The following is a 56451-nucleotide window of genomic DNA, read 5'->3' as shown; positions in this document are numbered from 1 at the left end:
GTGATGCGGGCGGTCTCGGGCTTGTGCAGCATGTCGAACACGAACGGAATCTCTAGTGCATGGCAGGCTCCGAGTGCGCCGTCGAACAGCGATGAGCGCCAGGTGAACTCGTAGACGAATGCATTTCCGGAACGGGCCTCGACCAGGCGTGTGGCCGGGATGCGGAAGAACCAGTCGGTCATGACGGCGATCATCAGCTCGCCGGCCGAGGCCTCGGGCAGCTGCTCGCGGTACAGGTCCAGCGCCGAGGGGTCGGCTCGGTACCCGGCGAGAACCAGCTTCACGTAGTCCTCGGTGATGTGAGGGACCAGGCCGGCAGGCACGATGAAGAACGCGTGCTCCTCACTGGTGGTTCCGATCAACACGTCCACCTGTGTGCCCGCACCGTCGCTGATGCGCGAAATAGGCAGCGCCGGAACGACATCCCCGTCTATGTACGGCTCGAAGGCCATGACGTTCAAGGCCAGCTCACCCCACGCCCCGGTCGGGGCCTCGGCGGTGATCCGATCGGACAGTTCACGTTGAGCGTCGACCAACGCGTCCACCGACACCGAAGCAAATCCGTCGACCGTTGCCTCCACACCGAGCGCGGACGCCAATGCTGCGGAGACCTTGCCTGCGGTCTCGGCGGCAATGACATGGTGCCCGGCTCCGCTCTGCAGAATTGCCCGCTGGAAGAGTCCCTCGGCACGGGGCATCGACATCAAGGTGCCGACGCTCATCGCGCCCGCGGATTCACCGGCGATGGTCACCTGCGCCGGGTCACCGCCGTAGGCAGCGATGTGGTCGCGGACCCATTCGAAAGCCGCGACCTGGTCCAGCATTCCGCGGTTGGCCGGGGCACCGTCGATCAGTGCGAAGCCGTCGACTCCGAGTCGGTAGTTGATCACCACGGCCACGACGCCGTCCCGGGCGAACGCGGAACCGTCGTACGTGGGAATCGCGTTGCTGCCGTTGACGAATGCGCCGCCGTGGATCCAGACGAACACCGGTGCCGAGCCGCCGACATCGGGGGTGAAGACGTTGACGTTCAGGCAGTCCTCGCCCGGCACCACCGGCTCGCTGAGGATCTCGCTGGTCGGCGGCCGGTAGCCCACCTTGGGAACGGTGGCCCCGAGCTCGAGCGCGTCGCGCACTCCGTCCCAGGTGGGCGGCCGCGACGGTGCCTGGAATCGACGGGGGCCGAACGGGGCCTCGGCATACGGCACCCCGAGGAACGAGGTGACGCCGGCGTCGGTCCGACCGCGAACCTGGCCCTGAGGTGTATCGACGGTGATCATGTCCATACGTCCTTATTACCCTGTTCGCCTCGGACCGACGCCGGCAGGCGGTCAGACCAGACGTGCTTCCGGCGAGCCCGTCTTCCCCGCGTCACGCTCGACCGAATCGCCGAGCGCATCGTCGATCTTCGCGAGCACGTCGGCGTCGAGGGTGACCTCGGAGGCCTTGATGTTCTCGGCGATCTGCTCGGGGCGGGAGGCACCGACGAGTGCGGCGGCGATGTTGTCGTTGGCCAGCACCCACGCAACAGCCAACTGCGCCATGGTGATTCCCAGATCGTCGGCGATCGGCTTGAGCTGCTGCACGCGGGTCAGCGTCTGGTCGTCGAGGTAGCGCGCGATCATCTTGTCGCCGCCCTTGTCGTCCTTGGCGCGCGAGCCGTCGGGCAAAGGCTGACCGGGGAGGTACTTTCCGGTGAGCACGCCCTGGGCGATGGGCGACCAGACGATCTGCGAGATACCCAGTTCCTTCGACGTCGGGATCACCTGATCCTCGATGACGCGCCACAGGGCCGAATACTGCGGCTGGTTCGAGATGATCGAGAAGCCGTTCTGACGGGCGAGTTCCTGCCCGGCACGCAGTTGATCGGCGGTCCACTCGGAGACGCCGATGTAGAGCGCCTTGCCCTGGCGGACGACGTCACCGAATGCCGCGATGGTCTCTTCCAGCGGAGTCTCGACGTCGTAGCGATGGGCCTGGTACAGGTCGACGTAGTCGGTGCCGAGCCGACGCAGCGACGCGTCGATGCCTTCGAGGATGTGCTTGCGCGAGAGTCCGGTGTCGTTGGGGCCCTTGGGTCCGACCGGGAAGTAGACCTTGGTGAAGATCTCCAGCGATTCCCGACGCTCGCCTTTCAGCGCGTCGCCCAGCACGGTCTCGGCTGCTCCGTTGGCGTAGACGTCGGCCGTGTCGAACGTGGTGATGCCGGCATCGAGGGCCGCGCGTACACACTGGGTGGCGATGTCGTTCTCCACCTGCGATCCGTGGGTCAACCAGTTGCCGTAGGTGATCTCCGAAATCTTCAGTCCGCTGTTTCCGAGGTATCTGTAAGCCATGAAGAAAACGGTACTCCGGTGACTTCGCGGTTCGCTGCTGGTCTACTCGGGTATGACACTTCGCATACACAATCTGTCGGTCTCGCTCGACGGTTTCGCCGCCGGTCCCGATCAGAGCCAGGACAACCCCATGGGCATCGGCGGCATGGCGCTGCACCAGTGGGTGTTCGCCGATCACTCCGACACCGAACACCCCGATGCCGATCAGCGGATGCTCGACCTCGGTACCGAAAACATCGGCGCAACCATCATGGGCCGCAACATGTTCGGTCCGGTCCGCGACGAGTGACCCAACTACGACTGGCGCGGCCGGTGGGGAGAGGAGCCGCCGTACCATCACCCGGTGTTCGTACTGACCCATCACCCGCGGCCACCTCTGGAGATGGTCGGCACCACGTTCCACTTCACCGACGACCCCATCGAGGCCGTGCTCGATCGCGCCCACGAGGCGGCGTCGGGCAAAGACGTGCGCCTCGGCGGCGGGGCATCGACGGTTCGGCAGTATCTGAAGGCAGGGCTCGTCGATCACCTCCATCTTGCGGTCTCGCCGGTGATTCTCGGAGCGGAAGAACCGATCTACGACGGTTGGGATCCGGCAGCGTTCGAGCGGACGGAGACGGTGGGATCGGATCAGGTGCTACACGTCGTCTACAACCACGTCGTCTACAACAGAGTCCGGTAGCGGTTCAGAGCCCACATCCCGAGACCTGCGAGCACGACGGCGACACATGCACCGCCCGTCGAGAGCCAGAGTTCGACGCGGGGCCAGGACGTGTCCGTCAGTGCAGAGGTCAACGGCGTGTACGACGTCCATCCGTAGGTGACGACCATCGGCACCGTGATCGCCGCCGGGATTGCGAGGCCGAGGGTCGACGGCGTCGGTGCGGCCGGTGTGCACGCCACGTACAGGTACGCTGCGGCGGCCGGAAAGACGATCAGGGTCGCGACGTAGTGAACGTTGTCCAGCGGCGGCTGCTCGAACAGTGCCGTCACGCAGACCACCGCCAGAACTGCGACGCCGATCAACGGACGCCCCCAACGCAATCCGAGCGCGGCACCGGCGGCCACCGCGATTGCGGTGACAGCTACCAGTCCCAGTGTCCAGGCCCGGGCCGAGACACTGATACCCACCCCGGCCGTGGTGGTCGAGGTGAGCAACACCGCCGTTCCGGCGAGAACCATGACGCCGCCGCGGCCCGGTAGCAGGCCGGCCGCCGCGAACAACACGGGTACGACGAAGAGTCCGTAGTACCAGCGGCCGCCGAACCCGTACAGGCTCTGGAACATGCTGAACACGAACACCATATTGAGCAGCAGCCCACCGATCGCCACCAGCAGTATTGCCGCGACTGTGCGAATGTCGCGATCGGTGGCCGGGCTTTCGCCCTGTTCGGCGCGCGCTGCCCACGCCGCAGCCACCATCACGAGCACACAGAGCACCGGCACGACCACCGGTGTGCCCATGTCGGATTCGGTGAGGTAGTCGGCGTAGCGCCGGGGAATTGCGCTGTGCTGTAACGCCTCTACTGCACCCACACTGAGCAGCCCGAGCAGAAACGATGCCGTCAGCAGCGCCTGCCGAACCCGCGTGCTGTTCGCCTGCACTGCAATGCATCCCAACAGGACTCCGCCTGCCATCACCTCGGCGAAATCGGACGAGAACAGCAGTGCCGATCCCCCGATGACAACTGCAGCGGCGATGGACAGTCCGGCCAGAACGCTGCGCCGACGAACGACCATCGCCGTACCCGACGCAAGGATCAGCGCGACCGCGACTCCCCCACCGCCGCTGGAGAGCAGCAGCCCGCCGACGCTGGTGTCGCCGAGGATGTCGATGCCGTCCGATTGCATCGACAACCCGGCCAGCAATCCGGTCAGCAGTACCCCGAGCGTAACCATGCCCGAATTATGCACTGCCGCCGCGATAGTCCCTGGATGCCCTAAGGATCTTCTCCAGGGTTGCCGCAAAGGCCTGCAGCTCGCCCTCTCCCACAGCGGCTCCCACGGCATCGGACCATGCATGTTGCGCATCCCGCAGCTCGGCAACGGTGTCGCGGCCCTTGGCGGTGGGTTCCAACAGCTTCGCGCGCTTGTGGTTCGGGTTGTCGACGTACACGGCCCACCCTTTGTCCACCAACAGATTTGCGGTGCGTTGCACACTCTGACGCGCCAACCCCAGCCCGACGCGTCGCGCGATGTCGGCTACCGAGAGCGGCTCGTCCAAGGTGGCTCCGAGAACCTGCCACCACGCCGGAGTCAGACCCGTCGGCTCGGTGATGTCCTGTGCGGCGGCGAGGAATTCACCGTTGAGCTCGAAGACGGGCAGAACCAGCGCAGTCAGCGCATCTCCCTCGGGAGTGCGCTGCTTCATGCGCCGGCCAGCTGGTCGTAGTACTTGCGTTCCCCCGTCGTGTAGAGGCCGTACCAGGCGTCGACCACGGGTTGGGGAAACACGTTCAACCGCTCGAACACGAGCTTCGCGAATTCCAACGGGCTCACGCCGCCTGCGGTGATCACGGTGCCGTCGGACACTGCCTTCTCGTCGCGGTAGTACTCCGAACCATGGTATTCGGTTGCCTGCGTGAGGAACTCGGCGGCATTGGAGGTATGTGGCCGGTCGTCGAGCAGTCCGGTTCGGGCCAAACCCAACGTTGCGCCGCAGATCGCCGCGACCGGCGTTCCCGCCGCAACGAGTTCGACTGCGAGCCTCAGCACCGCGTCGTGACCGGAGTCCCAACTGGGCGCGCCGGGCAGAATCAACGCATCGAGAGTGGGAAGGTCTGCCACCGCGACATCGGGAGTGATTCGCAGACCTCCCATCGTCGTGACGACGTCTTCTGTCTCGGATGCAACGATCAGCCGATTGGCGTCGGGGTCTTGTTCACGAGCCATGGCCAACCCGGCGGTGAGGTATCCGTACTCCCAGTCGGCCATGGTGTCGGTGGCGTACAGAGCGATCGTTGTCATCTCGAACCTCCAGAATTTCGACAGTGTGCTGTCATTTTGCGCACATGACAGCACGCTGTCAATACACCACTGCCCGATCGGGCAGGTTCCGTCGAAACGTGCGTCGAGCGGAGCAGTCGGCGATACCGTCGTATGACGACCATGCGCCGGCCGACGGAGGTGCGCGAGATGCCCAGCGGTGCCGAGAAGCTCCGAGATTCCATTGCCAAGTCCTGGCAACGGTCGGCGCAGAGCGGTCTCGCACCGGCGGACACCCTGGAGCAGGCGAGCCTGCGTGACGTCGACCGTCGTAGCCGCCTCCTCGCCGCGGCAAATCCCATCCTCGATCGGATGGAGAGCGTGCTCCACGGCTCCGGGTACTGCGTCCTGCTCGCGGACCGTGACGCCCGGCTGGTCGATCTCCGTTTCGGAACCCATTCGCTACGAGATGCGGTGTCCTCCATGGGCGCGGTCGTCGGCCGCTCGTTCACCGAACAGGCGTCGGGCACCAATTCGATCTCGACAAGCTTCGAGATGCGCGCCCCGTGCGCTGTGCACGCCGAGGAGCACTACATCGAGTCGATGAAAACCTTCGGCTGCTACGGCCACCCCCTCATCCACCCCGTCACCCGCCGCATCGAGGGCGTCCTCGACATCACCTTCCTGGCCTCCGACGACAACCCGCTGCTCCAACCGATGCTCGTCCATGCCGCACAGGACATTCAGGGCAGGCTCCTCGAAGAGACGCGTTCGGGCGAACAACGACTCTTCCAGGCTTTTCAGTACGCATCCTCACAGCGCCGCGGTGCACCCGTCATCGCGATAGCCGACGAAATCCTGCTCGAAAACACCAGCGCTGCAACAATAGTGGACACAGTCGATCACTCCGCACTACGCTCGCTCACCGACGATGCGGTCCGGCGCAGCGGCGTCGTACAGGATGTGATTCTCAATTCCGGACTGCATGCAACCGTGCGCTGGGAACGTCCGGTGTCGGCCGCGGGCATCGTCATCGAGATCGATCCGCACGACACCGTGCGTACACCACCACCGGCACCGAAGACGCGAAAGCCGTTGTGCGTCAACGGTGAACCCGGCACCGGAAAATCCACCACTCTGGCCCGATGGACAGCAACGACGTCACCACGCTGGTTCGACGCGTCGGATCTGGTGACGACGACTGCGGCCGAGTGGTTGGCAGGCGTCGAGCATCAGATCCGGGCGGCACACGATGTCGTGGTCGAGAACGTGCATTTCCTCACCGGCCCGGTGGCGAGCCGGCTGCATTCGATTCTGTCGTCCGCTCCCGGGTGGTACGCGCTGTCGAGTTCGGCCACCGACTCGGCCGAACTCGAACATCGCCAACTTCTGTCCCTGTGCGCCGAGACCATCGAGTTGGCCCCGTTGCGCTCTCGCCGACACGAGATTCCGGACCTGGTCCGCGCCATCATGGCCGAGCTCGAGTCCCGCGCGCACTTCACCCCGGCAGCGTTGTCGGCGTTGATCGACTACGACTGGCCGGGCAACATCGGCGAACTCCGAGCCGAGGTCACCGAGGCCGCGTCGCGCAGATCCGTCGGAGATATCACCGAACGGGAACTGGTCCGGCCGCGCAAGAAAGCGTCGACCACACGGATGAGCACCCTCGACACCGCGATGCGCGACGCCATCGTGCACGAGTTGGCGCGGCAGGGCGGGAACAAACGCACGACGGCGGAGAGCCTGGGAATCAGTCGAACCACGCTGTACAAGCGGATGCGCGAATTCGGCATCCTCGGCTGAGGTTGTCCACTTTCTGAACACTCTCCACCCGTGATCGGGGTCACAATTCCATGCATGGATGCGTGCCCGGCAATACGAGAGCAGCGGCACCGTCGGACACGCCACATCCATCGACCGCTGAATCGACGTCAGGAGAATCTCCGTGAAGACCAAAGCAGCAGTACTGTTCGAGCCACACAAGCCGTTCGAGATCATCGAACTGGACATGGACGGCCCCGGCCCCGGTGAAGTCCTGATCAAGTACGTGGCCGCAGGACTGTGCCATTCGGATCTACATCTGCTCGACGGTGACCTGCCACCGCGCTTCCCCATCGTCGGCGGCCACGAGGGGTCCGGCATCATCGAAGAAGTCGGTCCCGGCGTCACCAAGGTCAAGCCCGGCGACCATGTCGTCTGCTCCTTCATCCCGAACTGCGGCACCTGCCGCTACTGCTCCACCGGCCGACAGAACCTGTGCGACATGGGCGCAACGATCCTCGAGGGCTGCATGCCCGACGGCACGTTCCGTCGCCGCGACAGCAAGGGCACCGAATTCGGAGCGATGTGCATGCTCGGCACCTTCTCCGAACGCGCCACCATCTCGCAGCACTCCGTCGTCAAGATCGACGACTGGTTGCCCTTGGAGACAGCAGTTCTCGTGGGCTGCGGCGTTCCGTCCGGCTGGGGTACCGCCGTTTACGCGGGCGGTGTACGCGCAGGTGACTCCGTGATCATCTACGGCATCGGCGGCCTCGGCATCAATGCCGTTCAGGGAGCGGTGCATTCGGGCGCGAAGCATGTCCTCGTCGTCGATCCGCTCGAGTTCAAGCGTAACCAGGCGCTGAAGTTCGGGGCGACTCACGCGTTCGCGGACTACGCGTCGGCGCAGGAGAAGTTGACCGAACTCACGTGGGGTCAGGGAGCGGACCAGGCTCTGATTCTGGTCGGAACCGTCGACGAGGAGGTCGTGCAAGCCGCAACCGCGGCCATCGGCAAGGGCGGCACCGTCGTCATCACCGGGCTCGCCGATCCCGAGAAGCTGACTGTGCACGTGTCCGGCACGGATCTGACGTTGAATCAGAAGACGATCAAGGGCACGCTCTTCGGGTCCGCAAATCCGCAGTACGACATCGTGCGCCTGCTACGCCTCTACGACGCCGGGCAACTCAAGCTCGACGAACTCATCACCTCGACCTACTCCTTGGAGCAGGTCAACGAGGGCTACCAGGACCTACGCGACGGCAAGAACATGCGCGGGGTGATTCACTTCTGAAACACGCTGCGGCAGTGGTGCGGTCGAGTGCGCTGGGTGGCACTCGACCGCACCGCTGTGAGCATCCGAATGCACGAACGATGGTGGTCATCTCCAGTCGATCGGCAACACTCGCGTTGCCCGAGCACGCGGGTCCACCTCGTCCAGATAGATCCGGCATGCTGCGTGATAGCGCTGGTCGAAGGCGCGACCTGCCGCCTCCGTGCCACCGAGCGCCTCCGCATCCCTGGCGATACCGCGAGCCCGTGCGACGTCCATGGGGGTATCGACGAAGACTGTGTAGTCCCAGTACTCGGGCAGCGGCGGCCGATGCAAGAACGTTCCGTCCACCACGACGATCGCGTCGGCCGACACCGGTTCGAGCGGATCGTCCACCGGCTCATCCGTCGCCAGATCGATGACCCGACGCCGAATGGCCCCGCTTCCGTTCGGCCCCAACGGGATCAGCACGTGTGCCGCAAACGCGTCGAAGTCGTACGCGTCCCGGTAGTAGCCGAGAGCCGACGCCCGACCCTGCCGATACCGGTGGGCGCGCCGATGATGAAAGCCGTCCATCGTCACGTGCACGGACGGACGCCCCTGTGCCGCAACAGCATCGACCAGCCATCGCGCGCAGGTGGATTTGCCCGAAGCCGTCACCCCGTCGATCGCCACCCGTAGCGGGTGTCCCGGGGCCCGGGAGAGCACATCCTGCACCAGGTCATCACCGACGCTCATGGCTCGAGGGTAGGCGATCAAATTAGTCAACCAAGTGGTTGACTACGTCGAGCGGGCGGCTTACCCTCAGGAACAACGCACAGCGAGGAACCCCATGGACGATCGAACAGAGCAGCTCAACAGGACGTTCGCGGCATTGGCCGATCCCACTCGACGTGACATGGTTGCCCGGCTGGCCAGCGGTGACGCGAATGTCAGCGAACTGGCCGAGCCGTACGAGATGAGCCTGCAAGCGGTCTCGAAACACGTGAAGGTGCTCGAGGAGGCCGGATTGGTCACGCGCAGCAGGGATGCCCAGCGTCGTCCGGTGCATCTCGATGCCGAGGTGTTCGGCCTGTTGACGAAATGGATCGAGCGTTATCGCCAGGAAGCAGAACAGCGGTACCGACGCCTCGACGCCCTGCTGGACAGCATCGCAGACGACGAGACCACCGAGTCGAAAGAAGTGTCATGACTGCACACGAAACCGAAATCGTTGCGGACGAGAAAGTCCCCACGATCGAGATCGTCCGAGAGTTCGACGCGACGCCGGAGCAGGTGTTTCGCGCTCACATCGACCCCGAGCTGTATCGGCGGTGGGTGGGGCCGCGATCGTTGACGACCCGAATCCTCAAGTGGGAGGGGCACACCGGAGGCGCTTGGGCCTTCGCCAACGACCGGGACGGTGAAGAGATCGCTGCCTTCTTCGGCAGCTTTCACGAGGTGCGTGCGAGCGAGCGAATCGTGTGGACCTTCACCTGGAAGGGTGCACCCGATTCGGTCGCGCTCGAAACGCTCACTTTCGAGAGCCGAGGCGATGGCGGTACACGTCTGAAGGTATTGAGTGTGATGTCGGACTTCGCGACGCGCGACGGCATGCTGTCCAGTGGCATGGACGTCGGCGTGAAGGAGGGCTACGACAAGCTGGACGAACTGCTCGGGCACAGGACCGGCCCGGCCCAGCAACACCTGCAGGACGCGGCCATGTTCACTGCGCTGGTGGAGTCCGCATCACCGGCGGACTGGTCTCGGCCGAGCCCGGTATCGGGTTGGGCTGCAATCGATGTGGTGCGGCACCTGGTCGAGTGGTCCCGCGGCTTTCTCGCCGGCGGGGCCGGTATCGAACTACCGGCGCTGGACGTCGGAGCCGACCCGGCCGCAGCCTGGACCCAGCACGTCGCCGATATCCAAGCAATTCTCGACGACCCCGCCGGCCGGGTGCTGAGCAACCCGCACACCGGAGACATGCCGGTGGACGAGGCAATCGACATGTTCTACACCGCCGACGTCTGGATGCACTCCTGGGACCTGGCGAAAGCCATTGGCCGAGAGCCTGATCTGGGCCGAGAACGCTGCGCTGCAGCGCTCGAGGCCATGCGACCGATGGAGCAGGTGCTACGGGACAGCGGGCAGTACGGCCCCGCCGCCCCCGTTGCCGACGACGCTTCCTCGCAGGACAAGCTGATGGCCTTCATCGGCCGCGACCCGGCCTGGCAGCCGGGTCGATAACCTCCGTTCAGAGGTACTTCTTCAGCTCCATTTTCGCGATCGACATCTTGTGCACCTCGTCGGGACCGTCCGCGAGCCGCAGCGTGCGAATGTGCGCGTACATCATGGCCAGCGGGAAGTCGTTGGACACTCCTCCTCCGCCGTGGACCTGGATCGCCCGGTCGATGATTTTCAGCGCCATCTCCGGTGCCGCAACCTTGATCGCTGCGATCTCCGTACGCGCTTCCTTGTTCCCGACGGTGTCCATCAGGTACGCCGCCTTGAACGTGAGCAACCTGGTCTTCTCGATCTCGATGCGCGCCTCGGCGATCCAGTCCTGAATGTTCGAGCGCATCGCCACCGGCTTGCCGAACGTCACTCGGGATACCGCACGGCGACAGAGCAATTCGAGTGCGCGTTCTGCCACGCCGATGGTGCGCATCGCGTGGTGGATACGACCAGGTCCCAAGCGAGCCTGGCTGATGGCAAATCCCTCGCCGGGCCCCTTCAGCACGTCCTTCGCCGGTACCCGTACATTCTCGAAGAGCACCTCGGCGTGACCTTCGCGGTCGATGTAGCCGAACACCGGCAGATTGCGCAGGACGGTGACTCCGGGTGCGTCGATGGGCACCACGAGCATCGACTGCTGACGGTGCGTGGCCGCCTCGGGATCGGTCTTGCCCATGACGATGAGAACCTTGCAGTTCTTGTGCATCGCATTGGACGTCCACCACTTGCGCCCGTTGAGGATGAAGTCGTCGCCGTCGCGATCCATCTTCATGGCGATGTTGGTGGCGTCGGAGCTGGCGACATCGGGTTCGGTCATCGCAAAGGCAGAGCGAATGGTGCCGTCCAGCAACGGCTTCAGGTACTTCTCCTTGTGCTCGTCGGTGCCGAAGAGCGTGAACACCTCCATGTTGCCGGTGTCCGGTGCGTTGCAGTTGCATGCCTCGGGCGCGAGCAGGCTGCGTCCCATGATCTCGGCCAACGGTGCGTATTCGAGGTTGGTAAGGCCGGGGCCCCACTCCGGATGCGGGTGGAACAGATTCCACAGTTCGCGCGAGCGCGCTTCCTTCTTCAGATCCTCGATGATCGGCGGTTGGAAGTGCGGGTCACCGGATTCGAGCATCTGCTGCTCGTACACTGCCTCGGCCGGGTAGATGTGAGAGTCCATGAACTCCAACAGATCCGACTCGTACTTCTTCGCACGGTCGGAGGTCTCGAAAAATGCCACGGTGGGCCCCTATCGGTTGTTGTCGAGCAAGCTGTCCTGGTAGCGACGCATGCCGCGCAACCACCGGTCGTAGTCGGCACCCTTGTTGCGGTACATGTCCAGCACGTTCTCGTGCGGCAGGATCAGGAACTGCTCGCGGTCCATTGCGTCGAGCACCACGTCGGCGACATCGAGCGGTTCGAGTACGGCACCGGCACTGAGAACCGCGGCAGTTGCGGCCGCTCCCAACGTATCTCCGGATTCCCGTCCCTCGTAGAGCAGTTTGGTGTTGACACCCATCGGGCACAGGCAGCTGACGCGGATACCGCGGTTGCCGTAGGTGACGTTCATCCACTCGGCGAATCCGACCGCGGCGTGCTTGGTCGTCGCATACGTCGCCGAGCCGATCTGGGTGAGCAAACCGGCCGCCGAGGCGGTGCTGACGAAATAGCCTTCACCGCGCTCGAGCCAACCCGGCACCAACAGCTGCGCGGCGCGAATGTGTGCGCGGACGTTGACATCGAACGAGAGGTCCCAGTCCTTGTCGGTGGCGTCCAGTCCGGGTGCGCCGCTGATTCCTGCGTTGGCGAAGTAGAGATCGACAGGTCCGAACGAGTCCTCGGCCAGTGCGATCAGCCGTTGGATGTCCTCGGTGTTCGACGCGTCCGCCGCGGCGGCGACGGCCGTCCCCGGCCGGTCGCGTTCGATGGCGTCGGCCACGGATCGGGCCGTGGTTTCGTCGAGATCGGAGACGACGACGCGTGCGCCGTGCTCGGAGAGTCGAGCGGCGATGGCCCCGCCGATTCCGCCACCACCGCCGGTGACGATGCCAACTTTGCCTTCTACCTTCATGCCCCAGGTATAGTTGAAGTCGGATTCAAGTTCAACCCTGGTTGCATGAAGATGCTGGTCAGAGCGCGGAATCTAGGCCCGAGGACGCGTCGGATCGGTGATCCACCCCGACCACGAGCCCGGATACAACGCAGCATCGAAGCCCGCCAACTCGAGCGCCAGAATCTGATGGGCGGCGGTCACGCCGGATCCGCAGTAGACGGCGACGGCCTTTCCCTCGGGCACAAGTCCACCGAATGTGCCATTGAGTACCCCGGGGTCCAGAAACTTGCCGTCCGAATCGACGTTGTCTGTGGTCGGTCGATTGATTGCGCCGGGGATATGTCCGGCCACCGGATCCACCGGCTCCACCTCGCCGCGGAATCGCTCGGGTGCTCGGGCGTCGAGCAGGACGTTGCTCTGGGCGAACTCGAGTACATCGCCGACGTCGAGGACTCGTGCCAGGGACGGCCGGGCGCTGAAAGATCCGGCTGCGACGATCGACGGCTCGGTGCCGGTGGCAAACCCTTCGGCCACCCACTGAGCCAGACCGCCGTCGAGGACTCGCACGTCTGCATGGCCGTAGTAGCGCAACAGCCACCATGCGCGCGCCGCGGCAGTTGCGGGTCCTGCGTCGTAGACCACCACGGAGGAATCGTCGCTCACCCCGGCGCTGCGCATCGCTGCGACGACGGTCTCCTCGTCGGGCAATGGGTGGCGGCCGCCCGAACCCGGGACCCCGGCAAGCTCTGCATCGAGGTCCACGAACTGCGCGTTCGGGATGTGGCCGGCCTCGTAACCTGCTCTGTCGCTGCCGGTCTGGAGCGCCCAACGAACGTCGAGGACGACCGGCGCCCGTCCCATCTCGAAGAGGTCGTGCAGTTCGGCGGCAGAAATCAGCGGCGAAGGGCTCATAAGGCTCCGACGCTAACAGCCCTGCGCCGGGAATAGCTCGGGCTGCATGCCGGTTGTGCGCAGGCGTGACCGAAACTGCATCCACAACTCAGCATCTGTCCACCGCCGGGCTCTTCGAGCCGTTCGAGGTCAAGTCGCTGAAGCTGCGCAATCGCTTCGCCATGGCCCCGATGACGCGCGCCTTTTCTCCCGACGGCATTCCCGGCCCGGATGTCGCCGAGTACTACCGCAAGCGCGCGGCCGGCGGCACCGGCCTCATCATCACCGAGGGCACCTACATTCCCGATCCCGCAGCCGGCCCGCACACCCGTGTCCCGCGGATCTACGGTGACGCCAGCCTCGAGGGCTGGAAGGGCGTCGTCGACGCCGTGCACGCCGAGGGCAGCGCGATCATCCCGCAGCTGTGGCACCTCGGCGTCGAGCGCGGCACCGAGCCTCGCCTGTTCCCGGACGTCACCACCGTGAGCCCGTCCGGTATTGCACTCGACGGTTCTTCGGTGGGTCGCGCATTCACCGACGCCGACCTCGACGAACTCACCTCGCAATGGGTGCAGGCCGCGGTCAATGCGAAGAACACCGGATTCGACGGTCTCGAGCTGCACGGCGCGCATGGATACCTGCTCGACGAATTCCTCTGGGCCACAACCAATGTGCGCGACGACGAGTTCGGTGGTTCCCTCGAGGCCCGGACCCGCTTCCCCGCACAGGTCGTTGCGGCGATCCGTGCTGCGGTGGGCGAGGAATTCGCCATCGTCTACCGGTTCTCGCAGTGGAAGAGCAATCACTTCGACGCCCGGATCGCCCAGAATCCGGAGGAACTCGGACGCGTCCTGACTCCCCTGGTCGACGCCGGAGTGGACATCCTGCACGCCTCGACCCGCCGCCACTGGGATCCTGCGTTCCCCGAGCTCGACGGCAACGACGGCAAGCTGGGCTTGGCCGGGTGGACCCGCAAGCTCACCGGCGTCCCGACAATCACCGTCGGATCCGTGGGCCTCGACTCCGTGTTCACCTCGGCGTGGTCGGAGGACGCCGCATCCGGTGTCACCGGACTCGATGCACTGGTCGGCCAGTTCGAGGACAACGAATTCGATCTCGTTGCCGTCGGACGTGCGCTGTTGTCCGACCCGGATTGGGTGAACAAGGTCGGAGACGGACGCGTCGACGAGCGCATCGAATTCACCCGCGACCACATTCAGCACTTGGTCTGACGGATCGGGCACCGGAATCCACGGCAGCATCGCCTAGAACGGCGGTGCTGCCGTTTCGTCTGTCTCGGGCGGTTGATTGTCGGGTGGGTTGGGGTAGGCGATGTGGCCGGATCGTTTCTGTCGGGTGGGGATGTGTGGCCTGAGGTCGTTTCCGAGGATGGGTACGGCTGTGCCGTTGGTGGGCAGGGTGATTCGGGTGGTCTTGGAGGTCGATGTCCACAGGATCGCCCCGCCGGGGAGCATGACGGCCTTCCAGTAGCCGGCGGTTTTGACGGAGTGGTGGTAGTCGCAGAGGCATTGAAGGTTGTTGACGGTGGTCCAGCCGCCGCCGCGAGGGTTGGCGTGGGTCGAAGGCCACGATGTGGTCGAGTTGGCAGCGTGCGGCGGGTCGGTGGCAGCCAGGGAATCGGCAGTGTTTGTCGCGCAGGCGGACCGCTGCGGTGGTGAGGGCGTCGGGTCGGTAGATCAGGGCGCGGTCGGTGAGCGGGTCGCGGGGGACCGATTTTCCGAGGGTGGGGTCGGCGGCGATGGCGGCTTCGAGCGCTGCGGCGAGGGTGGCGTTGCCGAGGTAGAGGCCTGAGGGTGTGTGGCCTGCAGTGGGGATCGTTCGGTTGTCCAGCCGGATTGCCGAGCGGAGGTCGAGTGCTCTCATGTTGCGGGCGGGATGTCTGATGTCGTCCAGATCGAGGGCAGAGCTGTGCCGTGTGCCCCGGCCGACGGGGGTGTGGGTGCAGAACAGGGCTGCAGCGGACGTCAGTGATTGGGTCCGTCGTGGTCTGTCTTCTCCTCCGCCGAGGTCAGGTGGAGCTGAGTCTGCCGCTGGATGGGCAGGGGTGTCCCCTGCGTGGCCCTGCGTCAGATCCGGTGATGTCGTTGCCCCCGCTTCCGGCGTGCGAGCTGTTCCTCGCTCGAGATTTGTTTTCGGTGTTGGTCCAGGTGCCGGTGTGACTGGCCTGATTTCCTCGGGTTCATTTGAAGCAGTCCGGGTTTCGGTTCGATCGGATGCACTGCTGGGCTCCGGCATCGGGTCAGGGTCCGGCTCCGGCACAGGTGCTTGTGCTGCGTCCGATGTTCGAGGTGATTCGCCGGTCGGGGCGGGTGTCGAACTCGATGTGCCGACCGGACCTCGGGCCGATGCTGCATGCGGTGGTTGTGCTGGATCGGAGCCACGGCCGGGATCTGTTTCCTTGCCGGCGGCAGAGTCCGCTGCTGTCGCCGGTGCCGGCGCAGTGGCCGTTGCGGTTGCGCCGGTCGGCGAGGGCGCGGAGGCGGGTGATGGTGCCGTGGATGATTCGGTGGCTGCGGTGGCGGTGGCCGTGTCGGTGTCGGTCGCCGCGTCGGTGGCCGTGTCGGTGTCGGTCGCCGTGTCGGTGTCGGTGTCGGTGTCGGTCTCGGCATCGGTGGAAGTGCCTGTACTCGTGCATGATTCGGATTCGGTCACCGTTTTCGAGTCATTACCGATCCAGCTGCGAGTCTCGGTAGCGTTTGTTCCCGAAGCAGCGTTCGTCTCAGATTTCATGTCCGGGTCGTTCGCCGGATCCGACGCTGAGTCCGACTCCTGCTTGTGATTTTTCGGGGTTCGTTCCCATTCCCCGGTGTCCGGGTTCTGCACGGCGAGTCCGAGTTTCTCGGCAAGTGTCACTGCTTCGGTGAGCAGGATCTGCCAGTGACTGTTGCGTGCCAACTCGCGCGCGAGATCCGGATCGATGGAACCATGCCCGGCCAGATAGGCCGGGTTCGCCAACAACCCGATGAGGGTGGCGATGTCGACGGTGATCATCGTCAACGGCACCCGCCGATCCGGCAGCACTGCCTCTGCTTTGGGGCAGTCGGTGCGTTGGCACAGGCAGGTCAGTCGGGGTTCGCCGTGCATGCGGGCCATGAATGCATCGCACAGGCGTTCTTTCTTCCCGCGCGGATCTTTGGGGCAGAGGGTGTCGGCCATTTCTTCGAGGAGTTGCCATGCGGCGGCGGCTTCGGGTGCGGTCAGCTCGGCTCGGATGCGGGCGAGTTCGCCGGCGGGGCTGTAGGTGACGGTCCGGAATTTCTTCGCGAACTCCCGCAACGCGGCGGCTTCCTCGGGTGCGACGCGCAGCAGGATGTCCCAGATCGCCTGTTCGAGCGGGCCCGGGGACGATCTCCGCGCCGCCTCGACGACCTCGGCTTCGACGCGGGTGACGATGTCGTCGGAGAGGTTGTCGAGGATCCGGCATACCGTCCGCACGCGGGGGAGGTCGATCTCACCGGCCTCGAACGCTGCCCTCAGCAGCGGCATCCGGGTGTGCAGGGCGACGCCGACGGAGACATACGCTTCGGCGACGGTCGCCGAGCAGCCCAACGCCACGGACATTTCGGTGCGCCCGTATCGGCTGTAATGTTTGTGTTTGGTGTCGCGGGTGATCCAGTCGCAGTGCACGCGGTAGCAGGCGGTGATCTTGCGGGCCGCCTGTCGATTCTCCTCACGCGCGGCTGCGGTCAACGCCTCCAGTGACACGGTCGGTATTGCACCCATTTTTCACCCCCCGGTGAGCAAGATTTCAGAACGTGCGTTCGAACTGAAAGAAGACTATCCCGACCCACCGACAAGAACGCTCGAGCCGAAAAAGCACCGGCTCACCTGCCGCTATCCGCGGAATCGTTCTACACTCCACTCCATGAGCGAGCCCGATTCGAAGTCGGCACCGATCGAATTACGCCGGCTTGCGGCCGGCGGCGATCAGGATGCCATCGACCAGTTGGTAGAGCTTGCAGGCGAGCGCAACGACCTCGAAGAACTCCGCTCTCTCGCCGACGCAGGCAGCAGCGATGCCGTCGACATCCTCGTCGAGCTCGCCGGTGAAGTTGGCGACCGCGCCGAGTTGCAGAGATTGGCCGCCGCAGGCAGCCAAGACGCCGCGGACATTCTGGAGGAACTAGATAGCTAAGCGGGCCGCTCCCCCAGTTGCACGGTGAGTCGGTGTGCCGCGTCGAGCAGCATCTTGCCCAATTCCCGGCGTCGGTCGTCACGGAATCGCGTCTCGACGCCCGTCAGGCTCAGTGCCCACGCAGGACCTCCGGCGCGGTCGAACACAGCAGCACCCAGACCCCAGCTGCCTTCCACGAGCAAACCTGGATTGACGGCGAAACCTGTTGTCCGAGTGTGGCCGACGCGGTGCCGAATCGCTGGCGCGGAATGAGTCTCGCCCCACTCCGGCACCAGGTCGACGTCGCCGAGGTACTTGTCGACCTCCCGATCGGGCAGGTGCGCAAGAATGGCCAAACCGGCGGACGCCACCCCGAGCGGTAGCCGAATGCCCTCGTACAACACGTGCGAGCGCAACGGAAAGCTCCCTTCCACCCGAAGCAAGCACACGGTCTCCGCACCGCGCCGGGCCGAGAGGAACGCGCTCTCTCCGCTCTCGGTGGCCAACGCCTGCACTATCTTTCGAGCCTGGTCGGTGATGTCGTACCGCAATGCCGCCATCGATCCGAGTAGATAGATCTCCGGGCCCAGTGACCAGTGGCCGGTCGCGTCACGGTCGACGAATCCTTGGTCGGCGAGCGACGCCAGTAGGCGATGTGCGGTCGGTCGCGCGATACCGGTCGCCCGCGCGAGCGCGGTGGTCGAGGCACCCGACGGCTCCTCGCTCCCCGCTGCGCGCAGCAACGAACAGATCTTGTCGATCACACTTGCGTTGGCATCCGGTGTCGTCACCCGGCCATCGTACGTCCACTCACCGGACGCCTAGTCCACATCCGTTCACCGAACGAGCAGATACCAGCATTCGCTTCACCGAAATACACAGCTCAGGTTGACTGACTACAACGTTTGCTCAACGAACACATCAGGAGCTGCAAGTGACTGGAAAGACCTACGCGTCCGCCGCCGACGCGGTTGCGGACATCGGCCGAGGAGCGACCCTCGCGGTCGGCGGCTTCGGACTGTGCGGCATCCCCGACGCACTCATCGAGGCCATCGCCAACACCGACGCCACCGAGCTCGAAGTATTCTCCAACAACTGCGGCGTCGACGGCTACGGACTCGGAATCCTGCTGGCCGCCGGACGAATCCGCCGCGTCACCGCCTCTTACGTCGGCGAGAACAAAGAGTTCGCCCGGCAGTACCTCGCCGGCGAACTCGAAGTGGAACTGACCCCACAGGGAACACTCGCCGAACGACTCCGCGCCGGAGGCACCGGAATCCCCGCATTCTTCACCCCCGCAGGAGTCGGCAGCCCCATCGCCGACGGCGGAATGCCCTGGCGCTACGACCCCGACGGCTCCGTCTCGATCGCCTCCCCACCCAAGGAGACCCGAGTGTTCGGCGACAAAAGGTACGTACTCGAAGAGTCGATCAACGCCGACTTCGCACTCGTGCACGCCGAAATCGGCGACACCGCAGGCAATCTCGTGTTCGACAAAACTGCGATGAACTTCAACCCCCTGGCCGCGATGGCAGGAAAGATCACCATCGCCCAGGTCGAGAACCTCGTGGAACCGGGCGAAATCGACCCGGCCCACGTACATCTGCCCGGCGTGTTCGTCCAACGCGTCGTACACACCGGCCCACAGGACAGGCGCATCGAAAAGCGCACCGTCAGTTCAGGAGTTCGAGCATGAGCACAGGATGGACCCGCGACCAGATTGCCGAACGCGCCGCAGCGGAGATGGTCGACGGCGAATACGTCAACCTCGGCATCGGACTACCGACCTTGATCCCGGGATACCTGACCGACGCGGTCAAGGTCACCCTGCACTCGGAGAACGGTATCCTCGGCACCGGGCCCTACCCCACCGAGGACGAAGTCGACGCCAACCTCATCAACGCAGGCAAGGAAACCGTCACCGTCAATCCCGGTGCCGCATACTTCGATTCGTCACTGAGCTTCGGCATGATCCGCGGCGGCCACATCGACACCGCCGTACTCGGCGGCATGCAGGTCTCGTGCACCGGCGACCTCGCCAACTGGATGGTGCCCGGCAAGATGGTCAAAGGTATGGGCGGCGCGATGGACCTCGTGCACGGTGCCCGGCGCGTCATCGTCGTCATGGAACACACCGACCGCGACGGTAACCCGAAAATCCTCGACGCCTGCACCCTGCCGCTGACCGGCCAAGGCGTCGTCGATCGCATCATCACCAACCTCGCCGTCATCGACGTCGTCGGCGACGGCACCCTCGAACTGGTCGAACTCGCACCGGGCGTGACCACCGAGCAGGTCACCGCGGCAACAGGATCGGCCCTGAAGCACTGATCGAACGACTGTGGGCTCGAACATCCGAAGATGTTCGAGCCCACAGGGTTACGTGATCAGTCGGGGATCATGTCGAAGGTGTCCGGGTTCGGTCCGGTACGACCCTGCTCACCCTTGTCCAGAGCCGTGATGGCATCCACATCTGCCGAGCTGAGCTCGAAGTCGAAGATGTCGAAATTGGCTTTCACTCGCTCCGGCGTGACCGACTTCGGGAAGATGATGTTTCCGCGCTGGATGTGCCAGCGGAGCACCACCTGTGCGACGGATTTGCCTGCCGCGTCGGCGATTCGCTTCAATTCCGCGTCGTCGAGAACATTGCCCTGGGCGATCGGAGACCACGCCTCGGTGGGGATCGCATGCTCGCGGCCGTAGGCCCAGACGTCGTTGTTGACGAAGTACGGGTGCACTTCGATCTGGTTCACCGCGGGGACCGTCTCGGTCTCCTCCGCCAGGCGATCGAGGTGGGCGGGCTGAAAGTTGGAGACGCCGATGCTGCGTGCACGGCCGTCTGCGGCGAACTCCTCCAGCGTCTTCCAGGTGGAGACGAAGTCGCCGTCGTAGCGGGTGGGCAGCGGCCAGTGGATGAGGAAAAGATCCACGTGGTCGGTACCGAGGTCACTGAGCGTCTTGTCGAACGCCTTGCGCGCGTCGTCGGGCTTGTGGAAGCCGTTGTTGAGTTTGCTGGTGACGAACACCGAGTCGCGGTCGATACCCGAGTTCCGAATACCTTCGCCGACCTGCTTCTCGTTGCCGTACATCTCGGCGGTGTCGATGTGGCGGTAGCCGATCTCGAGGGCCGTCTCGACGGCCTGCGCAGTCTTCTCGGGATCGATCTGGAACACGCCGAAGCCGAGCTGCGGGATCTGCTTGCCGTTTCTGAGCGTGACGTTGGGTACCTGAGTCATATCGCTCGGGTGCCCGCCCTCCCCGCGCTTCAAACCGGATGAAATGATGCCAACGTGATAGTGCAGCGCATCCGGCGCGTCGTCGACGGTGTCGCCGAGAGCCTCGGCAGATCCACCTCCGCCCTCATCGCACCGGAGCGACACTTCGATCCGGCGCACCCCTGGTTCCTCACTGCCGTCGAGCGCGGCAACGACGACACCCGAATCACCGCCTGGACCGAGGGCAACCGCGTCGAGAACCTGGTGCACGGCAAGACCTATTTCGCCGCACTCGCCCGAGCCCTCGACCGCACCGAGCGCGACGACCTGGTGCTGTTCACCGATTGGCGCGGAGATCCGGAACAGCTGCTCACCGACGACGGCGTGACCGTCGAGGACGCGCTCACGGCCGTCGCGCACCGCGGTGGCGTCGTGAAGGGCATGGTGTGGCGCTCGCACATGGAGACGCTCGGATTCACCGGCCCGAAGAATCGCAAGCTCGCCATGAAGCTCGAAGAGGCAGGCGGCGAGGTGATCCTCGACCAGCGCGTGCTGGTCACCGGAAGCCACCACCAGAAGTTCGTGGTGGTGCGGTACGGCAGGAAAGATCTGCCCGACGTCGCGTTCGTGGGCGGCATCGACCTGGCCCGTGCTCGACGCGACGACGCCGATCATTTCGGCGATCCGGTCTCCCGTCCCTTCCCTCCCGAGTACGGCGAGATCGCGGCCTGGCACGACGTGCAGGTCCAGTTGGAGGGACCCGCGGTGCGGGACGTCGAGGACGTCTTCCGCGAGCGCTGGGAGGATCCCGCAGCCCTGTCCCGCCTCCCCTGGCACGCCATCCCCGACATGCTGCGCGGAGTGACTCGGGAGCCGTCGGAACTGCCGCCTGCGGCTGCACCGCCGGAACCGCAGGGCACGTGCTCGGTGCAGTTGTTGCGCACCTACCCGCGTCGACGCCCCGCCTACCCGTTCGCCACCAAGGGCGAGCGCAGCGCGGCACGGGCATACGCCAAGGCGCTCAACCGGGCAACCGAGCTGATCTACATCGAGGACCAGTACCTGTGGTCGGTGGATGTCGCACGCGTCTTCGCCGCGGCACTGCGCCGTAAGCCGAACCTGCGCTTGGTGGTGGTGGTTCCCAAGCATCTCGACGACGACAGTGCACTCACCATTCCGTCTGCGCTGCTGGGACACTCGGCTGCGTTGGAGGTCATCCGCGCCGCCGGTGGCGATCGCGTGTTGGTTCTCGACATCGAAAACGACCGCGGCATACCGGTTTACGTGCATTCGAAGGTCTGCATCATCGACGACGTGTGGACCGCGGTGGGCTCGGACAACTTCAATCGTCGCTCCTGGACTCACGATTCGGAGCTGACGGCGGCGATCGTCGACGACGAACACGACGACCGCGAACCTCTCGACCCCGCCGGATTGGGCGACGGTGCCCGAACCCACGCCCGCAACCTGCGCCTGGAACTGATTCGCGAACACCTCGGCCGGGCCGACGGTGACGACGCCGATCTGGTGGACCCGCAGGCATTCTTCGACGCCATCTCGGCAAGTGCAACCGCGCTCGACGAGTGGCACCACAACCCGTCCTCGGGCCCGCGCCCTGCCGGCAGGCTTCGCCGACACGAGATCTCCGTGCCACCGGTGTGGCAACAGCGACTCGCCGCATTCGCCTATCGCCTGTTCGTGGATCCCGACGGCCGCCCGATCGGAATGCGTCTGCGTCGTCGCTTCTGAGGCTATCGCCGAGCACCAGCCGTTTCGGTCCTGACATATCGGGCATTCGCAGTCGATGCCTCCTTCCTCTGAATCCCTCAGTGCCCTCGTCTTCGCTCCGTCTCCGCTGTTGACGGTGACCCTCGACAAAGCTCCCAACGGCAACACCGAACTGCACGTGCACGCGGGTGGTCAGGGCCACTGGATCGCCCGGATGGCCACGGTGCTCGGTCTCGACGTCACACTGACGGGAGTGTTCGGCGGCGAGATCGGGGGCATTCTGCGCGACATCGTCGAGCGGGAGGGCATCTCCGTCGTCTCGGTCGACATCGGCCAGGAGAGCGGCTCGTACGTGCACGATCGCCGTAGCGGTGAGCGTGAAATCCTTGCCACGGTCGACCCGCCGCCCCTGGCCAGGCATGCGCTCGACGACCTGTTCAGCGCGGCACTCGCAGCCGGTGCCCGCAGCGACGTCGCCATCCTCGGCGGACCGCACGAAGACGACATCGTTCCACCCGAGGTGTACGAGCGGCTGTGCGCGGACCTCACCGCCCTGGGCAAGACGGTGGTGGCCGACCTGTCCGGGCCGACCATGATCGCTGCGCTCGCCGGCGGCCTCACGGTGCTCAAGGTCAGCCACGAGGACCTCATCGCCGACGGCCGGGCCGAGTCCGAGGACCCGGCGCACCTCATCGACTCGATGCGGAAGATGCACGATGACGGCGCGGAGATCGTCGTGATCTCGCGGGCCGGAGATCCAGCCCTGGCATTGGTGGACGGCGACGTGCTCGAAATTGTCACGCCGGGTCTACGCATGGTCGATCACCACGGAGCAGGCGATTCGATGAGTGCCGGCATCGCCGCAGGGCTCGCGCAGGGATTGTCGGTCCCGGAGGCGTTGCGTCTCGGCGGCGGCGCGGGCACGGCCAACGTCACCCGACGCGGCCTCGGCAGCGGGCGACGCGACCTGGTTCTCGGCCTGACCGAATCCGTGGAGGTTCGTCCGTACAAGAAGGCAGGCAAGAAATGAGAGCCCTGATCACCAACGACGACGGCGTGCACAGCGCGGGCATCGCCCTGCTCGCGCGGGTGGCTGTCGCTGCCGGTCTCGATGTCGTCGTCGCCGCGCCCCACGAGGAGCGCAGCGGGGCCAGCGCATCGTTGACCGGCATGGGCGTCGACGATCATCTGGGCGTCGCAGCGGTGGAGATCGACGGTCTGCCCGATGTCCCGGCGTACGCGGTGCAGGCGTCGCCCGCTCTGATCGCGTTCGTCGCCACCCGAGGAGCCTTCGGCGACGCGCCGGACCTGGTGCTCTCGGGCATCAACCACGGCCCCAACACCGGTGCAGCCGTTCTGCATTCGGGCACCGTCGGGGCCGCATTGACTGCGCTGACCCATGGAGTTCCGGCCATGGCCCTGTCGTCGATCGCCACCGAGCCTGCTCACTGGGACACCGCCGAGCACGTCGCACACCTCGCGGTGACGTGGATGGTGTCGCACGGACCGTCCGACGCCGTCGTCAACGTCAACATCCCGGACGTTCCGCTGGCGGATCTGGCGGGGATCGTGCCGGCATCGCTCGCCCGCTACGGCGCGGTACAGGCCGAGATAGGCGATCGCGGGGAGGATTTCGTCACCGTTCGCTTCGACGAGATCCGAGCCGAGGACGACGATTCCGACGCCTCCCTGCTGGCCCGACACTGGGCGACCGTCACTGCGCTTCGTCCGCCGAGCGAGGTGGACGGCGTCGACCTGTCCACGATGGGCGCGTGATCTCACCGACGAGACCGACTGTGTCGGTGCCCTCGGGCACACTGAAACCATCACCGCACATGCCACGGACCTAGGGGGTCACCGAGTATGACGTCAGTTCTCGATTCCGGATCATCGCGCAGCCAGCACTTCCACGGGGTTGTTCCACCGTTCCTGCTCGAAAGGCTCCAGGGTGCGGGCGCTCGCGCCACACTGCTCGCCGATCGTGAAATGCGTGCGGGACGCGAGGTGGTGCAGGCGCGCACCGCCATCGCTCCGCGCACCGGCGGCACGCTCGAACGCACGATCTCCGACGCGAAGTCCACCAGGGATCTCCCCGGCCAGCAGGTGCGCGCCGAGGGCGAGGAAGCAACCGGCGACGCTGCGACCGACGAAGCGTACGACGGTCTCGGGGCCACGTACGCATTCTTCGACGAGGTCTACGGCTACTCGAGTCTCGACGGCAGCGGCCTGCCCCTCGACGCGACGGTGCACTACGGGCAGGACTACGACAACGCGTTCTGGGACGGCTCGCGCATGGTGTTCGGCGACGGTGACGGCGAGGTGTTCGCTCGATTCACCGTCTCGCTCGGCGTCATCGCACACGAACTCGCGCACGGGTTCACGCAGTACACCACCCCGCTCGAATACAAGGACCAGGCCGGCGCGCTGAACGAGTCGATCTCCGATGTGTTCGGCGCACTGGTCGAGCAGTACACCGCCGGGCAGAACGCCGAGGACGCGTCCTGGCTGATCGGCGAAGGGCTGTTCCTTCCGGCCGTTCAGGGGAAAGCGTTGCGTTCTCTGCTCGAGCCCGGCACCGCGTACGACGACGACGTGCTCGGTAAGGATCCGCAGCCGGCCAGCATGGACGATTTCGTCGTCACCACCGAGGACGAGGGCGGTGTGCACATCAATTCGGGTATCCCGAACCGCGCGTTCGCCGTCGCCGCCACCACGCTGGGCGGTCCGGCCTGGGATCGCGTCGGGCAGGTGTGGTTCGACACGATGACGGTCGGCGGACTGTCTCCTACGGTCGATTTCGCCGGCTTCGCGGCCGCCACGCTCGCCGCGGCGAACAAGCGGTACGGAGCCGGTTCCGACGTTGCCGAGGCTGTGTCGACCGGGTGGTCTACCGTGGGAGTTCGGACAACAGGGATCGAGTCCATACCGAAGCCGAGCGACGATCGGGTGTGATCGAGGGCAAATGAGCCTGCGCATCGAGGTACTGCGAACCGGCGGTGTCGCCGGCATGTCCAAGCGCGGAGTAGTCGAGACCGACGAGCCGGAATGGCAGTCGTTGGTCGAGGCCGCGCAGCCGTACATCGCCGATCAGCAGGCCACCGACTCGGCCGACTCGAATGCCCGCGACACGTTCGTCTGGAACGTGTCGGTGGGTGAGCACTCGTGCCGCGTCGGCGATTCGAACCTGACCGGACCACTACGCGACCTCGCGGAGCGCACTCTCCGCGAGGGCCGCGTCAAGTAGCTGCCGCGTCAGGTAGCAGGAGGAACCGAGCTCAGGCCTTCCACTCCGCACTGCGTTCTTCGGTCGCCTGCCCCAGCGCCTCGACGAGGGCGTCGACTCCGAAGTCCTTGCCGTACGAGGGCGTTCCCGGCTGCTGACGCCACGACTGGGCGAGGGTGCCGCCGTCGACGGGGTCGAATCCGAGCTCGTCGATCACCGAGAACACGAGCTTCTTGGAATCCTCGTCGTCGCCTGCGATCGGCAGTGCGATACGACCGCTGGTACCGCTGGGCACACCCTTTTCCAACAGGTGCTTCCAGTAGATTCCGTTGAACGCCTTGATCACCGGCTCGCCGAGTTGCTGAGACACCCACACATTTTCGGGTGTCCCACCCTCGATCTCCTCGATCAACCCGTCCCGCTGCTGCGGGTAGTAGTTGTTGGTCTCGATGATCGGTGCCCCGGGCTTACGGGCACCGGCAATTCCCGGTGCCAGATCCGGCACGTTCTTCTGCGGAATGCTCAGAATCACCAGGTCTGCGTCCTGAGCCGCGTCGGCGGCCCACACTGCCGTCGCCCCGGTGTCCGCCGCCAGGTCTGCCAGGGTCTCCGGGTCACGTGAGTTGGAGAACCGAACCTCGTGACCGAGTGCCGTCAGGCGACGGACGAGAGTACCGCCGATGAATCCGCTTCCGATGATTCCAATTTTCATACTCGGAACCAACGCACGCCCGACCCCGAACAATTCCCGTCAGGATCCGACGGAGACCTTGGACCGGGGACGACCGAACTTCATGGCCTTGTCCACCACCTTGCCGTAGCGCAGCACCGGCAGGTCGCGGAAGTAGTTCATGCGCAGCTTCCACGGGGTCTCGCTGCCCTGTCTCGGGAAGTTGTCCACCGCCCGCAGCACGTACCCCGCCGCGAAATCGAGGAACGGTTCCTCGCCGATCGACGGGTCGCGTTCGAGCTCGACTGTGCTGTAGCCCTTCTCGTCCATGTGCGCCAGCAGTCGCATCACATAGTTCGAGACCATGTCGGCCTTGAGCGTCCACGAGGCGTTGGTGTAACCGACGACGAAGGCGAAGTTGGGGATACCGGTGAGCATCATACCCTTGTAGGCCATGGTGCTGGGCAGGTCGACATCCTTGCCGTCGACCCGGAACTGCGCACCGCCGAGAGCGGAAAGGTTCAATCCCGTTGCGGTGACGACGATATCGGCGTCGAGGTGCTGGCCCGACTTCAGCTTCAGGCCGGTCTCGGTGAACGTGTCGATGTGATCGGTGACGATCGAGACTTCGTCCTTGCGAATCGAACGGAACAGATCGTTGTCGGGCACCAGGCACAGGCGCTGATCCCACGGGTTGTAGGACGGGGTGAAGTGGGTGTCGAGGTCGTATCCCTTCGGCAACCACCCCTCCTGCATCGTCCGGATCCGCTTCTTCATGAACTCCGGGTACTTCTGGCTCAGCGTGTAGATCAACATGGCCATCGACACGTTCTTGAGCCGAGTGACGCTGTACGCCAACTTCTTCGGCAGCCGCTTACGTAGCGTCTGCGCAATCGGATCCTGTGACGGAAGCGAGAGGACGTAGCTGGGCGAGCGCTGCAGCAGCGTGACGTGCTCGGCGTCGCGAGCCAGGTTGGGAGCCAACGTGATTGCCGTTGCACCGCTACCGATCACGACGATCTTCTTGCCGGAGTAGTCCAGATCCTCGGGCCAGTGCTGCGGGTGGATCACCTGGCCGCCGAAATTCTCCTGCCCGGCGAACTCGGGGGTGAATCCCTTGTCGTAGTTGTAGTAGCCACTGCAGGAGAACACGAACGACGCGGTGATCGTGACTGTTTCGTCGGTATCGGTACGGTGCGCGGTCACCGTCCAGAACTGCTGTTCGGACGACCACTCGAGCGCGACGACCTTGTGATGGAACCGGATGTGCTTGTCGACACCCGCTTCCTGCGCGGTGTCGACGATGTAGTTGCGGATGTCGGTGCCGTCGGCGATGGATTTCTCACCCATCCACGGCTTGAAGCTGTATCCGAGGGTGTACATGTCGGAGTCGGAGCGAATCCCGGGGTAGCGGAACAGATCCCACGTTCCCCCGATCGCGCCGCGACTTTCGAGGATGGCGTAGGTCTTACCGGGCAGATCGTGCCCGAGGTGGCGCGCGGCCCCGATCCCGGACAGGCCGGCACCGATGATGAGAACGTCGACCTCGGGAGAGGGCAGTACGGCAGTCATGTCAGCGATTCCTTCGATGTCCGGTGTCAGCTGGTCTTGTTGCGAGCGCTCTCGGACCTGCCGAGGCGGGCTACTTCTTCGTCCATCTTCGGCAGGATGGTCGGCACGTGCTCGAGCATGCTGCGATCACCGACCCGCGAGGTGATGACGGCCTTGAACCACGACGCTGCGCCCACCCACCGCGGCACGTAGACGCGCCGCTTGCGCTTGGCCAGGCCGTCGACGAACGCGTCGACGCACTGCTCGACGGTCATCGTCTTACCCAGCGGGCCGGGCAGCACCGCGAGCAGATCCTGGAATGCGGTGAGATCGGACTTGGCGTCCTGCACCATCGGTGTGTCGATCCATGCCATGTGCGCGGAGCCGACATCGACACCTCGATAGTTGACCTCGAGCCGGAGGGCGTTCGCAAAGTGTTCTGCCGCAGCCTTACTGGCGTTGTACGCGGCCAGGCCGGGGCACGGGGTGAACGCCGCGAGCGAGGAGACGACGAGTACGTAGCCGTTGCGCTCGATGAGCGACGGCAAGGCCGCGCGGACGGTGTTGAACACGCCCATCACGTTGATGTCCATGACGCGTTGGAACGTGGCGGGATCGACCTGCATGATCGATCCGTAGCTGGCGATGCCTGCGTTCGCCAGCACCAGATCGATGCCGCCGTACGCCTCGATTCCCCCGTCGACGGCGCGCTGCATGTCGTCGAGATTCCGCACGTCGGCAACGAATGCCGCTGCTTTCAGCTGGGTTGCGAGTTCCAGGAGGGGTGCCTCGTCGACGTCGACGAGAACCAGCTGGGCACCTCGGCCCGCCAGCGCACGTGCCGTTGCGGCACCGATTCCCCGTGCCGCTCCGGTGATCAGAACGACCTTGTTCCGCAGCGTCGACGCCGCCATCTGCTCCCCCTCGATCGGAATGCTTGTCTGCGAACACTTTGCATCTGATACCGAGCGGTGTCAAGATCTGTCTGTGACTACCCATCACAGCGAACCCGGCCGTACCTACCGAGGCGCCGACCCGCAGCAGCGGCAGCAGGAGCGTCGAATTCGCCTGCTCGACGCCGCCGTGAAGGTCTTCGGCACCACCGGCTACCGGACGGCAACCGTCGAGAAGGTGTGCAGCGAGGCCGGGCTGACCAAGCGCTACTTCTACGAGTCCTTCTCCAACAGCGAGGACTTGCTCATGGCCGCCTACGGCCGAGCGACCGACGCCATGCGCGAGAACATCCTGGCCGGTGCGCAGGCCGAGGCCGACTCCACCGAACAGGTTCTCCGTGGCGCTCTCACCGGCTTCTTCACGTTCGTCGCCGAGAATCCTGAATCCGCGCGCATCGCCTTCGTCGAGATTCTCGGAGTCTCGCCCACCGTCGACGCGCTCTACCGCAAGACGACGACCTCGTTCTCCGAGACGGTGCTACAGGTGGCCGAGGCCGCCGGATCCAGCCGCGGGCTCGCCGGGCCCAACCGCCGAACACTGGCGATGGGCCTGGTGGGCGCGGTTCTCACCATCGCCCAACAATGGCTGCTCTCTCCCGAACGCGAACCGCTGGACTCGGTGATCGCCAGCGCCCACACCATCCTCGCCGCCGTGGTGTTCGGACGCGTCGACAGCTGAGCTGCGATGTAGGACCTACAGGCTCACGGCCTACTCTGCAACGGCTCCACCGGCTCCTCCGCAGTGGCGCGTTCTCCTGATTTGACGACGACCACGCCGAGCAGAACCAGTGCGCCACCGGCCAATTGGACCGGTGCCGGTGCCTGCCCGAGCAGCAGCCACGCGAACACCAAGGCCGCAACGACCTCCATCAGACCCATGAACGACGCCAACCGCGACCCGAGGCGTCGGCCCGCCGCGATGCCGAGAACGTAGGCCAGCGCGGCGGTCACGACACCGAGGCCGATGATCGGCACCCACCACGGAACGACCGCATCGACGAAGGTGACGTCGGTGAGCGGAGCAGCGAACGGGACGATCCCGATGAGACCGGCGACCAGCAGGATGAGCCCACCCGTCAGCAGACCGGCTCCGGCGAGCACGATCGGCGGGAGGCCGTTGCTCTCGTCCGCCGACAGCACCCAGTACACGGCCGCACCGACCATCGAGCCCAGCGCCCACAGCACGCCGACCGAGTCCACGTCCGCACCGGAGATCAGATCGAGCACGAGCACCAGACCCATTGCGGCCAGCAGTGCGCCCACCACGGTCAGGCGACCGGGACGCTGCTGGTGCCGGAACCACATCCACCCGATGACGGCCACAGGCGAGGTGAACTCGATCAGCAGCGCGACACCCACCTCCATGCGTCCGACGGCGTTGAAGAAGGCGAGCTGACACCCTGCCACCGCGAAGGCACCGTAGGCGAGGAGCAGCTTCCAGTTCTTCGCCAGCAGGTTCCACCGCCCGCGCAACGCGAGGATCGACGGAATCAGCAGGACGGCTGCGGCGAGCAGAATTCGCGCGGTCACCGCGGCCCCGGCCGTCCAGCCTGCGTCGAGCAGGCCCGTGGCGAGTGAGCCGGAAAGCCCGAAGGACGCCGCGGAGAGCAGCGCGAAACCGAGTCCCGAGAGTCGACGCGACCGCGCGGCAGCATCGTGGGTGGCCGCGAGATCCGCATTCGCGTCATGAGTGTAAGCCGTCATGACATGTGACAGTAGGGACCGACTTGGTAAGGTGTCAACATGCTTTTTGCTCATGACGCGGAACTGTCACTGTTGGCGGCCGTGGCGTTGATCAATTCCGCCGAGGAGCCGGACACGCTGACCACCCGAGAGCAGCTCGCCGAGTTCTTCACCGAACAGGGCTACTCCGGCCGCTTCGACGGCGACGACGCCGAGCTCGAGGCCGTGAGAGCACTGCGCCCGACCCTGCGCGCGCTGCTCACCAGCAGCCGAGACGACGCCGTGGTCGAGGTGAACCGTCTGCTCGCCGAATCCTCGGCCCTGCCCAGACTGGTTCGTCACGGAGATCTCGACTGGCACATCCATGCCGTCGCCGACGACAGTCCGCTCGCGACCCGCATCGTCGTCGAGACCGCGATGTCCATGATCGACGTCATCCGAGCGGACGAGCTCTCGCGCTTCGACGTCTGCGCGGATCCGGACTGCAACGGGCTGGTCCTCGACCTCTCGCGCAACCGGTCCCGCCGGTTCTGCAGCACTACCTGCGGGAACCGAGCGGCCGTTGCCGCATACCGCGCGCGCAAGGCTCAGTGACGACGGCCACTGGGCAGTGCGGGGCTTAATCGGTCGGCTTTCGGGTATCCCCCGCTCCGAGCTGATCGAAAGGAATTGCCCCTATGGTCGAGAAAAGGCCTACCAAAACGAGCTGGGCCAGAGCTGTCGAGAACATGCTGGCCGTCATCTTGATCTTCGCCGGTATCGCCGCCGCAGGCGGTCTGATCGCCGCATTGGCGGGCGGCTTCGAGGGTTGGGCGATCGTCGCCGGAATCGCCGTGATCGTGTTGTTCGGTGCCGGATTCCTCGCGATTCGCGACGGCGCTCGACGACGAGCCCTCGAAACGAACACCGTCGTCTACGCCCCGGACAACACCGACCAGCTGTTCGACGTCGACCCGAACACCGGTGAGCGAACCCCGCACCGCGAGTAGCGCACTCGATGCGGGGCCGCTGCAGGTTCAGAAGCACTGTGAATTCAGAAGGGATACTTCTGAATGTCCGACTGCATCGTGACCCACTGCAGATCACAGAACGTCTCGAGGTTGACGGTGGTGCCGAAGTGTCCACCGGAACCCGATGCCTTGACCCCACCGAACGGCGCAACGGCCTCGTCGTCGATCGTTTGATCGTTGATGTGCACGGCACCGGAACGAATTCGGTCCGCCAGCTCGTAGGCCTTGAACGGGTTCGAGGTCAGAACAGCAACGGACAGGCCGTATTCCGAGGAATTGACGATGTCGATGGCCTCGTCGACGGTGCGGTACGTGGTGATGGGTGCGACCGGGCCGAATATCTCCTCGGTGAACGCGGGTGAATCCTTCGGCACGTTACCGAGCACGGTCGGTCGGTAGTAGAGCCCGTCGAAGGTTCCGCCTGCAGCCAGTTCGGCACCGGCCGTCACCGTGGCCTGCACGATGCTGTCGACTCGCTTGAGCTGGTTCTCGTCGATGATGGGCCCCAACGCATTCGACGGGTCGGTCGGATCTCCGACGGTGATGCGCGCGGCGATCTTCGCGAGTTCCGCCGTGTACTGCTCGGCGAGATGCTCGGGAACGAGGTGCCGACCCGACGCCATGCAGATCTGCCCCTGGTGCAGGAACGATCCCCACGCACCCGCCGACGCGGCGGCCTCGATGTCTGCATCGGGCAGCACGAGTAATGCGTTGTTCCCGCCGAGCTCGAGGTGGACCTTCTTGAGCAACGGCGCAGCGGCTTCCGCGATTCGGCGGCCGGCCGCGGTGGATCCGGTGAAGGAGATGCACGGCACGTCGGGGTGCGAGACGAGCGCCGCTCCCACGTCGGCACCCGAGGGTAGTACGTGCAACAGACCGTCCGGCAGGCCGGCGTCGGCGAGAATCTCGGCCAGGACCAGCCCACCCGAAATCGGAGTTCGTGGATCGGGTTTGAGCACTACGGCATTGCCGACGGCCAGAGCTGGCGCGACCGACCGCATCGACAATACCGCCGGGAAGTTGAACGGACTGATCACGCCGATGACGCCCATCGGAACGTATCGCCCTACCGAGAACCGGGACTTCGCGCTGCGCAGGACCTGCCCGTAGGGCTGGGACGCCAACGTGGCCGCCTCGGTCAGTTCGGCAAGGACCAAGCCGACTTCGGCCCCTGCCTTGCCGTGGCTGGATCCCGATTCGGGAATCAGCCACCGCGTCAGACGCTCGGGGTTCTGCTCGAGAATCGCTGCAGCCTTCGTCATGACCGATGCTCGCTCCGGGTAGGGCTTGGCGGCCCATTCTTGCTGCGCACGTGCAGCTTTAGCGACAGCTCGATCGAGGTCCGCGACGTCCGCAGCACCGACGGTGGCCACGAGGGCCCCGTCGGCAGGAGCCGTCACGTCGAGGGTTCCACCGCCGCCGTCCAGCCATCCGCCGTCGAATATCTTCGCCGTCCACGCCAGTGTGTTCGCCATGTCAGTCCTGCTCTTTCATTCTCGGTGTTCTTTTCTTCGTTACCGCTGGGCTGCGATCGCTGCGTCGAGCACCTCGGCCTCGGCCCAGGATCCGTGGAACGCGAACGGAACTCGGACGGGAAGCTTCACCCGCGCGAGAGGTTCGCGGGTGAACGCGTCGGCCTCGTGCACCAGCAGCTCGGACAGTCCGGTCGCCGGATTCCACCACAGGGTCAGCAGATATCCGTCGTTCTCGCCGCTCGCTCCTCGACGCTGGACGAAGACCGGTTCGCTGGGGCTGGTCAATCCGTCGGGCCCTTCGAGCACGACCGTCTGGCCGGTGGAGAAGTCATGGCGCGCAAGCCCATCCGTCAGAGTCAGCGGAGACAGATCTCGGGTGGTGGCGAAGTAGCCGAAGCGATTCTCCTTGCCCAGCCACGCGTCGTTGATCTTCGGGAATTCACCCGCGATCCCGCTGTGCATGTGCTGGGTGGTCGTCCCGGTCGCGGTATCGAGCACGAACCGCCAGGCCATCGCGGGTGGAAACCAGGAGTGCGAGTCGATCGGCTCGTCCGAGTCGTCGGCCGGATTGCCCAGACGCGCGATGACGTGCAGATCCACCACGATTCCTGTGGCGGTTTCGTGCGCGTTGAAGAAGTGCGTCGGGGCCAGCATCAGGCCGGTGTCGTACCAGCTCACCTCATGGGTGCGACGGTCGAGCACGGCGAACCTACTGCCGTTCGGCGTCGCCGATTCGTCCCAGAGCACGCCGGGTCGCCCCTCCATGATGCGGTCGAGGCGAAACTGGTTGGGCGAGATGAGGAAGATCGCGAGGTGTTCGCTCACGATGTAATCGTGAACCATTGCCGGGCACCCCATGTCGAAACCGAAGGAATCGACGACGGTGCCGCTGGTATCGGCCTCGTACCACGTCAGTCTCGGCCCGAAGGCCGAGTAGAACAGCATGTCTCCGGTCGACGGTTCGATCTTGTAGTGCGCCGTGCACAGGATGTCGAGTGCACCACCGAAGTTGTACGTGCCCTGCGTATCGAGAGTTTCGGGGTGCATCGAATGCGGAAGTCCGCCTTCGTAGTACACCAGCAGATGGTCGGCGAACAGCCCGACGTTGGTATTGGCGACGCTCTTGGACGGCGGCGCGCCCGCGGGCAGATCTCGCTTGGCCTTGCCGGAGCCGTTGACGAAACCGCTGTACAGCGCTTCCCCGGCCTCCACCTCGATCTTCATGGTGTCGGTGTGCACCCACTTCATCCGGAACGACGCCTTACCGTCGCGGATGTAGGTGCCCGCGACGCCGCCATCGCCCTCCCACCAGTGGTAGCGGTCGGTGTCGGGTGGCTCGAAGCGTGGATTGTCGGCCACTCGGAACAGCGCGCCGGCGAGATCGTCGGGGAGTTTCCCGATGACCTCGAGGTCGAACGCCTCGGTCTCCTCGTGCCACGGCGCGAACGGCCCGTTGAGAAACTTGTTGGACGTGTTCCAGTCGACGTCCGCCTCGTGCCGCGGAGTCGGGGGCGCGGTGCGGCGGACCACTGTCGTCGGCAGCGGGGTGGGAAGTTCACGCATAGCTGATGCCTTTCGTCTCGATGTAGGACAGTTCGGAAGGACTCGCCGAAGTTCCGATCCACGACGCCACCGCGGCTCTCACTGCAGCTCGAACGTCGTCACCGTCGTGCGGATGCCACGCGGCCGCAACGAAGCGGTCGGGCCGGATGAGCACGAATCTTCCGGTGTACGTCCGCATCTCGTCGTCCAGACCGCCGTCGACGTCGAGTAGAACGTTGATGCCGTCGATTCTCGGCACCGTGCGATCGGTGGGCACGGCGACCTCGACGGCGTGTAGGCCGCGCCCGATATCACGTGCGTGCGCCCATTCCGCCGTGTCGTGCACGTCGACTCCCACCAGCGCCCAACCGGTTCCGAGTATCTCGTCGAGCGGGCGGATGGTTCGGGTCGCCGAGTCGAAGGCCCGGGGCTGCCCGATGACGCTCCCGGTGTCGTCACCCGGGAGCACGAGCCCGTCGGCGAATCGGTACGGCGGACGATAGGCCATGGTCTCGAACCAGCGTCGCCCGTTCTCGGTGGCCAGTGCGGCCCGGACCAACTCGTCGCGCCTGGCCGCGATGCGAGGGTTGGTCGTCATCACCACGCGACCCAACCGCTCGGACGCGCGAACAACCGCGGCGGCGTGCGGGCCGCGCTCGGATTGGTATGTGGCCAGCACACTTTCATGCAGGCAACCGTCGAGCGCGCCGGCCAACTTCCACGTCAGGTTCGCGGCGTCACGAATGCCGGAGTTCAGACCCTGACCGGCGAACGGCGGCATCATGTGTGCGGCGTCGCCGAGCAGGAAGCAGCGCCCCAGCTGCCATCGATCGGCCACGAGGCCGTGGAAGCGATAGTTGACGGCTCGTTCGACCTGGGCGGGTGTGATCGGCCGGTAGCGCGAGACGAGTTTCTCGATGAGCTCGAACGACGGCGCGTCGGTGGCCGTACCCTCCCCCTCGAACAGGCGGAATTCGTATCGACAGCGGCCACCGAGACCCGGCACCACCACGTGCGGCCTGCTCGGATCGGCGTGGTGCATGCCGTAGCGCTCTATGTGCGGGTCGCCGAGCGTGTCGACCACCAACCACAATTCCGGGTGGCTGCGTCCGATCATCCCGATACCGAGCAGGTTTCGGACGGTCGATCGTCCGCCGTCGCAACCGAGGAGGTAGCGGGCTCGCACCGTGCGTCCGCCCGCTTCGATGGCCACGGCGTCCGCGTCCTGCACGATCGACGTGACCTCGGTGTCGAACCGAACGGTGACATTGCGCGCCGTGTGCAGCGCCTCAGCCAGCACACGCTCGAGGTCCGGTTGCGCGAACGGGTTCTTGAACGGGTAGCCCAATCGGTAGGCGCTCTCCGCGCCGCCGTGGAACAGCGGTTCGTCGTCGAGTCCGTAGTAGCGGGTTCCGGTGCCGGGCACGACGATCGGCAGGATTCTGTCGATCACACCTGCCTGCTGATAGGTGCGCAGCGCCTCGTCGTCGATGCTGATCGCTTTGGGTTCGTCGCTCGTCGTCGAGCGCCGCTCGAGAACGACGACACGGAGCCCTCGTGCAGCGAGCAGCAGGCCCGCGGTCATCCCGACCGGACCGGCGCCGCAGATCGCTACGTCGTAGAGGGTGTCGAATCTCGTATCCACACCACCAACGTAGCGTGCATCACGTTAAATAGGAATGCTGTCCCATAAAATAGGACACGCTACGAACTGACGACGGCCAATCTCGTCGACAGCGTCTGCGCCGCGGCCCGCACTGCGGTGACGAGCACGTCGGTCCGGTCCTCCGGAACTCGACGCCTGATCGCGACGATGCTCAGTGCCGCTGCCACCGAACCGGACTCGTCGAAGATCGGCGCGGCGATTCCCATCGCATCCGGGTCCACCTCGGCGACGGTCAGGCCGTAGCCGGTGGTGCGGATTCGCTCGAGGCGATCGACGAGGCGATCGACGTCGGTCAACGTTCGATCGGTGAAGCGTTGCAGCTCGTGCCGCCCCAGAATCGAGCGGATTTCCTTCTCCGGCAACCAGGCCAACAGCGTCAGCGCCGACGCGCCGGCATTGATGGGCAGTCGACTCCCCCGCTCGTAGCTCAGGCGCACCAGTTGCTTGGCTCCCTCACACCGCTCGATGCACACTGCCGTGTCGTCGACGAGCCTGGTGAGCAACACGGTTTCGCCCACCTCATCGGCAAGTTCGCGCATCACCGGTTGGGCGATCGTCGTCAATCCGTAACCGCGCCGGGCCAATCGAGCAAGTTCGAGTACCGCGACACCCAACCGAAACCCGCCGTTGGGGGCTTCCTCGAGAAACGATGCGCCGACCAATGTCTGCAGATATCGATATGCCGTGGAGCGGGCACTGCCGAGAGCCTCGGCGACATCGTTCGCGCTGATCTGCAGGCGATCCTCGGTGAACATGCCCAGGATGATCAGCGCGCGGTCGGCCGTGCTGTTGCGTTCTCTGTATCCACTCGTTTCCGAAGCCATGTCGCCATCATAGTTCTGATTATCAGGACTGCAGTGTCATCAAACGAACCAACACTCTTGACAGCTGTGATCCAGGCCATGAACACTGTCCTGTATTAGACAACAGAAGTCCTGCTTTACAGGACACGGCCTCTGGACGAGGAACTCATGAAACCCACCCAACACACGCTGGATCGCGGCACGCTCATCGCCTGCTGCCTCGCGATCGGCGTCGCCCAGATGGGCGTCTCGCTCGCAGCGCCCATTCTCGGAGTGATCCAACGCGACCTCGGAGCGAGCGCTGCGGCGCTGGCCTGGATCCCGGCCGCGTTCATCCTTCCCACCGCCATCCTCGAGCTCAACTTCGGCGTGCTGGGCGACATGTTCGGCCGCAAGAGGCTGCTCGTCTGGGGCGGCGTGCTCGTCTTCGTCGGAGACGTCGTCGCCGGAACGTCGGGAACTCTGACGCAGCTGATCGCCGGGCAGGCCATCGCCGGACTCGGCGCTGCCGCAATCTTTCCCACGTCACTGGCCATGCTGGTCTCGGCAACCCCGGAACGTCAGGAACGAGCCCGCGCCCTGTCTCTCTGGGCGGTCAGCCTGGCGTTCGGTGCCATGATCGCCCCGCTGATCAGCGGCTTCGCCGCCGAACACTTCAGCTGGGGCTGGTCGTTCGCCATTCCCGCCGTGCTGGGTCTCGTCACCGCAGCCGTCAGCGCCGCGGTGATCGTCGACTCGCGTCATCCCGCCGGACGCGGACTCGACTGGCCCGGCCAGATCACCATCGCCGTCGCTTTGCTTGCGCTGCTGTACGCGGTGATCCAGGGCTCCGTGGACGGCTACTCGAGCCCCGTCATCGTGGGCACTTTCGTTCTCGCCGTAGCGTCGTTCGTCGCGTTCGTCATCAGCGAGCAGCGAGCCCGCACCCCGATGCTGAACCTCGCGCTCTTCCGTACGCCCGCCTTCGCGGCGGCCGCCCTGATCGGTTTGCTCGCGATGTTCGGGTTCATCGGAACCGCCTACGCACTCAGCGTGAAACTCGAAGCGATCCTGCACGTCAGCCCGCTGCAGGCAGCTCTACCGTTCGCCCTCATCCAAGCCGTACCGCTGCTCCTCACTCCGTTGCTCCCGCGCCTGTTGATGCGCGTCGCGGCCCGCACCCTGTTGGTCACCGGGCTTTCGGCACTGGCCATCGGTCAGATATGGATGGCTCAGCTACCGGGCGACTCCACCTCACTGCTCGCCATGACCGGCCCGATCCTGCTGCTCGGCACCGGATTCATCACCATGTTCACCGCACTGACGGCCGTCGCCGTCGGAGCCGTCGCCATCGACTACGCCGGAATGGCAAGCGCGGTCACCAGTCTCGTTCGCGAAACCGGCCAGAGCCTCGGCCCCGCGATCGTCAGCGCCGTGGCCTTCGGAGTTGCCGGAGCCACCCTCACCTCCAACCTGTCCGACGGTTCCCTCCCTCCCGAGGCGGTGGGCGTGGCCTCCGGCGTCGCCGAACAGGGCGGACCGCTGGCGGTGGCCAACGCCGACCTCGGCCCGATCTCGGATCTCGTTGCACCCCTTGCTCGGACGGCTCTCGAAACCGGACTCGACATGGGCATCTACGTCTGTGCCGGGGCCACCGTCCTGGCTGCGCTCATCGCCCTCGTCATCCCCGGCGGAGCCCCGAAGGGCCTCGATGCGGCCCCGATCGATGCGGCAGCGTCACCTGCGGCCGGGCGACTGCTGCCGGCAGGTGAGTGAGATGTCCACGCCCACTCTGAATCACGTCTTCACCCTCGACGTCGAGCTGGCTCCCCCGGTGCTCATCGGGCCGACCCCGCACGGAATGCGTCGAGTCATCCCGATCACCGGCGGTCGATTCCACGGACCGGCCGGATCCGGAACGATCCTGCCCGGCGGTGCGGACTGGAACCTCGTGCGTGCCGACGGCATCACCCATCTGTGGGCTCGCTACACGATCGTCACCGACGACAACGTGCCCATCATGGTCACCAACGAGGGCTGGGGCACCCAGGACGACGCCACCATGGACCGCATCTTCGCCGGCGGCGGTGCCGACGTCGACCGCTGGTACTGCTCGACCAACCCTCGATTCGAAGTGGCCGACCAAGAGTGGAACTGGTTGAACCACAGCGTGTTCGTCGGACACCTCTTGCCCCCGAGCCGCGGCGACCGGGTTCGGATCACCGTCTACACCGACGCCCCCGTTCCCACCCCATCGACGCCCCGAAAGGCGGATCACTGACATGACCACTCCGACCAGGAACACACTGCAGGAAGGTGGTGCTGTGGGCACGCTGCGACAGACAGCCGTCTCGCACATCGGTTTCACCGTTCCCGACGTCGCCGCCACCGCCGACTTCTACGGCCGCACCGTCGGTCTGACGGTGCAGGAGGAACTCGCGAGCGGCGGCCTGCGCCTCGGCTGGGGCCTCGGACACCATGTTCTCGATCTGACCGAAGGTCCGAAAGGACTGTCTCACTACGGCTTCGAAGTCCGCGACTCCGACGGTATCGCCGGAATCACCGCGCGACTGAAGGACGCAGGCCACGATGTCGCGGATCTGGATCCGTCCGTGATCGACCATGCCGTCGGCGTACCGTCGGGCATCTCGGTGACCGACCCCGACGGCACGACGGTGCATTTCCACGGGCCGGTCGCGCGCCAGGGTGAGAACGCTGCCGATCCGGGACGACGCCCGATCAAGTTCCAGCACACCACTCTCGGCACCGACAACGTGGCGCAGATGGTCTCGTTCTTCGTCGACACCGTCGGGTTCCGCATCTCCGATCAGCTCGAGGACGGCAAGTTCGCGTGGTTACGCAGCGACCGCGATCACCACACCCTGGCCGTCGTCGAGAACGGCAACCCCGGCAATCTCGACCACTACTCCTACGACCTCGCCGAGTGGGAGGACTTCAAGTCCTGGTGCGATCGCCTCACCGAGATCGGCGTCGACGTCGTCTGGGGCCCGGGCCGTCACGGCCCCGGCAACAACCTGTTCGTCTTCTTCGACGATCCCGCCGGCAACCACATCGAGCTCTCGGCCGAGATGGAGAAGTTCCACGACGACCGAGCCACGTACGTGACGCGGCAGTGGCGTCCGGTACCCGCGTCGGTGAATCTGTGGGGCGGACAACTGGCGAGCTGGCGCAAGACGAGTGAGAGCGAGATCTGACCGATGGCCTACATCAGTTTCGAGCACAACGACATTCGCGGAGTCGGCGAGGTCGACGGCGACACTCTGATTCCGCTGCAGGGCATCGACGCGATCGGACGGACCAGCTCGCTCGAGGCACTCGCCGGCGCGGATCGGCTGACCCAGGAGCGCCTGCCGATCTCGGACGTGCGGGTGCTCCCGGCGGTCACCGACCCGGCCCGAGTGATCTGTGTCGGCCTGAACTACCGCGACCACATCGCCGAAACCGGACGCGAGTTCCCCACGTATCCGGTGATGTTTCCCAAGTACGCCTCCAGCCTGATCGGGGCCTACGACGACATCGCCGTCCCGCCGGAGAGTGCAGAGGTGGACTACGAGGGCGAGATGGCGGTGATCATCGGACGCACCGGTCGGCGCATCACCGAGGAGAACGCGCTCGATCACGTTCTGGGCTACACCGTCGCCAACGACATCACGATGCGTGACTTCCAGTACAGGACGCACCAGTGGATGCAGGGAAAGGCATGGGACGCAAGCACTCCCCTCGGTCCGTGCATCGTCTGCCCCGGTGAGGTGGACCTCGCGAGCTGCGGCATTCGCACCGTCGTCAACGGCGAGAAGGTACAGGAATCGGATCTGTCGCAGTTGCTGTTCACGGTGCCGAACTTGATCGCGACCATCTCCACGTTCACCACCCTCGAGCCCGGTGACGTCATCCTCACCGGCACCCCCGGTGGCGTCGGATATCGCCGTAAGCCGCAGCTGTTGCTGAAGCCGGGCGATCACGTGAGCGTGGAGATCGACGGTGTCGGATCGGTCAGCAGCAGACTGGTGGCGGAAGTGCTCTGAGGCTTGGTGCTTGGCTGTCTTTGATGGACGTCAGTGCGAATTGCGCTGCAGCACAGCCACCATGCTCGAACCCGGTTCGTATCGACTGATCCACGTCGCCTGGACGGCGTGGTAAAGATCGGGCTTGCCGCTCCACACCGTCGCGGCCGGAAGGTTGCTGCCGTCGAGTTCGTGATGCCAGGAGCCGTCGGCGCGGTCGAGGAAGTATTCGGCGGCGACGTCCCACCAGGTGCGGTAGTCCTGCTCGTAGCGGTCTTCTCGGGTGTGGCGCGCGAGTGTCGCCGCCGCACCGATCGCCTCGCACAGCACCCAGTGCAGACGTTCGGTCACGACCGGCTCCCCCGACCAGTCCGTGGTGTAGACGAATCCGGGCGTTGGCCCGGGTTGCCAGCCGTCGACCGCTGCGCGGTGGTAGAGCGCTCGGGCGGCGGCGATACGGTCGTGCCCGCTCGCATCGAGGCTTGCCTGCACGAGAAGCCGGGCCCACTCGAATCCATGGCCGACTGTGGCTCCGTAGGGCTTGAACTGGTTGGCGGTGTCGTCGCTGTTGTACTCGAGCTGCGGGATCCACTCGGCGGTGAAATGCTCCGGAACACGCCAGTCGTTCGCTTCGGCCCAGCGACATACGTTGTCGCAGATGCGCAGTGCCCGCTCGCGCCAGATCCGCGGTGCGCCGGCATCTGCAGCGGCCAGCAGTGCCTCGACCATGTGCATGTTGGCATTGATCCCGCGGTAGTCGTCGAGCACGGACCAGTCCGCAGTCCATGTGTCCGAACACATCCCGTGATGATCGTCCCAGAAACGACGTTCGACGGTATCGAGTGCCTCGTCGAGAAGCTGTCGGCCATGGGGGTGCCCCACTGCGGTGGCAGCCGACGCGGCAAGTACCACGAAGGCATGCGTGTAGGCCGATTTCACTGCTTCGGGCGAGAACGCGTCGGCACTGGACTCGAACCAACCACCGTTCGTGCTGTCTCGCAACGTCGTCAGCAATCCCTCGAACACCCGATCGGCTTTCCTCCGAGACCCCGGCCGTCCCAGCATCGAGGCGAGGAAGTGCACATGCGCCATCCGCGCGGTGATGTACGTATGGGCCGGATGATCGAGGTCGGGGTTCCCTCGGCCGTCCAACCACGCCGCACCACCGGCCGGGTGGTCGAGTGTGGTTCCGAAATCGAGAAGCCTCGATGATTCGATGTCGAGCCACAACTGATGCGAGGGCAGCGTCAGCCAGCTGCGACCATCTTCGGTGTCCATGTGTTCATTGTGCGCCCGACGAGAAACCATCCGACGCCGGTCAGCGAGAGACGCTGTAGCGCAGGTACATCCATCCTGACACCGGGAAGAGCTTCTGTTCGGCGAGAACGAGGTCGAGGTGATGTCCCACCGGAAAGTAGGGCTTGCCACTGCCCAGGATCGTCGGCAGCAGGATGACCTCGAATTGATCGATCAGGTCGACCAGTGAGGCTGCCAAGGCTGCTCCTCCCACAGCCAGCGTTCCCTCGGTCTCCCGCTTGAGCCGCTCCACCTCGGCGATCGCGTCTGCGCTGCGCACCAGGCGGCAGCCGTCGGGAACGGAGTCGAGGGTGTCGGAGAAGACGATCCGGGGAGTGGCCTTGTACAGCTCGGCGAACTCCGCCTCTACTTCGTCGCCGTCGAGGCGTTCCGGATCTGTCCAGAAGTCTTCCATGGCCTCGTACAGTCGGCGTCCGAACAGAAACGCAGCGGTCGCTTCGGTCTGCCGATTGGAGAATCGATGTGACTCCGCGTCGGGCACCGAGAAGTCGAGACTGCCCGCCGAGTCTTCGATGTAGCCGTCGAGGGAAACATGCATGTTGTAGGTCAGTATGGCCATGTCACTCCTGGGGTCGGTTGGATTCGAGAGTATGACTTCGACGGCCCCCGGAATTCACCGGCCAGCAGGTCAGTCCAGGATCGCGGTGGCCTCCACCTCGACGAGAACGTCGGGCTCGAACAGGTAGTCCACGCCGATCAGCGACGCAGGTGGCATCGGAGTAGGTAGTCCGATCTCCTCGACGACGCGGGTGACGCCGTCCATGAACTCACCGATCCGCTCCGGAGCCCAGTGCGTGACGTAGAACGTCAGCCGCAGGACGTCCTCGAATGTTGCTCCTGCACCGGCCAATCCGATCGCGGTGTTGCGCAGCGCCTGCGCCACCTGCCCGGCGAGGTCGTTCTCGGCGATCGCCGACCCGTCCTCGTTGCGCGCAATCTGACCGCTGACGTGGATATGTCGAGACCCCTGGCCCACTGCTACGTGGTGATACGGGGTGGGTTGCATCATGCCGGACGGGGTGAATCGAGTGACGCTCATGGAGTTCCTTTCGTGGTGACCGAATCGCGGTATAGCATTGATACTTGGTACACAAAGGACACTTCAAGGGAACCTGGTTTCATGACCGATACCGCCGATGCCGCTACAGAACTGACGATCAGTGCCCCTCACCGTGAGCTGTTGGATCAGGTACTGGACAAATGGTCACTTCAGGTGCTCAACGAACTGTGCGAGCGCCCCTGCCGATTCAACGATCTGCGCCGTGCAATTCCGGCGGTGACTCAGAAATCCCTCACCGCAACGCTGCGGAAGCTCGAACGCAACGGAATCATCGAACGCACGGTTCTCAGTACTCGCCCGGTGGCGGTGGAGTATCGAATGACGCAACTGGGCAAAACTCTTCGGGCACCCGTCGACGTGCTGTTGGCCTGGGCGGCCGCTCACATGCACGAAATCGACAGTGCACGAGAGCGATTCGACGCTCTCTGATCCGCTCACCGCAGCAGCGTGCTGCCCGAACGTTCGAGATCTCGGAGGAGAGGTACACCATGGCGAGCAATCCACAGCACTCCACCGCGCGCGCTGACGCGTTGCTGTCCGGCCTGGTTGCGATGCTGCAACCGAAGAAAGTGGTCACCGTGGGTGCCGGCAGCGCCGGAACCGCATTGTCGCGGGCTCTCGAATCGGCGGCACCCGAAGTCTCGCCCCAACTCTGGAACTTCGTCGCTAGTCCCAGCGAGTCGGTCACCGAGTCCTTGTTCGACTTGCCCCCTCGGGATCTGCACGACATCGGCCCATTCGACCTGGTCTGGATCGACGATGAATCCCTGGTGTCGAACGCACGGATCCTCCGTACTCTGTGGCCACACGTTGCGAAGGGAGGCGTTGCCGCCGTACAGAACTCGTTCTCTCCGGCTGGGTCGAATCCTCTGTGGAATGCCATTCTGCGTTTCGGTGCCGACGACATCGAGACCCTGACGCTTCCGGGAATCGGCCTTCTGAAGAAGCGATCGGAGCCCGTTCGCGAGGTCGATTTCACCGACGAGATGGTGTCCGCCACCGGGGTTCCGCTGCGGTTCGAGTCCATCGGCGTGCACGACGATGCGCCGCTGCTGGACCACGCGACCGGCGTGCTTCATGCTCTCGCGGATTCGGATCTTCGGGCGGTCCTCTTCGCGATCGGCAGTGGAGTCTCGACACTGGCTGCGCTGCAATCCCACACGTCACTGTCGGTCCGTGCGACACACAAAGCGATCGCACGCCTGCTGACCCTGTCGGTGGTGACCCGGGTGGACGATCGACTCGTTGTGGACGAGAACACGGTGAAGAGTTTTCGGAATCTTCCGCGCACGACGCCCCCACCGACCGACATGTCTCGGTACAGCCGGGACCGACCCGAATTTCTGAAGGCAATCGCACGCCAGCTGAGTACGACGGGATGGTCCTCGGAGCATCAGGTCAACGAATTGTGCAGCTTCTTCGGCGACGACTACGCGACATTGCGACGCGAGCTCGTCGACACCGGGTTTCTCGAGCGAAACAGCGCAGGTTCGATGTACCGGGCGCAGAGCAACGACTAGATCGCCTGGCCCACGGCCATGCGGAGGGGGCCCAGGATTCGGACGACGGCGTTGCGGGCAACCACTGGGTGAGGGCAGCAAACTTTGCTGGTCGCCATTCGGAGGTTTCCATGTACCTGCACGTTCAGTCACTCATTCACGACATTGCCACCGACGAGCCCGATCCGGCCGCCGCGAACGCCCTTCAGGAGGGCCTCGGTGGACAGTTCGGCGAGATGCGCACGATGATGCAGTATCTGTTCCAGGCCATGAACTTTCGTGGGGCTGCGGCCAAGCCGTACCGCGATCTGATCCAGGGAATCGGCACCGAGGAGATCAGTCACGTCGAGCTCATCGGCACCACCATCTCACGGTTGCTGGACGGCTCGCCGCAGTACCAGGGCAAGCTGGAAGACCCGCTGGACACGCCCGGTGCGGGCGGAGCCACTCCGTTGAATCTCGCTCTGTCACAGGGCAATATCCACCACTACCTCGTCGGAGCACAGGGCGCACTGCCGGTCGACTCCGTCGGCAACCCGTGGAGCGGTAGCTACGTCTACAACTCCGGCAATCTGGTTCTCGACCTCATGTACAACCTGATGCTCGAGTCGACCGGCCGCCTCCAGAAATGCCGGATGTACGAGATGACCGCCAACAAGGCTGCGCGATCGACTATTTCGTACCTGATCGTGCGCGACCAGGCGCACGAGAACGGCTACGCGAAGGCCCTCGAAACCCTCGGCGTCGAGTGGAAGAAGACGCTGCCGATTCCGAAGACCAACGCCGAGAAGTTCCCGGAGGTCCAGAAATTGGTCGAACTCGGCCTGCAGAGCAAGCAGTACAGCTTCGACCTCACCGGGGCGTCCGAGGCCGGACGCATTTACCAGGGCATGTCGCCGTCCAAGGACGGCACCGACCTCGATGCCAGTGGGCAGGCCCCCGCCGGCGCTCCGATGAAGATCTCACCCGAGCGACTCGAGGAGTTCGCGCCCGGACTCGACACCGACCTCATGGAGCTCATTCAGCAGACGGCCGAGATGGAGATGGCAGATATCGACGCCACGTTCGGAAAGATGAAGTAACTCCGATACTTTTGTAGCCCGACCTCCATCGCACGACGGAGGTCGGGCTTCGTCACGTCCAGTACAGCAGCTGCGCTTCGGGTAGGACTGATTCGAGTTCTTCCACGAACCACGTCCGCATTTCCGACATCGTGTCCTTCGGGTAGACGTACTTCACGCCACCGAACTTGTTTCTCTTTGCTGTGCGGGCACTTTCGTCCATCTCGAGCTTCGTCCCCGGGTACCAGCTCAACAGCACGTCCTTGCTCGACGGCGTGAACCGATGAGTGATGATCTCGGCAGTCAGGTCCAGATCGGGAACGTCACCCAACGCCTCGGCGACATTCGAGAGAAGTCGGCCGTACTGCTCTCGCCACCCCGGGATGGGCATGATCGGAGCGATGGTGAGCCCCACTCGATATCCGGCCAGCGCAAGCTGCCGTAGCGCCTCGATTCGAGCAGGCATCCGCGCAGTTCCGCCCTCGAACCGATGCGCGATGTCATCGGCATTGACCGACAAGCGAACTCGGGTACGGCGTCGGTGGTCCAACGTCACCAACTCGGTGACGTCGTCGAATTTGGTCGTGAAGCGCAACGACACGTCATCGCCGTAATCCCCCGCGCCCACTCGACGAACGGCCTCGGCGAGGGATCCGGTCACATGCTCGATACCCAACGGATCCGTATAGCAGGACAACTCGAAGGTGGTTCCCTCGTGCCCACGTTCCTCGGTGCCGGAGGTGATCGTGCCGCGGCCTGCGTGGGTACCGATGCCGGACAGTACGTCGTCGATGTTGGCGAACACCCTCGTGATCGGCGGCCCGGACAACGACCCCGCCAGATAGCAGTACTGACAGTGGGCCGGGCATCCCTTCGCCAGATCGATACGCCAGTCGGCGCTCGGCGGAATCGGTTGTGGTTTCAGCACACTCGGTGGTGCGACCACCACGGCCATCGTCGTCTTGGCTCGCGCGTAGGTCTCTCGCTCGGTCTCGCCCCGTAGACCCGTCAGGCGGTCACCGGGCAGCACGTCGATCTCGGTCACACCGGCCGCTTCGCACCGTCGAACTATCTCCGCAGTGTGGGGAAGCTCCGATGCAGACCGCGTGATCAGGACGCGCGACGGCGTCCAGAGTCGAGTGGGTGCAGAGAGGGTGTCGTCCATTATCTGGAGTCAACGCCCGCACACGGTGGATCCTTCCCGTTTCGGGGTTACGAGATCCAGGTGTTCGACGGTACCTCGGCGGGCCTACCCAACAGATAGCCCTGTCCTTGAACGAAACTCGGCAAGGCGTCGAGCTGGTCGGGGGTTTCGATGCCTTCGACCACGCACCCCAGATGTAGATCTCGGGCAAGGTTGATGATCGCCCGAACGATGCTGCTGCTCGTCTCGTCGCTGGTCATCGTGGCGGTGAACGACCGATCGATCTTCACTGCACTCACCGGCAGTGTGGCCAGATAACGCAAGCTCGCGAATCCGGTGCCGAAGTCGTCGATGGCGATGCCGACACCCAACTCACGCAGTTCGCCGAGCTGACGCAGCATCGAGGAGCCGGACTCGAGCAGCACCGACTCGGTGAGTTCGAGAATCAGGTCCGCCGGAGCCATTCGGTGCCGTCCCAGAGCCGCGCTCACCACAGCAGCCATGTCCACGTGTTGAGCCTGCCGGGCACTGAGATTGACGGCAATCGTGACGGGGACACCCGAGTCCGAATCGAGCGGGTTCGCCGCGCGCCATCGCACCAGAGTGCCCAGTGCGTCGTCCAGCACACGCTCCCCGAGCTCGGAGATCAGACCGGTGTCCTCGGCCACCGGGATGAATCGGTCCGGCGTAATTCCTGCGCCCTCGTCGTCACGCAAGCGCGCGAGTGCCTCGAAGCTCGTGAGCGCTCTGCTGTCCAGGTCGTAGACCGGCTGATAGACGACGTTCAGCCTCGCAGCTCCGCGGTGTTCGGGATCGAGGGCACTCCGCAAGGTCCGCTCGATGTAAGCACGCTCGAGGGCGTTCGCGCGCAGCGCGTCGTCGAACAATTCGATCCGGTCCTTACCGAGTTGCTTGGCCCGGTACATCGCGGAATCCGCGTCCCGCAGTACCTCCTGCGCGCTGGCACCCTTGCGAACCAACACCATGCCCACGCTGGCCGACACCACGTACTGGCTGCCCTGATACACGATCGGCGCGGCGAGAACCGCTCGGATGCGCTCGGCGACGCGTTCCGCCAACCCGGCACCGGCACGCTTGTCGGCACCGCGCTCGGCCGGCAACGCATCGACGACGAGGACGAACTCGTCACCGCCGACACGGGCAATCGAATCGTTGGCTCGCAGCACCGACCGCAGCCGTCGCGCAACCTCGACGAGAACCGCATCACCGGCAGCATGCCCGCCGGTGTCGTTCACTCGTTTGAATCCGTCGAGATCGCAGAACAGCACCGCAGCAGCGGCTCCCGTGCTCTCACCGCGTGCGATCGCCGAGCCGATACGGTCGAGCAGCAGCATCCGATTGGGCAGCCCGGTCAGCGGATCCTGCAGGGCCGCTCGCTCGAGCGCGAGTTCTGCCTCGACGACGTCGGTCACTTCCCGCACCACCGAGAGGACCTCCGACACCTCACCCGACGGCCCACGTCGAAAGGGCGTGGTGCGTCGAGACAACCACCGCAGCGAGCCGTCGGCCGCGAGTACCCGATACCGGATACTGACGCTCTCGCCCTCCGGAAGCGATGCCGCGGTTCGGTCCGCCGCTCGGACGACCTCGACATCTTGTTCCACCACCCCGTCCAATCGATCCTCGCCGTCAGTGGAGTCGTCGGACCGACCGAGTCCGAGCCACGGCACCCGACCGTCCTCGACCGCTCCATCCGAAGTCGGTCCGGTCAGTAGCGACCGCAGGCTGCGAGAAGCCCACGTCACCCGGCCGGTATCGACGGCGGTGACGGTCGTGATGTCCGGTGAAGCAGTCAACACCGCGTCACGAAAGGCCCGGGCCTGCTCGAGTTCGGCTCGCGCCGCCCGCTCGGCGGAGACGTCCTCGGAGAGCACCATGGCACCGACTATCCGGCCCGAATCATCCCGCAACGGCCTCGCTTCGACCTGAAAGATTGCGCCCGTTCGGGGGCTGACGGTATCGAACGAAATCTCCTCACCCGCCACGGCCGCCAGGTAATGCGGCTCGAGCATCGCGAAGGCTTCCGGCGACACCGTGTCTCGGAGCAGCTGCCCCTCCATCCGCCGCGGGTCGTAGCCCTCGGCCACCAGACCGGCACCCTCGACGAGGACGAATCGTAGATCGCAGTCCACGACCAGAACGGACGTGTGCGGCAGGTTGGCTGCCAGCTGCCGGTATCGAGCCTCGCTCGCATCGTCGAACATCGAAGGCGAGCGGAGCAACGGACCGTAGAAGCGACGCATCCCCAGATAGATCACACCGGCAAGTGCCGTCGATGCCGTTACCGCGACGTCGAGGGTGCCGCCCATCGACTCCCGCATCGCGTCGAGCATCCCCCCGCCTGAACCTGCAGCGAGATGCGAGGCGTGGCCGTCGAATCCTGTCCACAAGTGCACCGCGTGCACCAGGTGATGCGCGGCGCAGGTCAGGAAGATCGCTGCTGTGGCCACCGCCAACCTGTTGTTGCGCAGCTGTCCGGTCCGCATCAGCCCACGGACGATGAACAGCACGATCCCCAGATACGCGGCAGCGGTGATCCCGTTGAGGACCACCACCCACACCCAGCCGCTCACAGTGCGTGCTCACCGAATCGAGTCCGACAACAGTGGCTCTGGTTCCACTCGACACAGACGACGGGCATGACGCGACCCCCAGGGTTGTAGCCCACCGCGCAGAAAGACCGGTCCGGCCGGAAAATCCGAGTCGACCAGCCGCTCAGCACTTTGATATTCGACGAAGGTTATCCCACTCCGATTACCACAGCCGCCATTGGCGCAGCCCGAAAAATAGGTGTCGGCCTGGTGATTTCACCCTCCCGCGCAGCCCTCGACACAGCGTCGAACCCCGCCGACCCCGTGGAGCCGAGTCGTCGGGTAAGAAGCTCTCATGCCTTTCGCCGACGAACTCCTCGGCCCGGACGCGGCCGGCACGCTGTTTCGGACCATGCGCACCGCCGCTCCGGGCGCAGACCTGTCGGTACTCGAAGGATCGATCGATCGGCTGGGTCCACTCGCGCTTCGAGCCCGCGCAGATCTGTTGCGTGACGGCCTGCTCTCGGCACTGCCCGGCACCTACACGGAGTTCGCCCGCATCATCCGACGTGCCGCCACCGATCCCGACTTCCAGGGCTGGTCGATCTGGCCGGTCACGAGCGCTGTCGCATCGAAGGCCGTCGAGGAGAACACCTCGAGCGCATTCGACGACGGAATGGCCTTGCTCGCCGAGCTCACCGGCCGACTCAGCTCGGAATTCGCCATCCGCTCGTTTCTTCGAGCCGACCTGGATCGGTCGCTCGCAATCGCGTCGGACTGGACGACATCCTCGGACGAGCATGTGCGGCGTCTGGCGTCTGAGGGCACCCGCCCGTATCTTCCGTGGTCGGTGCGCGTCCCCGAAATACTCGCGCGCCCGGGCGTCACGGTGCCGATCCTGGACCGGCTCTACCGAGACGACAGTGATTACGTTCGACGTTCTGTCGCGAACCATCTCAACGATGTCAGCCGAGACGTCCCGGACTTGGTCGTCGGGACCACCACCCGGTGGCTCGACAGCCCGGACGCACACACCGAAAAGCTTGTGCGACATGCACTTCGGACGGTGATCAAGAAGGGAAACCGGGACGCGCTCGAGCTGCTCGGGTTCGCTCCGGCCGACCTCGATGTGGACGGCCCCACCCTCGACGTCACGGAGCTGCCCATGGGCGGAGAAGTGGAGTTCACGGCCTCGATCCGCAACGTCGGCACCGAACCGGCCAAGGTTGCGATCGACTACATCGTGCATCACACCAAAGCCAACGGTGGGGTGACGGGGAAGACGTTCAAGCTGACGACGAGAACGATCACGCCCGGCGACAGCATCGATGTGCGGCGGCAGCATTCGTTCAAGCCGCTGACCACACGGAAGTACTACCCCGGCCCACACTCCATCGAGCTCCAGATCAACGGTGTGAGTTACGGTCGCGCGGAGTTCTCGCTCGGGGGCTAGCGGCGAGCGTCGTGCAGCTCACATGCAGCACCTCGGGTACGTCCGTACGGTCGAAGAGGTGCGCAAGAAGTGGCGGTGGCTGGCGGTGGTGCTCGGCATCGCCGTGCTCGTCGCAACTCCCTCGGTGATCTCGCGCTTGCCCGTCGACCCGTCCGACATCGGCGCGACCGAACTGCTCGAACAGGTCAAGTCCTCCACCGAGACGCCGTACTCGGGCTACGCCCAGGCGGTCGGCGGTGTCATCATTCCGGTGACCGAGGGGCTCGGCGGCCTGCCGGATCTGCTCGGCGACACCACCTCTCTGCGTGCCTGGTATCGCGCCCCGGACAGCTGGCGCGTCGACACCGTGCGTCTGGCCGGTGAGCGCGGTCTCTACCGGAGCCCGACGCGGCTGTGGAGATGGGACTACGAGCAGAACACGGCCGTGGTGACCCCGGTCCCCGAACCGAGCCTGCGCCTGCCACGCGAGGCCGACCTGCTCCCCCCGGAGCTGGGCCGGCGGTTGCTGAGCGAGGCGACCGCGGATGAGGTCACCCGGCTTCCGGCACGCCGGATCGCCGGTCGCGACGCCCCTGGCCTGAGGCTCGTCCCCAGCCAGCCGCAGAGCACCGTCACCGGAGTCGACGTCTGGGTCGACCCCGACAGCGGGCTCCCGCTGCAGGTCGACGTGCTGGGAGCCGGGGCCACCCGTCCGGTCGTCAGCACCGCGTTCCTCGACTTCTCCTCCGAGATTCCCGATGCCGACACCGTCCGTTTCGTTCCCCCGCCCGGTACCGACGTGCAGCAGCAGGACGGTGGCGACATCGCCTCGTTCGCCGACCGGCTCGACACCTCAGGCCTGCCGTCGACCCTGTCCGGCCTCGATCTGCGCCCCCGCGAAGGCCAGGGTTCGGTGGGAATCTACGGCCGCGGCGTGACCGAACTGTTCGCCGTTCCCCTGCCGCGACGCGCCGCGGGCGGACTCGTCGAACAGTTGCAGTCCGCCCCCGGGGCAATCGTCACCGACGACAGCGTCGCGGTGTCGCTCGGTCCACTCAACGTCCTCGTCACCGGACCCACCGACGACCGGCGTCGCTATCTGCTGTCCGGCACCGTCACCGCGGAAACCCTGACGACCGCCGCCCAACAGCTCGGAGGAGCAGCCACATGATCCGCACGACCGGCCTGACCAAGAGCTACGGATCGGTGCGGGCAGTCGACGGTGTCGACCTCGACGTGCGCGCCGGCGACATCTACGGCTTCGTGGGCGCAAACGGCTCCGGCAAGACGACGACCGTGCGGATGCTGCTCGGCCTGGTGCTGGCGACCTCCGGGCAGATACAGGTGCTCGGCGAGGAGATGCCCCGGCGACGCCGAAGCGTGCTGCCACGGGTGGGGGCGCTGATCGAGAACCCCGCCGCCTACCCCAACCTGTCCGGACGCAGAAACCTCACGCTGCTCGACGCGGCCGGTCCGGGTGGGTCCCGGCGGACCCGGAAAACCAGGGTCGGTGAAGCCCTCGAGCAGGTGGGCCTCGCCGGAGTGGGACGCAGACCGGTCAAGCAGTACTCGCTCGGCATGCGGCAGCGTCTCGGGCTGGCGGCGGCGCTGATGCGTACCCCCGAACTGCTGATCCTCGACGAGCCGACCAACGGACTCGACCCACAGGGAATCCTCGAGATTCGAGAGTTGCTGCTGGGCTTGCACTCTCAGGGCACCACGGTGTTCCTCTCCAGCCATCTGCTGGCCGAGGTGGAACAACTGTGCGACCGAGTGGGAGTGCTCGACCGAGGTCGACTCGTCCTACAGGACCAGCTGTCCTCGATGCAGCGGTCCACCGGCCGGGTGTCGGTGCGCACCGCCGATCCCGCTCACGCGGTCTCCGTGCTCTCCGGCGTCGAGGGGGCCACGGTGCTCGAACGTGTGGGTCAGCAACTCGTCGTCGAGCACCGGGACCCAGCCGAGCTGAACCGGCTCCTCGTCGAGGGAGGTGTCCGGGTGAGTGAGCTGAGCGAGCAGCGGATGAGCCTCGAACAGTCCGTGCTTGCTGTCACCGGGGCCAGTTCCGACAGAGTCGACGCCCCCGGCGCACTTCGAGACAGCGCCGTCCGGACCGAGGTGACCGCATGATCGGCGTCGAACTGCGCGCAATGCTGAGCCGACCCCGCACCTGGGTCGTCATCCTTCTGCTCAATCTGCTGCCGACCATCGTCGCGGGCCTCCTCGCCCTCACCGACGTCGGTCCGCGTCCCGGCGAAGGCCCCGCCTTCCTCTCTGCGGTGACCACCAACGGCCAGCTGTTTCCGCTCGCAGCTCTCGCCATCGTGCTCCCGCTGTTCCTGCCCGTCGCCGTGTCGGTGATCGCAGGCGATGCCGTCGCCGGGGAGGCCCAGGCCGGCACGCTGCGCTACCTGCTCGCCCGCCCGGTGGGACGAACCAAACTACTGGTGGCGAAGCTGGTCTCGGTTGCCGCCTTCGTGCTGCTGGCCGTCGTCGTCGTGGCCGTCATCGCATACTTCGTCGGCACGACGCTGTTCGACGTCACGACCCTGGGGGGCGTCTCCAGCGTGTCCGGCACAGTGCTGACCGACGAACAGGTCGCCACGCGCACCGTCATCGCCGTGCTCTACGTGACCATGTCCATGCTCGGAGTCGCCGCCATGGGCCTGTTCCTCTCGACCCTGACCGACTCCCCGCTCGCCGCGACATTGGGCGCGTTGGCGTTCCTCATCGCGAGCTCGCTGCTGCTGACGCTGGACGCCGCCGACGCCATCGCGCCGTACCTGCCGACGCGATACTGGTTGGCTTTCGTCGACCTGTTCCGCGACCCGGTGCCGACGCGGGACCTGATGCGCGGCGTCGGTGTGCAGGGCGTCTACGTCGTCGTTCTTCTCGGCGCGGCGTGGGCGAACTTCACCACCAAGGACATCACGAGCTGAGACGGCTGCAATCAGCTGCGCCGAGCTCGGTGGTGGAGTCGCCGTCCAACTGGGCAGAGACCATCGCACCGACCAGAGGATCGCGCGGCAGGTTCCCGTGATCGACGGTCGAGTCCGCGCACACGCTCTGAACGGGGATGTTGACCGCCCCGTCGAGTTCGGCCGACGTCGGCGGGGTCACCACCTGATCCAACTCGGTCCAGATCGACACCCACTGCGGCCCATCCGGGGTCTCGTCCCCGGAGTTCAGGGCGGCGAACACGGAACTGTCCGGGGCGAGCTGCTGACAAGCGGTGGCGCACTGGTCGGGCACGAACTGGGCCGCCAGCGCCGCCACCTGAGTGCCGTGGTGCGGGGAGCCGAGAGTGACGATGCGTCGGGCCTGCTCGGCACCGCCCAGGTCGGCGGCCCAGAGCCGCGCCACCACCCCGCCGGCGGAATACCCGACGACGTCGACCGAGCTCGCTCCCGTCCGAGCCAGAGCCGCGTCGACGGCGTCGCGCAGGGTCTGCGCCTGCACGGTCAGATCGCCGACGCCACCGTCGGGCAGGGCCACCACTGTGGCGTCGCGACCGTCCTCCCGTAGTTCGGCCGCGAGCACGTCCAGCGAGTCGGTGGATCCGCCGAACCCGGGGATCAGCAGCACTGGGCCGGGCACGGACTGGTCGACGCTGGCGACGGGGTCGCTCGCGGGGCGTGATGCCACGAAGGCCGCCACAGCCGCGACGACCGCGACCAATACGAGGGCGAGTAAGACGAACACGAGACGACGGCGAGCCGGGGCGAGGGAGGCGAACACTCTGTCCAGTGTGCCTGGAGATCACGCCTGATCGCGGACCACCGGAGGAACGAGCACGAACTTCCCCACGTGGTCCCTTTCCAGGAAGCGCTGCTGCGCGGCGGCGATCTGCTCGAGCGGAAACGACTCGGCCAACAAAGGACGAATCTCACCGGCCTCGATGTACGACACGAGGTTCGGAAACACGTCCTCGTCCCACGCTGTACAGCCGAGGAGCGTCAGGTCGTTCAGGTACATCGTCCGTAGATCCAACGCGACGATGGGTCCTGCGATCGCACCCGAGGACACGTATGTTCCCCCACGAACGAGGACGTCGAGCAACGGACCGAAACCGTCGCCTGCGACGTTGTCGATCACCACATCGACGCTGTGCTTGCCGAGGGCGTCCACCACGTCGACATCGCGCCCGTAGACCTCGTGGACGCCGAGTTCGCGAAGCTGGTCGTGCTTGGCCCGGCTCGCGACGCCGATCACGCGGGCACCGCGCCGAGCGGCGAGTTGCACTGCGGCAGAACCGACTCCGCCCGACGCGCCGGTGATGAGCACTGTCGACCCTCGATGCACCCCCGCGCGAGCGATCATGTTCTCCGCCGTGCCGTAGGCACACGGAATCGTCGCCAACTCCGCATCGGTCCACCCACAGTCGACCGGAAAGATCTCGCTCGCCGGAACGACGACGAACTGCGCGAACGCGCCGTCCATGTCCGAACCCAACCACCGCGTCTCGCCCGACGAGAAGCCGTCGACGCGCATGCACGATCGAACCAGGACACGGCGGCCGACGATGGATTCGTCCGTCCCCGGACTCGCACACAAGAGACCGCAGCAGTCCGTGCCCTGAATCAGCGGAAAAGGCGTCGCGTCGTTCCACCCGCCGTCCGCGTACCAGCCCACGCGTGTGTTGATTTCGGTGTTGTTCATCCCCGCGGCCAACACTCGAACGAGCACCTCCCCGGGGCCCGGCACGGGTATCGGCACCTCGGACACGACGAGGTTGTCGTACCCACCGTTGCCGGTGGTGACGATGGCTGTCATCAGATCACCGCGGGTGCTATCGGTTCGCATGAAGTCATCTTGCAGGACCGATGTCACGAACAGGCCGATGCAGCGCTGGATCGACAACCAAAAAGGCCCCCGACGCGCTGGTGCGTATCGAGGGCCTGCTGGTGGAGCCGCCTAAGAGAATCGAACTCTTGACCTTTTCATTACGAGTGAAATGCTCTACCGACTGAGCTAAGGCGGCGTGCCTTTCGGCGTTGGTGAGTCTAACGGAGCATCACGTCGAAACGAAAATCGCCCTCCCTCGAGCGGCGAGGCGGGCTCGGCCCCTAACGCAGCACGTCGCCCAGCGTCGCCACCATCGCATAGATCGCGAACTTGGGTTTTGCATTGACTGCCAACGACTCTCGGCATTCGAGGATTGCCTCGATACTCTTCAGCAGCGCCTCGGGCGAGACGGCTTTTGCCATTCGCTCGACCTGCTCGGCCATGTCGGGATGGGTTGCCGTGGCGGTCGATCCGTACGAGCGAGCGAGCGCATCTCGATACAGGC

General features: G+C 65.3%; 56 protein-coding genes, 1 tRNA gene and 1 pseudogene (2 of these 58 only partly in view). 29 read left to right on the top strand and 29 right to left on the bottom strand.

Going from position 1 to position 56451, the window contains the following annotated elements:
- Both CH291_RS13110 and CH291_RS13105 read right to left on the bottom strand, forming a co-directional pair.
- A protein-coding gene (locus CH291_RS13110) for a carboxylesterase/lipase family protein (protein ID WP_094687677.1) crosses the window boundary here: on the bottom strand, positions 1–1286 show its 5' portion. It extends 187 nt beyond the left edge of the window; the window shows 1286 of its 1473 coding nt (coding positions 1–1286); it begins with the start codon at positions 1284–1286; its stop codon lies beyond the left edge, outside the window.
- A gap of 45 nt (positions 1287–1331) precedes the next feature.
- On the bottom strand, positions 1332–2336 hold the full coding sequence (locus tag CH291_RS13105; protein WP_032395201.1) for an aldo/keto reductase family protein: 1005 nt from the start codon (positions 2334–2336) through the stop codon (positions 1332–1334).
- A gap of 52 nt (positions 2337–2388) precedes the next feature.
- Here CH291_RS13105 and CH291_RS27190 point away from each other — a divergent pair, with 52 nt between their 5' ends.
- Both CH291_RS27190 and CH291_RS27185 read left to right on the top strand, forming a co-directional pair.
- Entirely contained in the window at positions 2389–2625 is a 237-nt protein-coding gene (locus CH291_RS27190) for a hypothetical protein (RefSeq protein ID WP_256980834.1), read from the top strand.
- Between the two features lie 36 nt (positions 2626–2661).
- A pseudogene (locus CH291_RS27185) lies at positions 2662–3018 on the top strand (dihydrofolate reductase family protein); the annotation flags it as partial.
- Here CH291_RS27185 and CH291_RS13095 read toward each other — a convergent pair.
- Genes CH291_RS13095 through CH291_RS13085 form a run of 3 tightly spaced genes read right to left on the bottom strand, consistent with a single transcriptional unit; the run spans position 3000 to position 5303 of the window.
- Positions 3000–4235, bottom strand: coding sequence for a hypothetical protein (locus CH291_RS13095; RefSeq protein ID WP_094687676.1), 1236 nt, complete (start codon positions 4233–4235; stop codon positions 3000–3002). The pseudogene CH291_RS27185 and the gene CH291_RS13095 sit on opposite strands and share 19 nt — an antisense overlap.
- A 7-nt stretch (positions 4236–4242) precedes the next feature.
- Complete coding sequence (locus tag CH291_RS13090; protein ID WP_068053555.1) at positions 4243–4707, bottom strand: MarR family winged helix-turn-helix transcriptional regulator; 465 nt, start codon at positions 4705–4707, stop codon at positions 4243–4245.
- Positions 4704–5303 carry a DJ-1/PfpI family protein gene (locus CH291_RS13085; protein WP_094669119.1) on the bottom strand — a complete coding sequence of 200 codons (600 nt, stop codon included), beginning with the start codon at positions 5301–5303 and terminating at the stop codon, positions 4704–4706. The genes CH291_RS13090 and CH291_RS13085 overlap by 4 nt, the downstream gene beginning before the upstream one ends.
- 132 nt (positions 5304–5435) lie before the next feature.
- Here CH291_RS13085 and CH291_RS13080 point away from each other — a divergent pair, with 132 nt between their 5' ends.
- Both CH291_RS13080 and CH291_RS13075 read left to right on the top strand, forming a co-directional pair.
- On the top strand, positions 5436–7064 hold the full coding sequence (locus CH291_RS13080; protein ID WP_256980833.1) for a sigma-54-dependent Fis family transcriptional regulator: 1629 nt from the start codon (positions 5436–5438) through the stop codon (positions 7062–7064).
- 142 nt (positions 7065–7206) lie between these two features.
- Positions 7207–8316: an NDMA-dependent alcohol dehydrogenase gene (locus CH291_RS13075; RefSeq protein WP_068053551.1), complete on the top strand. Its 1110-nt coding sequence runs from the start codon at positions 7207–7209 to the stop codon at positions 8314–8316.
- 87 nt (positions 8317–8403) lie between these two features.
- Here the strand turns inward: CH291_RS13075 and CH291_RS13070 are convergent, their stop codons facing one another.
- The gene (locus tag CH291_RS13070; RefSeq protein WP_094687675.1) at positions 8404–9033 is read right to left on the bottom strand and encodes a hypothetical protein; all 630 of its coding nucleotides are present in this window, start codon (positions 9031–9033) and stop codon (positions 8404–8406) included.
- Positions 9034–9127: 94 nt separating this feature from the next.
- Here CH291_RS13070 and CH291_RS13065 point away from each other — a divergent pair, with 94 nt between their 5' ends.
- Positions 9128–9487 (top strand): ArsR/SmtB family transcription factor, encoded by a 360-nt coding sequence (locus tag CH291_RS13065; RefSeq protein WP_094640883.1) that lies wholly within the window; start codon positions 9128–9130, stop codon positions 9485–9487.
- On the top strand, positions 9484–10521 hold the full coding sequence (locus tag CH291_RS27335) for an SRPBCC domain-containing protein (protein ID WP_094687674.1): 1038 nt from the start codon (positions 9484–9486) through the stop codon (positions 10519–10521). The genes CH291_RS13065 and CH291_RS27335 overlap by 4 nt, the downstream gene beginning before the upstream one ends.
- Before the next feature lie 7 nt (positions 10522–10528).
- On the opposite strand, the gene CH291_RS13055 is transcribed toward CH291_RS27335, so the two are convergent.
- The 3 genes from CH291_RS13055 to CH291_RS13045 all read right to left on the bottom strand — a co-directional run bounded on the left by CH291_RS13055 (position 10529) and on the right by CH291_RS13045 (position 13459).
- Entirely contained in the window at positions 10529–11674 is a 1146-nt protein-coding gene (locus tag CH291_RS13055; protein ID WP_373455130.1) for an acyl-CoA dehydrogenase family protein, read from the bottom strand.
- 69 nt (positions 11675–11743) lie between these two features.
- A complete protein-coding gene (locus CH291_RS13050) occupies positions 11744–12565 on the bottom strand; it encodes an SDR family oxidoreductase (RefSeq protein WP_068053525.1) in 822 nt (273 codons plus the stop codon).
- A 72-nt stretch (positions 12566–12637) separates the two neighbouring features.
- Positions 12638–13459: a sulfurtransferase gene (locus CH291_RS13045; protein ID WP_094687672.1), complete on the bottom strand. Its 822-nt coding sequence runs from the start codon at positions 13457–13459 to the stop codon at positions 12638–12640.
- Positions 13460–13524: 65 nt separating this feature from the next.
- On the opposite strand from CH291_RS13045, the gene CH291_RS13040 reads away from it, so the two are divergent.
- Entirely contained in the window at positions 13525–14670 is a 1146-nt protein-coding gene (locus tag CH291_RS13040) for an NADH:flavin oxidoreductase (protein WP_179276526.1), read from the top strand.
- Here CH291_RS13040 and CH291_RS26550 read toward each other — a convergent pair.
- The gene (locus tag CH291_RS26550) at positions 14639–17182 is read right to left on the bottom strand and encodes a DUF222 domain-containing protein (RefSeq protein WP_143545923.1); all 2544 of its coding nucleotides are present in this window, start codon (positions 17180–17182) and stop codon (positions 14639–14641) included. The genes CH291_RS13040 and CH291_RS26550 overlap by 32 nt on opposite strands.
- A 13-nt stretch (positions 17183–17195) precedes the next feature.
- Between CH291_RS26550 and CH291_RS13030 the strand changes: the two genes are divergently transcribed.
- A complete protein-coding gene (locus tag CH291_RS13030; RefSeq protein ID WP_256980832.1) occupies positions 17196–17594 on the top strand; it encodes a hypothetical protein in 399 nt (132 codons plus the stop codon).
- Here the strand turns inward: CH291_RS13030 and CH291_RS13025 are convergent.
- Positions 17591–18364 carry an IclR family transcriptional regulator gene (locus CH291_RS13025; RefSeq protein ID WP_094687670.1) on the bottom strand — a complete coding sequence of 258 codons (774 nt, stop codon included), beginning with the start codon at positions 18362–18364 and terminating at the stop codon, positions 17591–17593. The two genes, CH291_RS13030 and CH291_RS13025, sit on opposite strands and share 4 nt — an antisense overlap.
- A 143-nt stretch (positions 18365–18507) precedes the next feature.
- Here CH291_RS13025 and CH291_RS13020 point away from each other — a divergent pair, with 143 nt between their 5' ends.
- On the top strand, positions 18508–19269 hold the full coding sequence (locus tag CH291_RS13020; protein ID WP_068053500.1) for a CoA transferase subunit A: 762 nt from the start codon (positions 18508–18510) through the stop codon (positions 19267–19269).
- A complete protein-coding gene (locus tag CH291_RS13015; protein ID WP_094687669.1) occupies positions 19266–19904 on the top strand; it encodes a 3-oxoacid CoA-transferase subunit B in 639 nt (212 codons plus the stop codon). The genes CH291_RS13020 and CH291_RS13015 overlap by 4 nt, the downstream gene beginning before the upstream one ends.
- A 56-nt stretch (positions 19905–19960) precedes the next feature.
- On the opposite strand, the gene CH291_RS13010 is transcribed toward CH291_RS13015, so the two are convergent.
- Entirely contained in the window at positions 19961–20809 is an 849-nt protein-coding gene (locus CH291_RS13010) for an aldo/keto reductase (protein ID WP_068054275.1), read from the bottom strand.
- Positions 20810–20863: 54 nt separating this feature from the next.
- On the opposite strand from CH291_RS13010, the gene CH291_RS13005 reads away from it, so the two are divergent.
- The 5 genes from CH291_RS13005 to CH291_RS12985 all read left to right on the top strand — a co-directional run bounded on the left by CH291_RS13005 (position 20864) and on the right by CH291_RS12985 (position 25760).
- Entirely contained in the window at positions 20864–22537 is a 1674-nt protein-coding gene (locus CH291_RS13005) for a phospholipase D family protein (protein ID WP_068054273.1), read from the top strand.
- Positions 22538–22592: 55 nt separating this feature from the next.
- Positions 22593–23546 carry a 1-phosphofructokinase family hexose kinase gene (locus tag CH291_RS13000; protein WP_094687668.1) on the top strand — a complete coding sequence of 318 codons (954 nt, stop codon included), beginning with the start codon at positions 22593–22595 and terminating at the stop codon, positions 23544–23546.
- Positions 23543–24292 (top strand): 5'/3'-nucleotidase SurE, encoded by a 750-nt coding sequence (surE, locus tag CH291_RS12995; RefSeq protein ID WP_094687667.1) that lies wholly within the window; start codon positions 23543–23545, stop codon positions 24290–24292. Before CH291_RS13000 ends, surE begins: the two co-directional genes overlap by 4 nt.
- Before the next feature lie 87 nt (positions 24293–24379).
- A complete protein-coding gene (locus CH291_RS12990) occupies positions 24380–25468 on the top strand; it encodes a M4 family metallopeptidase (RefSeq protein ID WP_094687666.1) in 1089 nt (362 codons plus the stop codon).
- A 10-nt stretch (positions 25469–25478) separates the two neighbouring features.
- Entirely contained in the window at positions 25479–25760 is a 282-nt protein-coding gene (locus CH291_RS12985; protein ID WP_082899002.1) for a protealysin inhibitor emfourin, read from the top strand.
- Between the two features lie 31 nt (positions 25761–25791).
- On the opposite strand, the gene CH291_RS12980 is transcribed toward CH291_RS12985, so the two are convergent.
- Genes CH291_RS12980 through CH291_RS12970 form a run of 3 tightly spaced genes read right to left on the bottom strand, consistent with a single transcriptional unit; the run spans position 25792 to position 28874 of the window.
- Complete coding sequence (locus CH291_RS12980) at positions 25792–26451, bottom strand: NADPH-dependent F420 reductase (RefSeq protein WP_094687665.1); 660 nt, start codon at positions 26449–26451, stop codon at positions 25792–25794.
- Positions 26452–26490: 39 nt separating this feature from the next.
- On the bottom strand, positions 26491–27981 hold the full coding sequence (locus CH291_RS12975) for a flavin-containing monooxygenase (RefSeq protein WP_094687664.1): 1491 nt from the start codon (positions 27979–27981) through the stop codon (positions 26491–26493).
- 26 nt (positions 27982–28007) lie between these two features.
- Complete coding sequence (locus CH291_RS12970) at positions 28008–28874, bottom strand: SDR family oxidoreductase (RefSeq protein WP_094638655.1); 867 nt, start codon at positions 28872–28874, stop codon at positions 28008–28010.
- A gap of 73 nt (positions 28875–28947) precedes the next feature.
- Between CH291_RS12970 and CH291_RS12965 the strand changes: the two genes are divergently transcribed.
- Positions 28948–29592, top strand: coding sequence for a TetR/AcrR family transcriptional regulator (locus CH291_RS12965; protein WP_068054255.1), 645 nt, complete (start codon positions 28948–28950; stop codon positions 29590–29592).
- 23 nt (positions 29593–29615) lie between these two features.
- Here CH291_RS12965 and CH291_RS12960 read toward each other — a convergent pair whose 3' ends face one another.
- Entirely contained in the window at positions 29616–30617 is a 1002-nt protein-coding gene (locus CH291_RS12960) for an EamA family transporter (RefSeq protein ID WP_094669105.1), read from the bottom strand.
- Between the two features lie 39 nt (positions 30618–30656).
- On the opposite strand from CH291_RS12960, the gene CH291_RS12955 reads away from it, so the two are divergent.
- On the top strand, positions 30657–31190 hold the full coding sequence (locus tag CH291_RS12955) for a CGNR zinc finger domain-containing protein (RefSeq protein WP_068054245.1): 534 nt from the start codon (positions 30657–30659) through the stop codon (positions 31188–31190).
- 83 nt (positions 31191–31273) lie between these two features.
- Positions 31274–31585, top strand: coding sequence for a hypothetical protein (locus CH291_RS12950; protein ID WP_068284000.1), 312 nt, complete (start codon positions 31274–31276; stop codon positions 31583–31585).
- 44 nt (positions 31586–31629) lie between these two features.
- Here the strand turns inward: CH291_RS12950 and CH291_RS12945 are convergent, their stop codons facing one another.
- From CH291_RS12945 to CH291_RS12930, 4 genes are read right to left on the bottom strand one after another with little or no spacing between them, the layout of a single operon-like run.
- Complete coding sequence (locus tag CH291_RS12945; RefSeq protein WP_094687663.1) at positions 31630–33081, bottom strand: aldehyde dehydrogenase family protein; 1452 nt, start codon at positions 33079–33081, stop codon at positions 31630–31632.
- Positions 33082–33120: 39 nt separating this feature from the next.
- On the bottom strand, positions 33121–34644 hold the full coding sequence (locus tag CH291_RS12940) for a carotenoid oxygenase family protein (protein WP_094687662.1): 1524 nt from the start codon (positions 34642–34644) through the stop codon (positions 33121–33123).
- Positions 34637–36268, bottom strand: coding sequence for an FAD-dependent monooxygenase (locus CH291_RS12935; RefSeq protein WP_256980831.1), 1632 nt, complete (start codon positions 36266–36268; stop codon positions 34637–34639). Before CH291_RS12935 ends, CH291_RS12940 begins: the two co-directional genes overlap by 8 nt.
- A 59-nt stretch (positions 36269–36327) precedes the next feature.
- Positions 36328–37113, bottom strand: coding sequence for an IclR family transcriptional regulator (locus tag CH291_RS12930; protein WP_094638652.1), 786 nt, complete (start codon positions 37111–37113; stop codon positions 36328–36330).
- A gap of 147 nt (positions 37114–37260) precedes the next feature.
- On the opposite strand from CH291_RS12930, the gene CH291_RS12925 reads away from it, so the two are divergent.
- Genes CH291_RS12925 through CH291_RS12910 form a run of 4 tightly spaced genes read left to right on the top strand, consistent with a single transcriptional unit; the run spans position 37261 to position 41117 of the window.
- Positions 37261–38847 (top strand): MFS transporter, encoded by a 1587-nt coding sequence (locus CH291_RS12925; RefSeq protein WP_094687661.1) that lies wholly within the window; start codon positions 37261–37263, stop codon positions 38845–38847.
- A gap of 1 nt (position 38848) precedes the next feature.
- Positions 38849–39352 carry a DUF3237 domain-containing protein gene (locus CH291_RS12920; RefSeq protein ID WP_176460167.1) on the top strand — a complete coding sequence of 168 codons (504 nt, stop codon included), beginning with the start codon at positions 38849–38851 and terminating at the stop codon, positions 39350–39352.
- A gap of 1 nt (position 39353) precedes the next feature.
- The gene (locus tag CH291_RS12915) at positions 39354–40286 is read left to right on the top strand and encodes a VOC family protein (protein ID WP_094638649.1); all 933 of its coding nucleotides are present in this window, start codon (positions 39354–39356) and stop codon (positions 40284–40286) included.
- 3 nt (positions 40287–40289) lie between these two features.
- Positions 40290–41117, top strand: coding sequence for a fumarylacetoacetate hydrolase family protein (locus CH291_RS12910; RefSeq protein WP_094687659.1), 828 nt, complete (start codon positions 40290–40292; stop codon positions 41115–41117).
- Positions 41118–41147: 30 nt separating this feature from the next.
- On the opposite strand, the gene CH291_RS12905 is transcribed toward CH291_RS12910, so the two are convergent.
- From CH291_RS12905 to CH291_RS12895, 3 genes are all read right to left on the bottom strand, one after another.
- Positions 41148–42374, bottom strand: coding sequence for an AGE family epimerase/isomerase (locus CH291_RS12905; protein WP_094687658.1), 1227 nt, complete (start codon positions 42372–42374; stop codon positions 41148–41150).
- Between the two features lie 40 nt (positions 42375–42414).
- Positions 42415–42972 (bottom strand): dihydrofolate reductase family protein, encoded by a 558-nt coding sequence (locus tag CH291_RS12900; protein ID WP_068054217.1) that lies wholly within the window; start codon positions 42970–42972, stop codon positions 42415–42417.
- A 69-nt stretch (positions 42973–43041) separates the two neighbouring features.
- Complete coding sequence (locus CH291_RS12895; RefSeq protein ID WP_094687657.1) at positions 43042–43452, bottom strand: RidA family protein; 411 nt, start codon at positions 43450–43452, stop codon at positions 43042–43044.
- An 81-nt stretch (positions 43453–43533) separates the two neighbouring features.
- Between CH291_RS12895 and CH291_RS12890 the strand changes: the two genes are divergently transcribed.
- From CH291_RS12890 to CH291_RS12880, 3 genes are all read left to right on the top strand, one after another.
- On the top strand, positions 43534–43902 hold the full coding sequence (locus tag CH291_RS12890; RefSeq protein ID WP_094669097.1) for a winged helix-turn-helix transcriptional regulator: 369 nt from the start codon (positions 43534–43536) through the stop codon (positions 43900–43902).
- Between the two features lie 59 nt (positions 43903–43961).
- On the top strand, positions 43962–44993 hold the full coding sequence (locus tag CH291_RS12885; RefSeq protein WP_068054209.1) for a DUF2087 domain-containing protein: 1032 nt from the start codon (positions 43962–43964) through the stop codon (positions 44991–44993).
- Positions 44994–45103: 110 nt separating this feature from the next.
- On the top strand, positions 45104–46054 hold the full coding sequence (locus tag CH291_RS12880) for a manganese catalase family protein (RefSeq protein ID WP_094687656.1): 951 nt from the start codon (positions 45104–45106) through the stop codon (positions 46052–46054).
- Between the two features lie 52 nt (positions 46055–46106).
- Here the strand turns inward: CH291_RS12880 and CH291_RS12875 are convergent, their stop codons facing one another.
- Positions 46107–47198, bottom strand: a complete 1092-nt coding sequence (locus CH291_RS12875) for a spore photoproduct lyase family protein (RefSeq protein WP_094669095.1) — start codon at positions 47196–47198, stop codon at positions 46107–46109.
- Positions 47199–47245: 47 nt separating this feature from the next.
- A complete protein-coding gene (locus tag CH291_RS12870; RefSeq protein WP_094687655.1) occupies positions 47246–49771 on the bottom strand; it encodes a putative bifunctional diguanylate cyclase/phosphodiesterase in 2526 nt (841 codons plus the stop codon).
- Positions 49772–50084: 313 nt separating this feature from the next.
- Between CH291_RS12870 and CH291_RS12865 the strand changes: the two genes are divergently transcribed.
- Genes CH291_RS12865 through CH291_RS12850 form a run of 4 tightly spaced genes read left to right on the top strand, consistent with a single transcriptional unit; the run spans position 50085 to position 54100 of the window.
- Positions 50085–51182, top strand: coding sequence for a DNA alkylation repair protein (locus CH291_RS12865; protein ID WP_094687654.1), 1098 nt, complete (start codon positions 50085–50087; stop codon positions 51180–51182).
- 22 nt (positions 51183–51204) lie between these two features.
- Positions 51205–52332 (top strand): LolA family protein, encoded by a 1128-nt coding sequence (locus CH291_RS12860; protein WP_082899004.1) that lies wholly within the window; start codon positions 51205–51207, stop codon positions 52330–52332.
- On the top strand, positions 52329–53291 hold the full coding sequence (locus CH291_RS12855; RefSeq protein WP_068054177.1) for an ABC transporter ATP-binding protein: 963 nt from the start codon (positions 52329–52331) through the stop codon (positions 53289–53291). Before CH291_RS12860 ends, CH291_RS12855 begins: the two co-directional genes overlap by 4 nt.
- Complete coding sequence (locus CH291_RS12850) at positions 53288–54100, top strand: ABC transporter permease (protein ID WP_068054172.1); 813 nt, start codon at positions 53288–53290, stop codon at positions 54098–54100. The genes CH291_RS12855 and CH291_RS12850 overlap by 4 nt, the downstream gene beginning before the upstream one ends.
- Here CH291_RS12850 and CH291_RS12845 read toward each other — a convergent pair.
- The 4 genes from CH291_RS12845 to CH291_RS12830 form a co-directional block, all read right to left on the bottom strand.
- Positions 54090–54899 (bottom strand): esterase/lipase family protein, encoded by an 810-nt coding sequence (locus tag CH291_RS12845; RefSeq protein WP_094687653.1) that lies wholly within the window; start codon positions 54897–54899, stop codon positions 54090–54092. The genes CH291_RS12850 and CH291_RS12845 overlap by 11 nt on opposite strands.
- A gap of 21 nt (positions 54900–54920) precedes the next feature.
- On the bottom strand, positions 54921–55964 hold the full coding sequence (locus CH291_RS12840; protein WP_218829030.1) for a zinc-binding dehydrogenase: 1044 nt from the start codon (positions 55962–55964) through the stop codon (positions 54921–54923).
- Between the two features lie 102 nt (positions 55965–56066).
- Positions 56067–56142, bottom strand: a tRNA-Thr gene (locus CH291_RS12835).
- 85 nt (positions 56143–56227) lie between these two features.
- Positions 56228–56451, bottom strand: partial view of a DNA polymerase III subunit delta' gene (locus tag CH291_RS12830; RefSeq protein WP_373454862.1) — the 3' end only. The gene runs 913 nt beyond the window's last position; 224 of the gene's 1137 nt are visible here — the last part of the coding sequence; its start codon lies off the right edge, out of view; its stop codon occupies positions 56228–56230.

This window comes from Rhodococcus sp. 14-1411-2a, from assembly GCF_002259485.1.
Taxonomy (GTDB): domain Bacteria; phylum Actinomycetota; class Actinomycetes; order Mycobacteriales; family Mycobacteriaceae; genus Rhodococcoides.
This window is presented reverse-complemented; position numbering and strand designations above follow the sequence as displayed.

Bases quoted from the DNA above. Each gene is read 5' to 3' on its own strand.
- CH291_RS13105 (WP_032395201.1), bottom strand. From the start codon at position 2,336: ATGGCTTACAGATACCTCGGAAACAGCGGACTGAAGATTTCGGAGATC.
- CH291_RS27190 (WP_256980834.1), top strand. From the start codon at position 2,389: ATGACACTTCGCATACACAATCTGTCGGTCTCGCTCGACGGTTTCGCC.
- CH291_RS13095 (WP_094687676.1), bottom strand. From the start codon at position 4,235: ATGGTTACGCTCGGGGTACTGCTGACCGGATTGCTGGCCGGGTTGTCG.
- CH291_RS13090 (WP_068053555.1), bottom strand. From the start codon at position 4,707: ATGAAGCAGCGCACTCCCGAGGGAGATGCGCTGACTGCGCTGGTTCTG.
- CH291_RS13085 (WP_094669119.1), bottom strand. From the start codon at position 5,303: ATGACAACGATCGCTCTGTACGCCACCGACACCATGGCCGACTGGGAG.
- CH291_RS13080 (WP_256980833.1), top strand. From the start codon at position 5,436: ATGACGACCATGCGCCGGCCGACGGAGGTGCGCGAGATGCCCAGCGGT.
- CH291_RS13070 (WP_094687675.1), bottom strand. From the start codon at position 9,033: ATGAGCGTCGGTGATGACCTGGTGCAGGATGTGCTCTCCCGGGCCCCG.
- CH291_RS13065 (WP_094640883.1), top strand. From the start codon at position 9,128: ATGGACGATCGAACAGAGCAGCTCAACAGGACGTTCGCGGCATTGGCC.
- CH291_RS27335 (WP_094687674.1), top strand. From the start codon at position 9,484: ATGACTGCACACGAAACCGAAATCGTTGCGGACGAGAAAGTCCCCACG.
- CH291_RS13055 (WP_373455130.1), bottom strand. From the start codon at position 11,674: ATGGACTCTCACATCTACCCGGCCGAGGCAGTGTACGAGCAGCAGATG.
- CH291_RS13050 (WP_068053525.1), bottom strand. From the start codon at position 12,565: ATGAAGGTAGAAGGCAAAGTTGGCATCGTCACCGGCGGTGGTGGCGGA.
- CH291_RS13045 (WP_094687672.1), bottom strand. From the start codon at position 13,459: ATGAGCCCTTCGCCGCTGATTTCTGCCGCCGAACTGCACGACCTCTTC.
- CH291_RS26550 (WP_143545923.1), bottom strand. From the start codon at position 17,182: ATGGGTGCAATACCGACCGTGTCACTGGAGGCGTTGACCGCAGCCGCG.
- CH291_RS13015 (WP_094687669.1), top strand. From the start codon at position 19,266: ATGAGCACAGGATGGACCCGCGACCAGATTGCCGAACGCGCCGCAGCG.
- CH291_RS13010 (WP_068054275.1), bottom strand. From the start codon at position 20,809: ATGACTCAGGTACCCAACGTCACGCTCAGAAACGGCAAGCAGATCCCG.
- CH291_RS13000 (WP_094687668.1), top strand. From the start codon at position 22,593: ATGCCTCCTTCCTCTGAATCCCTCAGTGCCCTCGTCTTCGCTCCGTCT.
- surE (WP_094687667.1), top strand. From the start codon at position 23,543: ATGAGAGCCCTGATCACCAACGACGACGGCGTGCACAGCGCGGGCATC.
- CH291_RS12990 (WP_094687666.1), top strand. From the start codon at position 24,380: ATGACGTCAGTTCTCGATTCCGGATCATCGCGCAGCCAGCACTTCCAC.
- CH291_RS12985 (WP_082899002.1), top strand. From the start codon at position 25,479: ATGAGCCTGCGCATCGAGGTACTGCGAACCGGCGGTGTCGCCGGCATG.
- CH291_RS12980 (WP_094687665.1), bottom strand. From the start codon at position 26,451: ATGAAAATTGGAATCATCGGAAGCGGATTCATCGGCGGTACTCTCGTC.
- CH291_RS12975 (WP_094687664.1), bottom strand. From the start codon at position 27,981: ATGACTGCCGTACTGCCCTCTCCCGAGGTCGACGTTCTCATCATCGGT.
- CH291_RS12970 (WP_094638655.1), bottom strand. From the start codon at position 28,874: ATGGCGGCGTCGACGCTGCGGAACAAGGTCGTTCTGATCACCGGAGCG.
- CH291_RS12960 (WP_094669105.1), bottom strand. From the start codon at position 30,617: ATGACGGCTTACACTCATGACGCGAATGCGGATCTCGCGGCCACCCAC.
- CH291_RS12955 (WP_068054245.1), top strand. From the start codon at position 30,657: ATGCTTTTTGCTCATGACGCGGAACTGTCACTGTTGGCGGCCGTGGCG.
- CH291_RS12950 (WP_068284000.1), top strand. From the start codon at position 31,274: ATGGTCGAGAAAAGGCCTACCAAAACGAGCTGGGCCAGAGCTGTCGAG.
- CH291_RS12945 (WP_094687663.1), bottom strand. From the start codon at position 33,081: ATGGCGAACACACTGGCGTGGACGGCGAAGATATTCGACGGCGGATGG.
- CH291_RS12940 (WP_094687662.1), bottom strand. From the start codon at position 34,644: ATGCGTGAACTTCCCACCCCGCTGCCGACGACAGTGGTCCGCCGCACC.
- CH291_RS12930 (WP_094638652.1), bottom strand. From the start codon at position 37,113: ATGGCTTCGGAAACGAGTGGATACAGAGAACGCAACAGCACGGCCGAC.
- CH291_RS12925 (WP_094687661.1), top strand. From the start codon at position 37,261: ATGAAACCCACCCAACACACGCTGGATCGCGGCACGCTCATCGCCTGC.
- CH291_RS12920 (WP_176460167.1), top strand. From the start codon at position 38,849: ATGTCCACGCCCACTCTGAATCACGTCTTCACCCTCGACGTCGAGCTG.
- CH291_RS12915 (WP_094638649.1), top strand. From the start codon at position 39,354: ATGACCACTCCGACCAGGAACACACTGCAGGAAGGTGGTGCTGTGGGC.
- CH291_RS12910 (WP_094687659.1), top strand. From the start codon at position 40,290: ATGGCCTACATCAGTTTCGAGCACAACGACATTCGCGGAGTCGGCGAG.
- CH291_RS12905 (WP_094687658.1), bottom strand. From the start codon at position 42,374: ATGGACACCGAAGATGGTCGCAGCTGGCTGACGCTGCCCTCGCATCAG.
- CH291_RS12900 (WP_068054217.1), bottom strand. From the start codon at position 42,972: ATGGCCATACTGACCTACAACATGCATGTTTCCCTCGACGGCTACATC.
- CH291_RS12895 (WP_094687657.1), bottom strand. From the start codon at position 43,452: ATGAGCGTCACTCGATTCACCCCGTCCGGCATGATGCAACCCACCCCG.
- CH291_RS12890 (WP_094669097.1), top strand. From the start codon at position 43,534: ATGACCGATACCGCCGATGCCGCTACAGAACTGACGATCAGTGCCCCT.
- CH291_RS12885 (WP_068054209.1), top strand. From the start codon at position 43,962: ATGGCGAGCAATCCACAGCACTCCACCGCGCGCGCTGACGCGTTGCTG.
- CH291_RS12880 (WP_094687656.1), top strand. From the start codon at position 45,104: ATGTACCTGCACGTTCAGTCACTCATTCACGACATTGCCACCGACGAG.
- CH291_RS12875 (WP_094669095.1), bottom strand. From the start codon at position 47,198: ATGGACGACACCCTCTCTGCACCCACTCGACTCTGGACGCCGTCGCGC.
- CH291_RS12865 (WP_094687654.1), top strand. From the start codon at position 50,085: ATGCCTTTCGCCGACGAACTCCTCGGCCCGGACGCGGCCGGCACGCTG.
- CH291_RS12860 (WP_082899004.1), top strand. From the start codon at position 51,205: ATGCAGCACCTCGGGTACGTCCGTACGGTCGAAGAGGTGCGCAAGAAG.
- CH291_RS12855 (WP_068054177.1), top strand. From the start codon at position 52,329: ATGATCCGCACGACCGGCCTGACCAAGAGCTACGGATCGGTGCGGGCA.
- CH291_RS12850 (WP_068054172.1), top strand. From the start codon at position 53,288: ATGATCGGCGTCGAACTGCGCGCAATGCTGAGCCGACCCCGCACCTGG.
- CH291_RS12840 (WP_218829030.1), bottom strand. From the start codon at position 55,964: ATGCGAACCGATAGCACCCGCGGTGATCTGATGACAGCCATCGTCACC.